The sequence below is a fragment of the Roseomonas sp. KE0001 genome, from assembly GCF_016107285.1.
Taxonomy (GTDB): domain Bacteria; phylum Pseudomonadota; class Alphaproteobacteria; order Acetobacterales; family Acetobacteraceae; genus Pseudoroseomonas.
This window is the reverse complement of record NZ_RCVQ01000001.1, coordinates 668,832-725,323: the sequence shown is the minus strand read 5'-3', so window position 1 is coordinate 725,323 and position 56,492 is coordinate 668,832. Positions and strand designations below refer to the sequence as shown.

Here is a 56,492-nt window from a genome sequence, read left to right as displayed (position 1 = left end):
CGGGCCTCAAGGTCATGGGCGTGACGCCGGTCGAGGAGATGCGGTGAGGGAAGTGCAGGTACCGTCCTATCGGGTGCGGGACGTCGCCGAGGATGGCGGCTCCCGCCGCATGATGCTTCTGGCCGGCGGCTTCGCCGGCCTGCTTGCGGTCGGGGGGATCGCGGGCTGGGCATTCAGCCGGTATTCGGACACCACGGTGCCGGTCGTGCAGGCGGATGCGCGGCCCATCAAGATCCGTCCTGATGACCGCGGCGGGCTGCGCGTGGCGAATCAGGACGAGATCATCTTCGAGCGGCGCACGGCCTCCGGGGTCTTCGAGCCGGCCGGCCGCCTGGGACCGGCGGCCGAGGCGCCGAATCTGGATGCCCTCCGCGCCGCCACCGCCCCGCCGCCCGGCGCCTCCACGCCGCCCAGTGTCTCCACGCCGGTGGAGCCCTCTCCCGTGGCGGAGGCCGCGCCCAGTGTCGCGGGGGTGACGGCGGAGGCCCAGGCGCCCGCCGCCACACAGCCCGCGCCGCCGGCGGTGCAGGCCGCGCCCGTGACGCCGCCGGTGGTGGCGACGCCCACTCCTCCAGCGCCGCCGAAGCCGGCGGCTCCCGCCGCGACCGGTAGCGTCGTCGTTCAGCTCGGCGCCCTGGATTCCGAGTCCGGGGCCCGTTCCGAGTGGGAAAGGCTGAGGGGACGCGCGCCGTCGCTCCTCCAGGGCCGTTCGCCGCAGGTGATCCGCTTCGAGCGCGAAGGCAAGCCGACCATGTGGCGCCTGCGCACCGGCGGCTTCGAGAATCGCTCCGCCGCCGGCAGCTTCTGCGAGTCGATCAGAAGTCAGGGCGGCGCCTGTGCCGTCATCGGCGGCTGAGGTTCTTCCGGGTGTCCACGCCGCGCGCTGCCATCATCGGGGTCTCGGGACCCGTCCTGCTGCCGGAGGAGGCCGCGTTGCTGCGGCGCTCCCGGCCGTTTGGAGCCATTCTTTTCGCCCGCAATGTCCGGGACCCGGGGCAGTTGTCGCGCCTGACGGCCGATCTCCGCGAGGAGCTGGGGGCCGAGGCGCCGATCCTGGTGGATCAGGAGGGCGGCCGCGTCGCCCGCCTGCGGCCGCCGCACTGGCCGGACTTTCCACCGGCATCCGCCTTCGAGAGCAGGCCCGCCGAGGCCGCCTGGGCCAATGCCGCGCTGTTGGGGCGTGAGTGTCACGCCGTGGGGCTGGACGTGGTCTGCGCCCCCGTGCTGGACCTGCGCCTGCCGGGAGCCCACGGCATCATCGGCGATCGCGGCTTCTCGGCGGATCCCGCCGAGGTGGCGCGGCTTGGCGAGGCCTGGATCCGCGGTCTGCAGACGGCGGGCACCATCCCCGTCATCAAGCATATCCCCGGCCATGGCCGCGCCCTGGCCGACAGCCATCTGGAGCTGCCCCGGGTCGAGGCCGGTCCGGAGGAGCTCGCGGCGGATATGGCGCCTTTCCGGGCACTGGCCGGAAGCGGCGCCTGGGCCATGACGGCGCACATCCTCTATACCGCGCTGGATGCCTCGCGCCCTGCCACCCTGTCGGGCCGGGTGATCGAGCGGACCATCCGGGGCGATCTGGGCTTCGACGGCGTGCTGATCTCGGACGATCTCGCCATGAAGGCGCTGAGCGGGGCGCTCGATGCGCTGGCGCGCGATGTCCTCGCGGCGGGATGTGATGTGGCTCTGCACTGCACCGGGCAGCTCGACGAGAACGAGGCCGTGCTGGCAGGAAGCGCGCCATTGACCGACAAGGCGCTGGAGCGGGTGAAGGCGGCACGAAACGCCATGATCGCCCGCCGTGACGCGGGCGTGCCGGATCCTGCGGCACTGGCGGAACGCCGCGACGCCCTGCTTCGCGAAACGGCGTGAGCGACTGGCTCCCGGAACTCGCCGTGGCCGTACTGGCCACGGTGCTGGCGATCACCCTGCATGAGGCGGCGCATGGCTACGCGGCGCTGGGCCTGGGTGACGACACGGCGCAGCGTGCCGGGCGGCTGAGCCTGAACCCGCTCCGGCATGTCGACCCGGTAGGGACGCTGCTGCTGCCCGGGCTGCTCCTGCTGGGCCAGTTGCTGACCATCGGCCGGGTCGAGGCCATGTTCGGCTGGGCCAAGCCGGTGCCGGTCGATGTCATGCGGCTGCGCAATCCGCGATATGGCATGGTGCTTGTCGCGGCGGCCGGCCCGGCGATGAATGTCTTCCTGGCATGGTGCGCGGCCATGCTGGCGCACCCGCTGGATTCCCTGCAGGGTGCCCTGCCGCCACAGGCCATGGAGCTGGCCCTGCGGTTCATCGTGCTGTCCATCATGGCGAACCTGCTGCTGGGGCTTTTCAACCTTCTGCCGATTCCTCCCCTGGATGGCGGGCGGATCCTGGTCGGCCTTCTGCCCGCACCTCTGGCCCTGCCGCTGGCCCGGCTGGAGCGGGCCGGACTGCTGATCGTCATGCTGCTGATCTTCGTCCTTCCCCGGATCAGCCCCTCCCTCGATCCCATTGGCTGGATCGTCGATCTCGTCGTGGGGCCCGGCTTCCGGGCCATCCTCTTCCTGGCCGGGCATGAGACATGACGGAACCCGCGCGCGGCGAGAGCCTTCAGCTTCGCCTCGATGGCTTCGAGGGGCCGCTGGATCTGCTGCTGGAACTGGCCAGATCGCAGAAGGTGGACATCGCGCGGATCTCCATCCTGCAACTGGTGGACCAGTATCTGGGCGTCATCGAGGGCGCCCGGCGCGTGCGCCTGGAGATCGCCGCGGACTGGCTGGTCATGGCTGCCTGGCTCGCCTGGCTGAAGTCCCGGCTCCTCCTGCCGGACGAACCGGGTCAGGAGGAGGATGCCGAGGCGCTGGCGGGCCAGCTGGCCGAGCGCCTGGCCGAGCTGGAGCGCATGCGCGCGGCGGCGGGCTGGCTCGGTCGCTGCCCGCAGCTGGGCCAGGATGTCCTGGCGCGCGGCCAGGCGGAGCGCCTGGTGGAAGAGGACCGGAGCGGCCTGCACGCGGATCTTCCCGCCCTGCTGCGCGGCTATGTCGTGGCGCTGCGCCGCGCCGCGGGCCGGCGCCCGTACCAGCCCCGGCCACGGCGTCTCTGGACGGTTCAGGAAGCGCTGGGGCGGCTGGCGCAGCTCATCGGGCACCTGCCCGAATGGGGAGAGTTGCAGCGCTTCCTTCCCGACAGCCTGCGCGATCCGGTGGAACGCCGGGCCGCCCTGGCCTCGACCCTGATCGCCGGCTTGGAAATGGCCCGGGGCGGCGGTATCGAACTGCGTCAGGAAGCGGCCTTCGGCCCCATCCTGGTGCGCCGCCGTGCCGCCCGGCCGCAGGAGGGGCAGGCAAGGCCGGAGGAGGAAGCCCATGGATATGTCGCCGCCGCATGACGCCTCCGGAGATGCCGCCGGGCTGTCCTCCATCGAGCACGCGCTGCGGCTGACGGAAGCCCTGGTCTTCGCCTCCGACCGGCCGGTATCCCCGGCCCGCCTGCAGGAGGTGCTGCCGCCGGGGCTCCGTGCCGATGCCGTGCTGACGCTGCTGGCCTCACGCTACGCGGGGAGGGGCGTGGAGTTGACCGAGGTGGCGGGCGGCTACGCCTTCCGCACCGCTCCCGACCTGGCGCCGCTGCTCACGCGGGTGGTGGAGGTGCCGCGGCGCCTGCCGAGGGTGGCGATGGAGACGCTGGCCATCATCGCCTACCACCAGCCGGTGACGCGGCCCGAGATCGAGGAGATCCGCGGCGCCAGCCTCTCGCAGTCGACGCTGGAGCTTCTGCTGGAGCACGGCCTGATCGCACCACGCGGGCGCAAGGAGGTGCCCGGCCGGCCAAGCCTCTGGGGCACGACGCCGCGTTTCCTCGAGCATTTCGGGCTGCGTGTGCTCGCGGATCTGCCGCGCCGCGAGGAACTCCTGGCCGGCGAGAACGGGGTGTCACTTCCGGGATTGGGCCGCCCGGCTTGAACCTGGCGCTTCACCGGGCTGGTCCCGCATCCTGTGCGGGCACCCCGCCGCGGGCGCCTGGAACGGCTCCGCGCGCCTGACGAATTGTATCTGTTCGGGGCGAACCGTTTCGGTGCCAGGTTCCCGGCCTCCTCCCCAGTCAGCGGCTCGACTCCGGGATCGCCCGGACGTGTCGATCGAGCCCGGGCGTGCCTTCGCCTTTCCGCTCGCATCCCCTAGATAAGACGGGTTGGCGGCGGGAAGATGGGCCGCCGGATTGGCGCTGCCCCCGGTTCCTGCTAACGGGGACGGCCCCCGATATGGGGGAGATGGGAATCACATGTTCGATTTAGCCTGGTCCGAGCTGGCCCTGATCGCCGTGGTGGCTGTAGTGGTCATCGGGCCCAAGGACCTTCCCGAGGCCATCCGCAATGTCGCCAAAGGGGTGCAGAAGCTTCGGCGCATGGCCGCGGAGTTCCAGACCCATGCTGACGAACTGGTGCGCGAGGCGAAGCTCGAGGACGTCCGCGACCAGATCCGCGACATCCGCAATTTCGACCTGAAGAGCACGATCGAGCGGAGCCTGGACGAGGACGGCTCGATCCGTAAGACCTTCACCGAAGATCCTCTGAAGAACGCCTGGAAGCCGGAAACATCCGGCACGGCGGAGGCGACGGGCGCCAAGGCCCCGCTCCAGGAGACTTCGGCGGCCGAAACCTCCAAGATCCCGCCCGCACCGCCCGCCTTCGTGCCGCCCTCCGTCGCGGAGGCCTCCGCGCCGGCGCGGCCGGAGCCCCAGCCGGAGTCCAGGCCCGAGCCCCCTGCCGGCGCCGAGCCGCCGCCTGAGGAACGCTCCGCCGTCTCGGCCGGCAAGGTCGCCCCCCCGCCCGCAACACCGAGCGTCTGAGTACCCCTCCGTGGCCCGAGACCAGGACGACATCATCGACGACAAGCCGATGCCGCTGATCGAGCATCTGCTCGAACTGCGCACACGCCTGCTATGGTCGATTGGCGCTTTCATCATCGCCTTCGCGGTCTGCTACTACTTCTCCACACAGATCTACGGCTTCCTCGCCCGCCCCCTGGCCGACATCCTGCAGCAGCAGAGCGGCAGCGAGCGGCGGATGATCTTCACCGCCCTGTACGAGGCCTTCTTCACCTATCTGAAGGTGGCCTTCTTCGGCGCCACCTTCCTCAGCTTTCCGATGTGGGCGACGCAGCTCTGGCTGTTCATCGCGCCAGGCCTCTACCGCAGCGAGAAGCGGGCCATCCTGCCCTTCCTGCTCGCCTCCCCGGTACTTTTCGTCCTGGGCGCGGCGCTGGCCTACTACTTCATCTTTCCGCTGGCCTGGAAGTTCTTCATCTCCTTCGAGACGCCGCCCGGGGCCGGCGCCCTGCCGGTGCAGCTGGAAGCCAAGGTCAGCGAGTACCTCAGCCTGGTCATGCACATGATCCTGGCTTTCGGCGCCGCGTTCCAGCTGCCCGTCGCGCTGACACTGATGGCCAAGGTGGGCATCGTCACGCAGGCCGGACTGAAGCGGGGACGGCGCTACGCCATCGTCGGCATGTTCGTGGTCGCCGCGGTCATCACGCCGCCGGACATCATCAGCCAGATCGGCCTCGCCGTGCCGCTCATCGCCCTTTACGAACTGTCGGTCCTGGCCGCGGGATGGGTCGCGCCCCGGCGCGATGAGGACCAGAGCTGAGTATTCGCCATGCATGACATCCGCATCGTCCGCGCCGATCCGGCAGCCTTCGACGCCGCGCTGGCGCGCCGTGGCCTGCCGGCCATGGCCGGCAGCATCCTGGAGCAGGACGCCACCCGCCGCGCCGCCCAGACCGCCGCCCAGGAGCTCCAGGCGCGCCGCAACCAGATCTCGAAGGAGATCGGCCAGGCAAGGCGCGCCGGGCAGGAATCCTCGGCCCTCGAGGCGGAGGGCGCCACGCTACGCGGCCGCATGGAGTCCCTGGAGGCCGAGGCCAAGGCGGCCGATCAGCGGCAGGTCGCCCTGCTGGAGGCGCTGCCGAACATCCTGGACGCCGAGGTGCCCGAGGGAAGGGACGAGGCCGACAACGTCGTGCTGCACCAGCACGGCACGCCCCCGGTGCTCGACTTCCCGGCGCGCCAGCACTTCGAGATCGGCGAAGCGCTGGGCCTCATGGATTTCGCGGGGGCCGCGAAGCTGGCCGGCGCCCGGTTCACCGTGCTGCGCGGCGCCCTGGCGCGGCTCGAGCGTGCGCTCGGCCAGTATATGGTCGCCCTGCACACCGGCGAGCATGGCTACGAGGAAGCCGCCGTGCCGCTGCTGGTGAACGATGCCACCATGTACGGCACCGGGCAGCTCCCGAAGTTCCGGGAGGACCTGTTCCGCACCGAAGACGGCCGCTGGCTCATCCCGACGGCCGAGGTGCCGCTCACCAACCTGGTCGCCGGCGAGATCCTGGCGGAGGACAGTCTGCCGCTGCGCTTCGCGGCCCTGTCTCCCTGTTTCCGCTCCGAGGCGGGAAGCGCGGGACGCGACACGCGGGGCATGCTGCGCCAGCACCAGTTCACCAAGGCGGAGATGGTGTCGATCACCACGCCGGACCAATCCGCCGACGAGCACGAGCGCATGACGCGCTGCGCCGAGAGAGTGCTGACGGAGCTTGGCCTGGTCTGGCGGCGCGTGCTGCTCTGCTCCGGCGATACGGGATTCGCCTCGGCCAGGACTTACGATCTCGAGGTCTGGCTGCCGGGGCAGGGGGCGTGGCGGGAGATCTCCTCCTGCTCGAACTGCCGCGACTTCCAGGCGCGCCGGATGAACGCCCGCTTCCGGCCGAAGGACGGCAAGGGAACGGCTTTCCCGCACACCCTGAACGGCTCCGGCGTGGCGGTGGGGCGGGCCCTGATCGCCGTGCTGGAGACGCATCAGCAGGCGGATGGCAGCGTGGCCATTCCCGAGGTGCTCGCGCCCTGGATGGGCGGCCTGTCGCGGCTCGGATGAAGGCTTGCCGTCCGGCGAGGCAGCCCATAGTTTGCGCCTCGATCGGGGCGTAGCGCAGCCTGGTAGCGCATCTGCTTTGGGAGCAGAGGGCCGGAGGTTCGAATCCTCTCGCCCCGATACCCACTTCCGGCGGCATCCCGCCCCTGCGGAGGCCAGAGCGTCATGAGCCAAGACACTGTCATCGCCCGGATCTACAACCAGCCGCGCTCGGCCATGCAATCCGGCAAGGCCCGCACCGGCCGCTGGATCCTGCAGTTCGCGCCCGGCGAGGCCCGTCAGATCGACCGCCTGACCGGCTGGTACGGGTCGGGCGATATGCGGAGCCAGTTGCGCCTGAGCTTCGCGTCCCGCGAGGCGGCCGAAGCCTTCGCCCGCGCCAATGGACTGCGTTACGAGGTCGAGCCCGAGGCGCCCAAGCCGGCGATCAAGCCGAAGTCCTACGCGGACAATTTCCGCTACGGACGCGCCGAGAACTGGACCCACTGAGACGGCCGGCCTGATGGCCACCCGGCGCCCTTAGCTCAACTGGACAGAGCAACCGGCTTCTACCCGGTTGGTTGGGGGTTCGAGTCCCTCAGGGCGCGCCAGAACCTGCCCGCGATCATCGTCCTCGCCAGCCTGCGGCGGCTGAATGATCTCGGCGATGACGGGCAGATGGTCGGAGGCCGTGGCGGCGCGGGTGTCGCGCCAGCTTCTCCCCAGCATCGCGGCGGGCCGGCAGAGGATTCTGTCCAGGCGCAGCAGCGGCAGCCGGGCCGGGAAGGTCCGGACCGCCGTGCGGCCGGGCAGCAGGGGCGCCAGACGGCGCCAGACCGGACCCCGCCAGGCCCAGTCGTTCAGGTCTCCCATGACCAGCACGGGCTCCCTGCTGCCGCGGATCAGATCGGCCAGCCTGACCGCCTGCTCCCGACGCTCCCAGGCCTTCAGCCCGAGATGCACCGCGATCACGTGCAGAGGACCGCGCGGCGCGTCCACCAGGGCCGAGATGGCGATGCGGGGCTCGCGTCCGGTGAGGGACAGATCCACGAGGCGCTCGCGGCGCATCGGCCAGCGGCTGAGCAGCATGTGGCCATAGGCTCCGTCATGCGCCGTCATGGTCTCCGCCGCGAGCGCATGGCCCTCGAAGAAGGCGCGCAGTTCCTCGAAGGGCGAGGGACGTTCGCCCCGCCCGCGGCTCTCGACCTCCTGTAGGGCCAGCAGATCCGGTTGGTGGGCCTGGATACGCCGGATGACGCGGCCAAGGTCGTAGCGCCCGTCCGGTCCGATCGCCGAGTGGATGTTCCAGGTCATGGCGCGGAAGGTCATGCCGGGCTTCCCGCCCCGGCCGACTTCCCCGCCACGCGGCGGCGCAGCCAGCCGATGACGATCTGCAGCCCATAGGACAGGCCGCCCCAGGCCAGCAGCACGAGCGCAAAGCCGAGGAGGTCGCGCCAGGAAGGGTCGGTCAGAATCCGGAGCAGGCGATCGCCCAGGGCGGTCATCAGGATCAGTCCCGGCGCCAGCCCAAGGGCCGTGCCCACCGTGTAGTCCAGCAGACGGATTCGCATGGCGCCCGCCACCAGGTTCACCAGCGTGAAGGGAGCCACCGGCATGAGCCGCACCAGGGTGACGGCAAGGATACCGTTCCTGGCGATGCCCTGGCTGACACGGTTGATGCGGGGCCCGAAGACACGACGCAGCGTGCCAGGGCCCAGCCACCGGCCGATCAGGTAGGTCAGCAGGGCGCTGAACATGGCGCCGATCGCCGCATAGGCGAGGCCGGGCCAGAGCCCGAAGGCGGCCGCCGTCGCCACGATCAGAACGTTCACCGGAAAGGCAATCAGCCCCAGGAACAGGAACAGGCCCAGCGCGATGGCAGGCCCCCAGGCGCCGCTCGCGCTCTGCATGGAGGCGCTGAAGGTCTCGGGATTGAGGTAACCTGAGAGCGGCGTGTAGCGCCAGGCCAGCCCCAGCAGGAGCACGGGTGCCGCGGCCAGGGCGATCCGGAACCAGAGCGAGCGACGTCCCTGGATCTCGCCGGGCCGGGAGAAATCGGCCAGCAGCGTATCGGCGCCGAGCGGGCGGGGCGGGTCCGCCACGGCCTCGATCTGGGAAAGGCTCTCCCCCTCGCGCAGCGGGCCATCCTCGATCGGCAGCAGGCGGCGCCGGCCGGACCCCAGGCTGTCCAGCGCGCCGAACAGGCCATGGCGCCGGATCGCCTCGGCCACGGCCGCGGGCGCGGCGCCGAGATGCTCGCTCAGGAGACGGGCGCGCGCCGCCTCGATCGCCTGACGCTCGTTCGCGGTGCGGGCCTCGATGACCAGGTCGCATTCGCTGTCCGTACCCATGGAGCGGTGGCAGAGATTGGCGGAACCGACCCGGAGCAGCCGGTCGTCCACGATCATCAGCTTGGAATGCACCATGATGTCCGCGCCGCCGCCCATCCGCCCCTCGACGCGGGGATGGAGCAGGCGGACCCGATCGGCCACGCCCGCCTGGCGCAGCGTCTCCATGAAACGGATCCGCCCCACCTGCATGGTCCTGTGTTCCAGCCAGGTGTGATGCGTCCTGGGCCCAAGGATGACCACCTCCAGCTCCGGCCTCTCCCGCAGCCGGGCGGCCAGCCGGCGTGCCAGGCCGAGATGGGTCAGGAACTGGTTCTCGATATAAAGCGCCCGCTCGGCAGTTCCGATCATGGCTTCGAAGAGGCGCTCGACCTGCGAGGCGGTTCCCCCGGCATAGCCCCCCTCGGTGAGGGCGATGCCCATGCGTACGCCCCTGAAATCCGGCGTGAGAGCCTCCGGCCATGGCAGCAGCGCCCCGTCATCGGCGGGCAGGGGCGACAGATCCTCGCAGGCGGAGGCAGCCCAGCGCTGACGGAACAGATCGGCCAGATCCCGCGCCACCGCGCCATCCACCACCATCTGCAGGTCATGGAAGGGCGGGTAAGGCTCGCCGCGGGGATCCACCCGATGGGGGTTATGCGGCGTGTGCTCGGGCGTGTCCCATCGCCGGATCGTCAGGTCGAGCCCGCCGGCGAAGGCGACCCGACCATCGATGACGACCACTTTCTGATGCTGTGAGGCGCCGAAGGCCGCCTGGTCATCCAGGCAGAGTTCCACCTGGGAGGGGGTGTTCCAATGCAGGGCCAGGGCGGGGAGCAGCTCCCGCTCCATCGCGTAGAGCACCGAGTAGTCCCACAGCAGCAGCTTGACGCGCAGCTCCGGCCGGCGGGTCACCAGGGCCGTCAGGAAGGGTCCGAGATGCGCCGGCAGGCCGTCATCGGGCTCCCCCGAGGGGCCGACGAGCGGTGTGCGGCTGTCGATGTCCCAGCCGGCGACCCAGATGCTGTGCCGTGCCTGCCGCATGGCGGAGCGCAAGGCGCCATAATAGGCCGCCGCATCGACCAGCAGGCTGGCCCGGCCGGCCTCGCCGATGCGCCAGACCGTCTCGTCCGGGCGCAGCAGCGAGGGTGTATCGGCCTGGGAAGGATGTCCCGCTGGCTCCGTCACGGCATGTCTGTCCTTCGGCCCCGTTATCCTCCAGCGCAACGCAACATGCCGGAAAAGGCTTCAACCGGCGGACGAGGGCACCTTGACCGGGAGGTTGTCGAGCAGCCGGACATCCCCGAGCCGCGCCGCCGCCAGCAGGCGGGCCTCCCCGGCCTGGCCCGCCGGCCAGGGGTGCAGCGTGTCCGGTTCGACAAGGGCGAGGTAGTCCGGGATGAAACCCTGCTCCTCCAGCCCGGCGTGTCCCCAGGCCACGGCCTCCTCCGGCGGCGCGCCGCCCGTGATCCGTCCGGAAACCGCGGTGAGGATGGCCGGCAGTACCGCCGCCTTCGCCCGCTCGGAGGGGCTGAGCCTCTGGTTGCGGGAGGACAGGGCCAGCCCGTCGTGATCCCGCACCGTCGGCAGTCCCTCGATCCGCACCGGCAGATGCAGGTCCCGCACCGCCTGCCGAACGACCTGCAGCTGCTGCCAGTCCTTCTCGCCGAACACCGCGACGTCGGCGCGGCTCATCATGAAGAGCTTGGTGCAGACCGTCGCCACGCCGCGGAAATGGCCGGGCCGGGCCGCACCCTCCCAGCCCAGCGCCGCCCCTTCAGGCTCGATGGTGGTGGCCGCGCCAGGCGGATACATGACCTCGGGGGTTGGCAGCCAGGCCAGGTCGCATCCGGAGGCCTCCAGCTTGGCGAGGTCTCCGGCCTCGTCCCGCGGGTAGCGGCTGAGATCCTCGTTCGGGCCGAACTGCAGGGGATTGACGAAGATGGAGACGACCGCCCTCTCGGCCAGGGAACGGGCCCTGTCCAGCAGGGCCAGATGCCCCGCATGCAGCGCCCCCATGGTCGGCACCAGGCCGACGCGCCGCCCCTCGGCGCGCCAGGCATCCACCACATCCCGCAATCCGACGAGATCCCGCACCACCCGCATGTCCTGACGATCCTCCGCTTTCCGCCCCTTCGGTGCCCCGGAACCGCCGGTCATGCAAGCCGGACCCTGGCGCATGCTTGACGGCGGCGGCGCCGCGCGGGATCACCCGCGAGCCGCCCGGACAGGAAAGAGGTGTGACGATGCAGCGCGTGTTCTCCGGAATCCAGCCTTCCGGCATTCCCACCCTCGGCAACTACCTGGGCGCCATCCGCAACTGGCCTCCGATGATCGCCGGGCATGAGTGCGTCTTCTGCGTCGTCGACCAGCACGCCATCACCCAGCCCTTCGACCCGCGGGACCTGGCGGCCAAGACCCGTGACATGGCGGCGGCGCTGATCGCCTGCGGCGTCGATCCGGAGAGATGCGTGCTCTTCGTGCAGAGCCACGTGCACGCCCATACCCGCCTGGCCTGGATCTTCAACTGCGTGTCCCGCATCGGCTGGCTGAACCGGATGACCCAGTTCAAGGACAAGGCCGGCAAGGACCGCGAGAATGCCGGCAGCGGCCTCTACGTCTATCCCAACCTGATGGCGGCCGATATCCACGCCTATCACGCCACGCTGGTGCCGGTGGGCGATGACCAGAAGCAGCATCTCGAGCTGGCCAATGACATCGGCCAGAAGTTCAACCACGACTACGGGGCGGACTTCTTCCCGACCATCCAGCCCATGATCCAGGGCGTCGCGGCCCGCGTCATGTCGCTGCGCGACGGGACCCGCAAGATGAGCAAGTCGGACCCCTCGGACCAGTCGCGCATCAACCTGACCGATGACGCCGAGACCATTGCCCTGAAGATCCGTCGGGCAAAGACGGACCCGGAGCCGCTCCCCGCCGACCCGTCGGCGCTGGAAGGCAGGCCGGAGGCCCGCAACCTGGTCGGCATCCTGGCGGCGGTCACGGGGCGCGAGCCGGCGGATGTGCTTCGCGACCACGAAGGGCAGGGCTTCGGCACCTTCAAGGGCGTGCTGACCGATGCGCTGGTGGCGCATCTGGGGCCGATCCAGGCCGAGATGCAGCGCCTCCTGGCCGACCCCGGCGCGGTGGACGCGGCGCTGCGGCGCGGGGCCGAGCGGGCCGCGGCCATAGCGGAGCCGATCGTCGACAGGGCCGAGGAGCTGATCGGCTTTCTGCCGCGCCGGAAATAGACACCGGCCCGCCGCGAACGGGGGTCGCCTCAGGCCGGCAGGAGCAGCGTCGCGGCGGCCTGCGCGGCGATGCCCTCGCCGCGCCCGGTGAAGCCGAGCCTCTCGGTTGTGGTGGCCTTGACGGAGACGCGGCCGATGGCGACCCCCAGCAGGTCCGCCAGCCGCGCTCGCATGGCCTCGGCATGCGGGGCGATCTTCGGCCGCTCGCAGATCAGCGTCACATCGGCATGGGTCAGGATGCCGCCACGGGCGGCGACCCGCCCGGCGGCATGGCGCAGGAAGGCGGTGCTGTCGGCATCCTTCCAGGCCGCCTCGGAGGGGGGGAAGTGCCGGCCGATGTCGCCTTCGGCCAGGGCGCCATACACGGCATCGCACAGGGCATGCAGCCCGACATCGGCGTCCGAATGGCCATCCAGCCCCAGCGGATGCGGAATCGTCACGCCGCACAGGATCAGCGGCCGCCCCTCGACCAGGCGATGGACGTCGAAGCCGGTTCCCATGGCGGGCAGGAAGCGGGGGAGGTGCTGCGCCTCCAGGCGGGCCAGGTCCTCTGGGTAGGTCACTTTGATATTGGTCTCCGATCCGGGCGAGAGCATGACAGGCAGGCCGGCCGCCTCCAGCAACGCGGCGTCATCCGTCGCCTCCTGCCCCGCGGCGCGATGGGCATCCAGCAGGGCGCCGAACCGGAAGGCCTGCGGGGTCTGGGCACGGTAGAGTCCCGCCCGGGGGACGGTGCGCAGGATCCGCCCATCCTGGCCCGCCTTCAGCGTGTCGCTGACGGGCATGGCCGGAATGGCTCCCGGCGCCCGGCACAGCGCCTCCAGCAAGGCCGCGATGCAGCCCGGCGGCACCACGGGCCGGGCGGCGTCATGGACCAGGACGGCATCCGGCGGGTCAGCCGCGAGGGCCTCCATCCCGGCGCGGACGCTGGCCTGGCGCGTGGTTCCGCCCTCCACCGGCGGCAGGACAGGCAGGCCGGACAGGAGCGTCGCCACCCGTTCCGCCTCGCCCCTGCCGACAACCGGCAGCAGGCGGGTGACCAGCCCCTCGGCCAGCAGGGCCTCGGCGGCATGGCGGATCACCGGCCGCCCGAGCAGGGGCAGGAACTGCTTGGGCAGCGCGGCCCCGAAGCGGCTGCCTTGACCGGCAGCCATGAGAAGTGCGACCACATTCATGGCCGCAGCCTAGCCCGTCCGCAGGCGGCCGCCCAGGGAGAGGTCCAGGGAGAGGCACGGACCACCCGCGGCAATGCGACCGGCGCGACGTTGCCCTGCAACTGTGCGGTAGTGCATGGACGAATGCCCGCTCGACGTTTAGATTGCTCAAATCATGAGCATCGTTCCCCAGCCCTCCACCGCCGTGCCCCTGCTGCGGCCGATCACCGTTGGGCCGATCCAGATCGACGCCCCGGTGATCCTGGCTCCGATGTCCGGCGTCACCGATCTGCCTTTCCGCAGACTCTGCCGCGAGTTGCAGGCACCGATGGTGGTCAGCGAGATGATCGCCAGCCAGGCCATGGTGCGTGAGAACCGCCAGACCCTGAAGATGGCCGAGGTGGACGGCTTCGGTGGGCCCGCCAGCGTGCAGCTCGCCGGCTGCGACCCGGTGGTGATGGGGGAGGCGGCGCGCCTCGCCGCGGATCGTGGCGCCGCCATCATCGATATCAATTTCGGCTGCCCGGTGAAGAAGGTGGCGCTGGGCCAGCAGGCGGGCAGCGCGCTGATGCGGGACGAGATCCACGCCGCGCGCATCCTGGAAGGGGTGGTCCGCGCCGTCTCGGTGCCGGTGACGCTCAAGATGCGCATGGGCTGGGATCACAGCAGCCTCAACGCGCCGCGACTGGCGCGGATCGCCGAGGAGTGCGGCATCCGGATGGTGACGGTCCATGGCCGCACACGGCAGATGTTCTACACCGGCACCGCCGACTGGGCCTTTGTCGCGCAGGTCAAGGAGGCCGTCGGCCTTCCCGTCATTGTCAATGGCGACATCCTGACGCCCGAGGACGCGGCCGAGGCGCTAAGGCAGTCCGGGGCCGACGGGGTGATGATCGGCCGTGGCTGCTACGGCCGCCCCTGGTTGCTGCCGCAGGTCGCCGCCTACCTCACCACCGGGGAGCGCCTGCCGGAGCCGGATCTGCGCGCGCAGTTCGAGATCCTGCTGCGTCACTACCGCAGCATGCTCGAGCATCACGGCACGCAGCCCGGCGTCCGCCTGGCCCGGAAGCATCTCGCCTGGTACTCCAAGGGGCTGCCGGGCTCGGCCGAGTTCCGCGTGCGGGTGAACCGGGCGGAGACGCCTGAAGCCGGGGAGAGCCTCCTGCGCGCCTTCTACGAGCCCCTGATCGAGCAGGGCGTCGAAGCGGTGCGGGAGGCCTTCCGGGACCAGGACGCGGACGCGATGGCGGCATGAACCGCACCCTCCTGCCCCGGCGCGCGCCCAGCGCCGCCAGCGCACCGCCCCTGCCGGATACCACCGCCTTGCTCTCCGCCGTGCCCATTCCGATCATCGTGCTCGATGCGGCGGATCGTTTCTGCTTCGCCAATCCGGCGGCCGAGCAGTTCTTCCAGCTTTCGCTGGGCAGCCTGCGCCAGCTTGCCCTGGGCGACCTGATCCCGCAGGACAGCCGCCTTCTCGCGCTTGTCGCGCAGGTTCGCGCGCTGGATGCTCCGGTCTCGGATCACGACCTGACGCTGGACAGCCCGCGCCTGCATCGGCGGGGGGTGGCAGCTCATGGCGCGCCGCTGCCGGAAATGGCGGGATCGGTGGTGCTCTCGCTGCAGGACGGCAGCAAGGCGCAGAGACTGGACCGGCAGTTGAACTTCCGCGGCGCGGCGCGTGGCGCTTCCGCCATGGCCGCGATGCTGGCGCACGAGGTGAAGAATCCGCTCTCCGGCATCCGGGGCGCCGCACAACTCCTGGAGCAGTCGGCGACCGAGGCGGACCGGGAACTCTGCACCCTGATCCAGGATGAGGCCGATCGGATCCGCAACCTTGTCGAACGCATGGAGATGTTCTCCGAGCGGCCCATCGAACGGGCCCCCCTGAACATCCACGAGGTTCTGGACCATGTTCGCCGCATCGCGGGGCGGGGCTTCGCCAGTCACCTGCGGATCGTGGAGGATTATGATCCCTCCCTGCCGCCGGTCCTGGGCAATCGCGACTTCCTGGTGCAGATCCTGCTGAATCTCGTCAAGAACGCCGCCGAGGCGGTCGATCCCAGGTTTGGCGAGATCCACCTGTCCACGGCCTATCATCACGGCGTTCGCATCGCCATCCCCGGCTCGCGCGAACGGGTGCACGTGCCGATCCAGGTCTGCGTCCGCGACAACGGGTCCGGCATACCCGAGGAAGTGGCATCCACCCTCTGGGAGCCCTTCGTCACCACCAAGCGCGGCGGGCAGGGGCTGGGGCTGGCGCTCGTGGCCAAGCTCGTCGCCGACCAGAGCGGCCTGATCGAATGCGAGAGCCGCCCCGGCCGCACCACCTTCCGTCTCTCGCTTCCCGTGGCGCAGAACGAGCCCACCTCTTCCCGCAAGACCCAGGACGCATGACCGATACCCGCACCATCCTGGTGGCCGATGACGACCGCGCCATCCGCACCGTGCTCTCCCAGGCGCTTGGCCGTGCCGGCTACACGGTGCGTGCGACCTCATCGGCCTCGACGCTGTGGCGCTGGGTGGAGGAGGGCGGCGGCGATCTGGTGATCACCGACGTCGTGATGCCCGACGAGAACGGGCTCGACCTGGTTCCGCGGATCAAGCGCGTCAGGCCGGACCTGCGCGTCGTGGTGATGTCGGCCCAGTCCACCTTCATGACGGCCCTGAAAGCCGCGCAACGCGGCGCCTTCGAGTACCTGCCGAAGCCATTCGACCTGAAGGAACTGCTCGCGGTCGTCGCCCGCGCCCTGACGGCGCCCGCGGCCGTGGTCGCGGAGGACGAGGAGGACAGCGGCGAGCGGCTGCCCCTGATCGGCCGCTCGCCGGCCATGCAGGAAATCTACCGCACGGTCGCGCGCCTGACGACGACGGATCTCACGGTGATGATCACCGGCGAGAGCGGCACCGGCAAGGAGCTGGTCGCGCGCGCCCTGCACGATTACGGCCGCCGCCGCACCGGTCCCTTCGTCGCGATCAACATGGCGGCTATCCCGCGGGAGCTGATCGAGAGCGAATTGTTCGGCCACGAGCGGGGCGCGTTCACCGGCGCGCTGGCGCGCGGCGTCGGCCGTTTCGAGCAGGCGGCCGGCGGCACGCTGTTCCTGGACGAGATCGGCGACATGCCACCCGAGGCGCAGACCCGCCTGCTGCGCGTGCTGCAGGAAGGCGAGTTCACCACCGTCGGCGGCCGCAATCCGATCAAGGCGAATGTGCGGATCGTCGCGGCCACCCATCGCGACCTCCGACAGGCGATCCGTCAGGGCCTCTTCCGCGAGGATCTGTTCTACCGCCTGAACGTCGTGCCCATCCGCCTGCCGCCGCTGCGCGAGCGCATCGAGGACATTCCGCTTCTGGCGCGGCATTTCCTCGATCGCGCGAAGGCCTCCGGGCTTCCCGGCAAGCAGCTGGACCCCGATGCCCTCGACCGGCTGCGACAGCACTCCTGGCCCGGCAATGCGCGCGAGCTGGAGAATCTGATGCGCCGTCTGGCGGCCCTGTATCCGCAGGAGATCATCGGCGCCGACGCGGTGAACGCCGAGCTTCTCGAGGCCGAGCCCATCGCCTCGCCGGAGGCGCGCTCGCCGGAGACGCTGGAGCAGGCGGTCGAGCGGCATCTGTCCAGCTTCGTCGCGGCGCAGAAGGATGGCCTGCCGGTGCGCGACCTCTACGAGCGTGTCCTGGCCGAGGTGGAGCGCCCGCTGCTGCGGCTGGCGCTGGCGGCGACGCGCGGCAATCAGATCAAGGCGGCGGCCATGCTGGGCCTGAACAGGAACACGCTGCGGAAGAAGATCCGCGAACTCGACCTGCCGGTGGTGCGCGGCCTGTCGTGATGCAGGGCAGCGTCCCGCCAGGCGCCGAGCCACCCTCCCTCGGGCGTCGCCTGGTCGATCTGCTTCTCGGGCGGGGCATCACCCTGTGTCTGGCGGTGGGTGCCCTGCTCCTCGGCATCGGCACCTTCACCCTGCTGTCAGGCGGCAGCCCCTTCGGACCGACCAGCCCGGGCCAGATCGTGGCCATGGTGCTGGTCAATGCCGTCTTCCTGCTGCTCCTGGCCGTCTCGCTGATCGTCCGGCTGGTCCGGGTCTGGGCCGAACGCCGGCGCGGCTCGGCCGGCTCGCGCCTGCATGTGCGGCTGGTGATGCTGTTCAGCGTCGTGGCCGTCGTGCCGGCCCTGCTGGTCGCCATCTTCGCCGCGGTGTTCTTCAACCTCGGCATCCAGAACTGGTTCAGCGATCGCGTCCGCAGCACGCTGGAGGCCAGTCTCGTCGCCTCCCGCGCCTATCTGGACGAGCATCGCAACACGATCCGCGCCGATGCCCTGGCCATGGCCGCGGACCTGAACCGCGCCGGCCGGCTGCTGGATGAGAACCAGTATGCCTTCGCGCAAATCCTGGCGACCCACACGGCACTGCGTGGGCTGACGGACTCGGTGGTCTTCGAGCCCACCCTCAACCGGGTCATCTCCCATGCCGGGCTGACCACGAGCCTGGTGCTCGATCCGCTGCCGGCCTGGGCCATGGAACTCGCCCGCAGCGGCGAGGTGGCGGTGCTGCCGGGCGAATCCGAGGAAGGGCGGGTCCGGGCGCTGGTGGAGCTCGATATCGGCCCCGGGCTGATGCTGCTGATCGGCCGTCCCGTCGATCCCGGCGTGATCGAGCACATGCAGCGGACCGAGCTTGCCTTCCAGCAGTACGACCAGCTCGACCGGAACCGGTCGGGCCTGCAGATCACCTTCGTGATGATCTTCGCCATCGCCGCGCTGCTGGTCCTGATGGCGGCCGTGCTCATCGGCCTGGTGATCGCCAATCAGATCGCGCGGCCGCTGTCCCGGCTGATCGTCGCGGCCGACAGGGTCCGGGGCGGCGACCTCGGGGTTCGCGTCACGGAGGGCGAGGGGGATGACGAGGTCGGCACGCTCTCCCGTGCCTTCAATCGCATGACCAATCAGCTTGCCGCGCAGCGCAGCGAGTTGCTCGAGGCCTATCGACAGATCGACGAGCGGCGGCGCTTCACCGAAACCGTCCTGTCCGGCGTCTCGGCGGGCGTGGTCGGCCTCGATTCCGAAGGCCGCGTGAACCTGCCGAACCGACGTGCCAGCGAACTACTTGGCATCGATCTAGACGCCGAGCTGGGGCGCCGCCTTTCCGATGTCGTCCCAGAATTCGCGAGCTTCCTGGAACCCGCGCTGACCACGCCAGACCGCACGCGGACCAGCGAGATCCGCATCGGGCCGCATAGCGACCGCCGCACGCTGCTGGCCCGGATCGGGGCGGAGACCCAGCGCGGCCAGGTCGTGGGCTTCGTGCTGACTTTCGACGACATCTCCGAGCTTCTCTCGGCACAGCGCAAGGCGGCCTGGGCCGATGTCGCGCGCCGGATCGCCCATGAGATCAAGAATCCGCTGACGCCCATCCAGCTTTCCGCCGAACGGCTCAAGCGTCGCTATCTGAAGGAGATCCAGTCCGATCCGGAAACCTTCACGGCCTGCACCGACACCATCGTCCGGCAGGTCGGCGACATCGGGCGCATGGTGGACGAGTTCTCCGCCTTCGCCCGTATGCCGCAACCCGTGATCCGCCCCGAGCCCATGGATCAGGTGGCGCGCGAGGCGCTGATCCTGCAGCAGAACGCGCATCCGGACATCGCCTATCGGACGGACATCCCAGCCCAGGCGCCGCGCGTGCCCTGCGACCGGAGGCTTATCGGCCAGGCCCTCACCAATCTCCTGGCCAATGCGGCGGACGCGGTGGTCATGCGCCGGCAGGCCGAGGAGGCCGAGGGCGGGACGGCCTCGCCGGGGTACATCCGGCTCTCGGTCGAGCCAGGCGAGGACTGGGTCACCCTGGCGGTGGAGGACAATGGAGTAGGCCTGCCGCAAGGCGAGGAACGGGAGCGGCTCACAGAACCGTATGTGACCCACAAGCCGAAAGGGACCGGCCTTGGTCTTGCCATTGTCAAGAAGATCATGGAGGACCACGGCGGTAGGCTGGTGCTGACCGAGCGGGCGGCAACAGGGGAGGGCGGCGCGTCCGGAACCCGCGCGGCACTGATGCTGCCGCTGCGCGGCCACGTGACCGCCGCCGCGGACACCGGGGGGAGAAGCACGGAGATGCAACGACATGGCGCATGACATCCTGATCGTCGATGACGAACCGGACATTCGCGCGCTGATCGAGGGCATCCTCTCGGACGAAGGCTACGAGACCCGCGCCGCACAGAATTCCGACACTGCCCTGGCGGCGTTCCGCGCCCGGCGGCCCAATCTCGTCATTCTGGACATCTGGCTGCAGAACTCCCGCCTCGACGGCCTCGGTATCCTGGAGGCCATGCAGAGGGAGGAGCCCCAGGTGCCGGTGGTGATGATCTCCGGCCATGGGACCATCGAGACGGCCGTGCAGGCGATCCAGCAGGGCGCCTATGACTTCATCGAGAAGCCGTTCAAGTCGGACCGCCTCATCCTGATCGTCGAGCGCGCCCTGGAAGCGGCGCGGTTGAAGCGCGAGGTCAGCGAGCTCAAGCTGCGCGCCGGGGTGGAGACCGAACTGCTCGGCGCTTCCTCCCAGGTTGTCCAACTGCGGGCCGCCATCGAGCGCGTGGCGCCCACGGGGAGCCGGGTCCTGATCTCGGGGCCGGCCGGGGCCGGCAAGGAGATCGCGGCACGGATGATCCATGCGCGATCGCGCCGGAACTCCGAGCCCTTCGTCGCCCTCAACTGCGCCACCCTCAACCCGGCGCGGTTCGAGGAGGAGCTTTTTGGCGTCGAGGCCGGCGCGGACGCCCAGGCCTCGCCGCGCCGGGCGGGCGTCCTGGAGCGGGCGCATGGCGGGACGCTGCTGCTGGACGAGGTGGCCGACATGCCCCTGGAGACCCAGGGCAAGATCGTCCGCGCGTTGCAGGAGCAGGGTTTCGAGCGAGTGGGCGGCGCGACCCGGGTGAAGGTCGATGTCCGGGTCCTGACTACGACCAATCGCGATCTCTCGGCCGAGATCGCGGCCGGCCGCTTCCGCGAGGACCTCTTCTACCGCCTGGCCGTGGTTCCGCTGCGCGTCCCGGCCCTGCGGGAGCGGCGTGAGGATGTGCCGATCCTGGCCCGCCATTTCATGGCCCGCTCCGCCGAAACCTCGGGCGTTCCGGCGCGCGAGCTGTCCGAGGATGTGCTGGCCACCATGCAGGCCTATGACTGGCCGGGGAATGTCCGCCAGCTTCGCAACCTCGTCGACTGGCTGCTGATCATGGCGCCGGGCGGGCCGGGAGAGCCGATCCGGCCCGAGATGCTGCCGCCCGAGGTGGGCTCCGCGGCCCCGGCGGCGCTAAAGCTCGACCGTTCGAGCGAGATCATGACGCTGCCGCTGCGCGAGGCGAGGGAATTGTTCGAGAAGCAGTATCTGGAGGCGCAGCTGCTCCGCTTCGGCGGCAATATCAGCCGCACGGCCAATTTTGTCGGCATGGAGCGCAGCGCCCTGCACCGCAAGCTGAAGTTCCTGGGGGTGCAGGCCGAGGACCGGGCACCGCAGGTCTGACCCTCCACCCGGCCATGGCCATGGCCGGCCGGCCGTGGCCATGCCGTTCATCTCGCTCCATCATCAGGAAGAGCCTTGGGCATGTCCCGTATCGCCTATGTCAATGGCCGCTATGTCCCGCAGCGCCATGCCAGCGTGAACGTCGAGGATCGCGGCTATCAGTTCGGGGACGGTATCTACGAGGTCGTGCACCTCTATGGTGGGCGCTTCGTCGACGAGGACCGCCACCTTGACCGGCTCGAGCGCTCTCTGCGGGAGATCCGCCTCCCCATGCCATTGTCCCGGCAGGCGCTGTCCCATGTCCTGCTGGAAGTGGCGCGCAGGAACCGGGTGACCGAGGGCCTCCTCTACATGCAGGTGACGAGGGGCGTGGCCCGGCGCGACCATCCGTTCCCTGCCGAGCCGGTCGCGCCGGCCCTGGTGGTGACCGTCAAGCGGATCAAGCCCTATCCGCGCAGCATCGACGGCTGGGGCGGCGACGCCATCACCCTGCCCGATCTTCGCTGGGCGCGGCGCGACATCAAGAGCCTGAACCTGTTGCCGAACGTCCTGGCGCGCCAGGCGGCCCGCGAGCAGGGCGCCATCGAGGCCATCCTCTACGAGGAGGAGAGCGGCTTCGTGACCGAAGGGGCGGCGACCACCTTCTGGATCGTCGATGAGGCCGGCCGCATCCGGACCCGCCCCCTCTCGCACGACATCCTGCCGGGCTGCACCCGCGGCGCATTGATGGCCGAGCTGCGCCAGGCGGCGATTTCCTATGACGAGACGCCGTTCACGCTGGAGGATCTGGCACGGGCCCGGGAGGCCTTTATCACCTCCGCCACCTCCTTCGTGAAGCCCATCCTGCGGATCGACGGACGGCCGGTGGGCGACGGCGCTCCGGGGCCGGTGACCCGGCGGTTGTTCGACATCTTCTCCCGTCACGTGACGGGCGCCCTGAAGAACGCCGCTTGAGCGCCCATCTTCCGCCACCCGCCGCCATCCTGTGGGACTGGGACAACACGCTGGTCGACGCCTGGAGAGGCGTGCAGGCCGGAATGAACGCGGCGCTGCGGGCCTTCGGCATGCCGGAGTGGAGCCTGGAGGAGGTGCGCGCCCGCGCCCGCCTCTCCCTGCGTGACGCCTTTCCGGCGATCTTCGGCGCCGAATGGGAAAGGGCCCGTGACGCCTTCTACGCGGAGGTGCGCGCCCGCCATCTCGAATTCGTGACGCCGCTGGCTGGCACGGAGGCCGCGCTCCGGGCGGCGCGGCCCTGGCCGCTCGGCGTCGTGTCCAACAAGCAGGGGCCGATCCTGCGGGCCGAGGCGGGCCATCTCGGCTGGAGCGGGTTCTTCGCCGCCCTGGTCGGCGCCGGCGACGCGGAAGCGGACAAGCCTCATCCGGCGCCCATTTTCATGGCCCTGCGCCAGCTGGGCGTCGCGCCGGGTCCGGCGGTCTGGTTCGTGGGCGATACCGGCGTGGACATGGAGGCGGCGCGTGCCGCGGGCTGCACCGCCATCCTGATTGGAGATGCCGGGCATGATGGCGGCGTGGCGGCGCTGGCCCCGGACGCCGCCTTCGCGGATGGGCATATCCTGGCCCGCCATCTGCGCGGCCTTGCCAAACCCCCCCCACTTGCCTGATCTTGCCCGCGAACCGGCAGGCAACCTGCCTGCCGGGGCGTCGTTCCGTGCGCGGCCCCGCAGAGGTGCCCGCATGCCTCGCCAAGAAAAAGAAGGACCGAGCCCATGGCCGCCGAGAAGTCCCAGAATGTTCAGGATGTCTTCCTGAACCATGTCCGCAAGAGCAAGACGCCGGTGACCATCTTCCTGGTCAATGGCGTGAAGCTGCAGGGCATCATCACCTGGTTCGACAATTTTTCTGTCCTGCTGCGTCGGGACGGGCACACCCAACTGGTCTATAAGCATGCCATCAGCACCGTCATGCCCGGTGCGCCGATCATGCTGTTCGATGCCTCGGCCGCCGGCGCGGCCCAGCCGCAAGGCGGGACCACGCCGCCGCGAGAAGGCACCATGACCCTGCAACGTGAGGTTAACCCTGTCGGCTCCTCCGACTGACATTGGCCAGGGCGGCGACAAGCCGATGCTTGCCGCCGTCCTGCTGCCGCATGAACGCTCGACGCGCCAGGCTGGCGCCGAGGGCATCATCCAGTTCCCCGAAAGCCGCGCCGCCCACCGCGCGGCCGAAGCCCGGCTGGCGGAAGCCGTCGGGCTGGCCGCGTCGATCGGCCTGACCATCGTCCACAGCGCCGTGCTGCCGCTCCGCGCGCGCCGTCCTTCCACGCTGCTGGGGGAAGGGCAGGTCGATGCAGCCCGGGAAGCCATCGCCGAGCACAAGGTCGGCGTCGTGGTGGTCGATGCCGCCCTGACGCCGGTGCAGCAGCGCAATCTCGAGCGTGCCTGGGACTGCAAGGTCATCGACCGGACCGGGCTGATCCTGGAGATCTTCGGCGAGCGCGCCCGGACACGGGAGGGCAGCCTGCAGGTCGAGCTGGCGCATCTTGAGTATCAGCGCACGCGCCTCGTCCGCTCCTGGACCCATCTGGAGCGTCAGCGGGGCGGCTTCGGCTTCCTGGGCGGTCCTGGCGAAAGCCAGATCGAGATCGACCGGCGGCTGATCGGCGAACGCATCGTCAAGCTGAAGCGCGAGCTTGAGCAGGTTCGCCGGACGCGGGGATTGCACCGGGCGGCGCGCACGCGGGTTCCATTCCCGGTGGTCGCTCTGGTGGGCTACACCAACGCGGGCAAATCGACGCTTTTCAATGCCCTGACCGGGGCTGGCGTCTATGCCCAGGACCAGCTCTTCGCGACGCTCGACCCGACGATGCGCGCCATCCGCCTGCCGAGCGGGCGGACCGTCATCCTGTCCGACACGGTGGGTTTCATCAGCGATCTGCCGACGCAGCTCATCGAGGCGTTCCGGGCGACGCTCGAGGAGGTGGCCTCCGCCGACATCATCCTGCACGTGCGGGACGTGGCGCATCCGGACACGACGGCGCAGCGGGCCGATGTCATCGGCGTGCTTGCCGAGATGGCCAGCGGCCCCGATCCGGCCCTCGACGAGAACTGGCCGACCCGCACCATCGAGGTGCTGAACAAGGCGGATCTGCTCGGCGGCATCGAGGCGGTGCCGGGCGACGACGGCACCCAGGCAGTCGCCGTCTCTGCGCTGACCGGGGAGGGGCTCGACAGCCTCCGGGCGGCGCTCGACAGCCGACTCGCGGCCGGCATGGAGACGGCCGAGTACAGCCTGGCGCCCGCCGACGGCGCGCGTCTGGCCTGGCTCTACGAGCATGGCGAGGTGCTGGACCGGCGGGACGCCGAGGACGTCATCCGACTGACCGTGCGGCTTTCCCCCGCCGATCGTGCCCGCTTCGAGCGGATCTGAACTGGAGCAGCATTCCATGCCTTTCGACCAGGCCCAGGCCACCGAGATCGCCACGGTTCTGCGCGATGCGTCCCGTGCCGAGATCCTGCCGCGGTTCCGCCGCCTCGCGGCGGGGGAGGTCCGCAGCAAGTCGAGCCCGATCGACCTCGTGACGGATGCCGATGAGGCCGCGGAGCGGCGGATCACCGCCGAGCTGGAGCGCCGCTATCCTGGCTGCGTCGTCGTGGGCGAGGAGGCCTGCGCGGTCGATGCCAGCCTGTTGGACAGGCTGCTGGGTGCCGATCTGGCCTTCGTCGTCGATCCGGTCGATGGCACCGCCAACTTCGCCGCCGGTGTGCCCCTGTTCGGCTGCATGGCGGCCGCCATCCGGCGCGGCGAGGTGGTGGCGGCCTGGATCCACGATCCGCTGGGCGATGACACCGCCATCGCGCTGCGGGGGGAGGGTGCCTGGATCGAGGCCCCGGATGGGCACAGGGCTGATCTGAAGGTGGCCCGTCCGGTGCCTGTCCATCAGATGACCGGCGCCGTTTCCTGGACCTGGATGAGCGAGCCCTACCGCAGCCGGATCACGCAGCGGCTCTCACGCCTGGCCAGCGGTGTTCAGTTTCGCTGCGCGGCGCATGAGTATCGCCTGGTTGCTTCCGGCGGCGCGCATATCGTCGTCTACAACCGCCTCATGCCGTGGGACCATCTGCCCGGCTGGCTCCTGCATCGCGAGGCCGGCGGTTACAGCGCCCGCTTCGATGGCAGCGCCTACCGGGCCGAGCACCGTGACGGGGGCCTGATCGCCGCGCCGGACGAGGCAAGCTGGCACGAGGCGCGCGAGGCCCTGCTGGGAGAGTAGCGGGCTCGCGGAAGCCGGCCGGTTCAGCCGGCGGCTTCCTCCTTCTTAACCGCCTGCCAGGCCGCCTCCATGACGTCGAGGGACACGTCGGCGGGCGATTGGCCCTGCCGGGCCAACTTGCCTTCCACGGCCTGGAAGCGCCGTTCGAACTTGGCGTTGGCGCCGCGCAGGCAGGCCTCCGGGTCGAGATCGAGCTTGCGGGCCAGATTGGCGAGGACGAAAAGCAGATCGCCCAACTCGTCCGCGAGCCGCCCCCGCGAGGCGCCCGGCAATTCCGCGCGAAGCTCCCGGGCTTCCTCCTCCAGCTTATCGAACACCGAGTCGGCATCCGGCCAGTCGAAGCCGACGCGCGCGGCGCGGCGCGTCAGCTTGGCCGCGCGTGTCAGGGCGGGCAGGGTGGAGGGCAGCCCCGCCAGGGTTCCCGTCTCGGCACGCGCCTGCCGCTCACGCTGTTTCTGGGCTTCCCAGGCCACGGTCTGCTCCGCGCTGTCGCGCGTCGCCGCCTCACCGAAGACATGGGGGTGGCGGCGGATCATCTTGTCGCCGATGCCGCGCGCCACATCGGCAAAGCCGAAGCTGCCGGCCTCCTGTGCCATCTGGGCGTGATAGACGACCTGGAACAGCAGATCTCCCAGCTCGTCCTGGAGCGCCGCCGGATCATCACGGCTTATGGCATCGGCGACCTCATAGGCCTCCTCGATCGTGTAGGGCGCGATGGAGGCGAAGTCCTGCTCCCGGTCCCAGGGGCAGCCATCGGGTGCGCGCAGCCGCCGCATGATGTCCAGCAGGCGAAGAAGGGGGGCCGCCGCATCGGTCATGGAAGTCGTACCTCTGATTGCCGCATAAGGAAGATTATGTAAAATCTAGGTGGCGGCAGGAATGGTTAGCTGCATGCCGTCATGCGCGGCTTCCACCCCATCCGGCAGGTTCGCACGCAGCCAGGACCAGTCCATGTCCGTGCCCATATGGGTCAGGACCGTGCGACGCGGCTTCAGCGCGGCCACCCAGTCCAGCACCTTGTCCAGATGCGCATGCACGGCGTGCGGCCGCCGCTGGAAGCAGCCGACGATCCAGGTATCCAGACCGCCCAGCATCGCCATGCTCTCCTCCGGCATGGCGACGACATCCGTGGAGTAAGCGAAGCCGCCAATCCGCAGGCCGAGCGTCTCCATGACCTTGTGGTCCTGCCGGAAAAGCCGGACCGCCATCCCGGCCGCCTCGACCGTCCGCCCCGGCGCCACGGCGACCGGCGTCAGCGCCGGCCGGAAGAAGATCGGCGGCGTCGGCGGGCGGAAGACATATTCGAAGCGGGCCTGAAGCTCCGCCAGCGTCTCCGGCGTCGCGAGCAGCGGCAGGGCTTCGCCCAGCACCCGGTTGATCGGCCGCAGCTCATCCAGCCCCATGATGTGATCGGCATGTCCATGCGTCACCAGGAGGCAGTCCAGCCGCCCTATGCCATTCTCCAGCAGTTGCTGCCGGAGATCGGGCCCGGCATCGACCAGCAGGCGGCGGCCATCCGCGCCCTCGATCAGGATCGAGGATCGCTTGCGGCGGTTGCGCGGCTCGCCAGGATCGCAGTGCCCCCAGTCGCCCAACCCATCCGGGCCACCGATCTGCGGCACGCCGGCGGAGCCTCCGCAGCCCAGGACAGAGACCTTCAACGACAAGGGCCTAGGCCGCCTTGCTGAAAAGGCGCCGGAAATTCGTGGTGGTCAGCGCGGCCATGGCTTCCTCGTCCATGTCGTGCAGCCCGGCGAGGACGCGCGCCGTATGGCGGACATAGGACGGTTCGTTGCGCTTCCCCCGGAACGGCACCGGTGCCAGATAGGGCGAGTCCGTTTCGACCAGGATGCGGTCCTTCGGCATGTCCCGGGCGATGTCGCGGATCTCCTGCGACTTCGGGAAGGTCAGCATGCCCGAGAAGGACACGTATCCCCCCATGGCGATCGCCTCCTCCGCCAGCCCGCGGCCGGAGCTGAAGCAATGCAGCACGAAGGAGAAGGCGCCGTCGGCGCGCTCCTCCCGCAGGATGTCCCCGATATCCTGGTCCGCGTCCCGCGCGTGCACGACCAGCGGCAGGCCGGTCTGGCGAGCGGCGCGGATATGCCGCCGGAAGCCCTCCTGCTGAACCGCCCGCGGCGCCTTGTCGTAGAAGTAGTCCAGCCCGCTCTCGCCGATGCCGACGACGCGCGGATGCCCGGCGGCGGCAACGATCTCCGCCACCTCGGGCAGCGGGCTTTCCCCCACATTCTGGGGATGCACGCCGACAGTGGCCCAAACCCCGGGGAATCGTTCCGATATCGATTTAACGTCGGCGGCCTGGCTCATCCGCACGCCAATGGTGACCATCTCTCCCACACCTGCCTCGGCGGCGCGGCCGAGGATGTCCCGGATCTCCTCATCGTTGAAGTAGTCGAGATGGCAGTGGCTATCGACCAGCATCAGGCCGCCTCGTCCTGGATTTTCTGGAACAGAGGGCTGGGCGGCGGCAGCGCCGTCCCGTCGGGCATGGGGCTGGCGAGCGCCGCAAGGCCGCGCCTGCCCTCGGGCACGCCGAGCTGGTCGAGCATGCGGGCCATGGTCCCCGGCATGAAAGGCAGCAGCACCGTGGCGAGGCAGCGCAGCAGGCTGTGCAGATGCCGCAGCACGGACAGCATGCGGGCCGGATCGGTCTTCTTCAGCGACCACGGCTTCTGTGCGTCGATCCAGGAGTTGCCCAGCCGCGTCACCACCCAGATGCGCTCCAGCGCCTCATGGAAGGCCTGGCGGCCCAGCGCCTCGTCGACCTGGCCCGGAAGGGCGCGGATGGCATCCAGCACCTCGCCATCCGCCGGCAGCTCCGGCCCGGCAGCAGGCAGCCGGCCCTCGCAGTTCTTCTGAATCAGCGCCAGGCTGCGCTGTGCCAGATTGCCCAGATCATTGGCCAACTCGCTGTTCAGGCGTCCGATCAGCGCACGGCGACTGAAATCGCCGTCATTGCCGAAGGGCACCTCGCGCAGCAGGAAGAACCGTACCGGATCCAGCCCGAATTCGTCGATCAGCGCCAGGGGATCGATGACGTTGCCGACCGACTTGGAGATCTTCTGCCCCTCATTGGTCCACCAGCCATGCGCGAAGATGCGGCGGGGCGGCGGCAGGTCGGCGGCCATCAGGAACGCCGGCCAGTAGATGGCATGGAAGCGCAGGATATCCTTGCCGACGAAATGCACGTCGGCCGGCCAGAACTTCCAGAGCTCACCGGTCTCGTCGGGATAGCCGAGGGCGGTGATGTAGTTCGTCAGGGCATCGAGCCACACATACATCACATGGGCATCGTCGCCCGGCACCTTGACGCCCCATTTGAAGGAGGTGCGGGAGATGGAGAGGTCGCTGAGCCCGCTCCTGACGAAGCTGATCACCTCGTTGCGCCGGGTGCCAGGCGCGATGAAATCCGGATGCGCCTCGTAGAAGGCGAGGAGCCTGTCCTGCCAGGCCGAGAGCCGGAAGAAGTAGGAAGGCTCCCTCACCCATTCGACCGGCGCGCCGGTCGGAGCGAACTTCTGCCCGTCCTTCTCCGTGATCTCGTCGGGCCCGTAGAAGGCCTCGTCACGGACCGCGTACCAGCCCTCGTAATGGCCGAGGTAGATCTCGCCCCTCTCCTGCAGCCGGGTCCAGAGCGCGGCGCAGGCCCTCTTGTGCCGCTCCTCCGTGGTGCGGATGAAGGCGTCATTCGAGTAGTTCATGCGGGCGGCCAGTTCGCGGAAGGCCTCGCTCACCATGTCGGTGAAGGCCTGCGGCTGCATCCCCCGCGCCTCGGCGGCCTTCTCGACCTTCTGACCGTGCTCGTCGGTGCCGGTCAGGAAGAAAACCTCCTGCCCCGACATCCGCCGCCAACGCGCCATCACATCGGCCGCGAGAGAGGTATAGGCATGGCCGATATGCGGCTTGTCGTTGACGTAATAGATCGGTGTGGTCAGGTAGGAGCGGGATTCGCTCGTCATCGTTCAGGTCCTCAACGCGAGGTCAGCTGCGTCAGGCCGGTCAGGACCGCCTGCTTGCGGTCGAGATTCAGGGCTTCCGTCTCGTCGGCCAGGCGGCCAAGGGTGTCCCACAGCGAGGCCCAGTCGGCAAGCGGGCGGGCGGCGATGAAGGCCGGCGCCTCCCCTCCCCGCGCGGCCTCGCGGATGGCCGAGCCCAGGGCATCGCGCAGCAGGGTGATGAAGGTGCCGAAGGCGCTGCCGTCCCTGCGTGCCGCCAGGCTGTCGGCCAGGGCATGCAACTGCCGCCCGTCCAGATCGGGAAGGCCATGCAGGACCGTCTCGACGCTGCGCTGGAGCGTCAGCCCGTCCTCCTCGAACAGCCGGAGCGCACGTCCTGGCGCGCCACCGGAGATCCGCGCCAGAAGCTGAAGCTCAGCCTCCGGCAGGTCGGGCAGCCAGGCCGAGAGGACGGCCTCCATCTCGGCCGGAGGCAGGGGGAACAGCTCGATCCGGCGGCAGCGGCTGCGGATCGTGGGCAGGAGGCGGTCCGGCGCGGCGGTGGTCAGCAGCAGCAGGCTGCGGCTGGGCGGCTCCTCCAGGGTCTTCAGCAGGGCGTTCTGCGCCTCCGGGTTCATCGCTTCGGCCTGCTCGATGACGACGATCCGCCAGCCGCCTTCCGCCGCCGTCAGGCCCAGGAAGCGCGGCACTTGGCGAACCTCGTCCACCCGGATCATCAGCTTCACGCCCCGCTCCCCCGCATTCGGCGCCAGCACGCGCAGGTCGGCATGCCCGCCGGCGGCGACACGGCGGAAGACCGCATCCTGCGGCGGCAGGTGGAGCGGCGGCGAGGAGGGCGGACGGCCGGCCAGCAGCCATCGCGCGAAACGATAGGCCAGCGTCGCCTTGCCGGTGCCCTGCGGCCCCGAGATCAGCCAGGCATGGTGCAACCGTCCTCCCCGGCCCGCCGCCTCCAGTGCCGCCATGGCGGCGTCGTGGCCGTACAGGTCAGGATTGGCCCGCGCCTCCGGGGGGATCACAGCGGTGCCCCGAGCCGATCCGCGAGGACGGCCATGGCCTCCCGCCGCAGCGCCTCGGCCGGCTGCCGCGCATCCAGGATCTGGCAGCGGTCCGGCTCCGCCGTGGCGATGGCCCGGAAGGCGGCGTGGACACGGGCGTGGAAGGGGGCGCCCAGGCGCTCGAACCGATCGGGCAGGCCACGCGACAGGGCCCTGCGCATGCCTTCCGCCGGCGGCAGGTCGAGCACCAGCGTCAGGTCGGGCCGGAAGTCCCCGAGGGCCACATCGGACAGCTTCCGGTACAGGGACAGGTCGAGGCCATGCCCATGGCACTGATAGGCCAGGGTGGAATCGGCGAAGCGGTCGCAGACCACCCAGATCCCGGCCGCTAGGGCGGGACGGATGGTCTTCTCCAGGTGCTCCCGCCGGGCGGCGAACATCAGCATGGCTTCCGCGACCGGATCCCAGTCCACGCTACCCTGCAGCAGAAGCGCGCGCAGCACCTCGGCACCCGGAGCGCCACCCGGCTCCCGGGTCCTCAGCACCGGCAGGCCGGCCTCCGCCAATGCTCGAGCCAGGCCGCCGGACAGGGTGGTCTTTCCGGCGCCCTCGCCGCCTTCCAGCGTGATGAAGGCCGATCGCGCCGCGGGCCGCCCCACCTCAGCCTGAGATCAGGCGGCCGAGAACCGCCGGAATCCGCTGCACCAGGCCGAGCTTCGCGACATCCGCCCCGGCATAGAGCGGCAGGACCATGGGCGGTACGCCCTGGCCGGAGACTTCCAGCTGGCCAGCCTCCTGCCCCTTGGCCACCGGAGCCTGCAGAGGACTGTCATACCGCAGCTTCACCGTCAGGCTGCGCCGCCATTGCCGCGGCAGCGTCAGCACCAGATCCTTGCCGCCGACCAGGGGGATTGTCGGCCTGTCACCGAGATAGACAGGCGCCTCCTCCACCGTATCGGCGGCGCGGAACAGCACGACGTTCTCGAACTCCCGGAAGCCCCATTCCATCAGCCGCTCGGACTCCTCGGCCCGCGCGCGCATCGAGTTCAGGCCGTTGACCACCAGGATCAGTCGCCGGTCGCCCCGCTTGGCGGTGCCGGTCAGCCCGTAGCCCGCATCCTCCGTATGCCCGGTCTTCAGCCCGTCGGCGCCCGCGACGCGGCCCAGCAGCGGATTGCGGTTCTCCTGGTTGATGTCGTGCCAGCGGAAGGAGCGCTCGCTGTAGAAGCGGAAGGCGTCCGGGAAATCGTGGATCAGGCGGCTGGCCAGGATCGCCAGGTCGCGCGCCGTCATGCGGTGCTCGGGGTCGGGCCAGCCGGTCGCGTTGCGGAAGTGGCTGTCCTTTAGGCCGATCCGCTTGCCGTACTCGTTCAGAAGCTCGGCAAACTGCTGCTCGCTGCCGCTGATGCCCTCGGCCAGGACGATGCAGGCATCATTGCCCGACTGGATGATCACACCCCGTGCCAGGTTCTCGACACTGACGGAGCTGCCGAGCTCGACGAACATCTTGGAGCCGCCCATGCGCCAGGCGCGCTCGCTGACCGGCAGCTCCTGGTCCCAGCGCAGCCGCCCCTGCTTCAGCAGGTCGAAGACGACGTACATCGTCATCAGCTTCGACATCGAGGAAGGCGGCATCAACTCATCCGCGTTCTTCTCGAGCAGCACCGCGCCGGTATCAGCGTCGATGATGAGGGCCTGCCGGGCTTGCGTATCCACCGGCCCGAGAGGCGTGGTCGCCGGGCTGGTCGGCGGCGGGGCCGGTCGCGCGGCCGGGCGGCGCTGCGCCAGGGCCTCTCCCGCACCGGTGGTGGTCAGCGCGCCGGCGGCGACAACCGCGCCGGCACCGCCCAGCAACTCGCGGCGAAGCGGCATGGCGGGGATTCTCCTCATGGGGCTCAGTCGATCAGGATGCGGGCTTCGGACAGGCCGGACCGGAGCACGGCCTCGAGCGCTGTATCCGCCTGCGCGACGGATGCATAGGGGCCAAGGCGGACACGGTATTCGGGCCGGCGGGACGGGCCATGGCTCTCGACCCGGGCGCCGATCCGCGCCGCCTGCCGCTGGGCGTCGGCCCGATTGAAGAAGGTGCCCGCCTGGATGACCATCCGGCCGGGACGGGGCGGCAGCGTGGCGACCTCCTCCGGCAGCCGGAGCGGCGGCGGCGCGGGAGCCGCCACCTCCTCCGCCGCGCGGCGGCCCGGCGGAGACGCGGCCGGGCCGGCCTGGCTCCGGGTGCCTGGCAGCGGTGCCAGCGCCTCGCCTTCCAGCGCCCCGCGGGGCGCCGTGGCGACAGCCAGAACAGTGGAGACATCCTGCGGCGACGTGGCGGACAGGGCGCGCGACAGCCCCGGCTCGACCGCCAGGGCGATCTGCGCCCCGCCCGCCGCCGGAATGCGAAGCAGATCCGCGGCGCGGCGGGACAGCTCCAGCACCCGCCCCGGATGCTCCGGCCCCCGGTCATTCACCCGCACCAGGAGGCTGAGCCCATTCTCGAGATTGGTCACCCGCAGGATGGCCGGCAGCTGCAGGGTCCGGTGCGCCGCCGTCAGGAGGGCTGGATCATGGACCTCGCCATTGGCGGTTCGCCGCCCGGCACGCGGATCGGCCACGACACTCGCCAGGCCGGTCTCCTGCAGGCCGAAATCCTCCTTCGGATAGGACCAGACCCCGCCCATCTGGTAGGCCCCGCCGATCAGATAGCGGCCGCCTGCCGCCGGACCCGATGGCGCGGGAGGCCGATGGCAGGCCGTGACCAGCACCGGCAGCGCCAGGCCCATGCCGAGGACGGCGCGGCGCCTCATGCCACGAGATCGGACAATAGCCCGACGGCGAGGGCGTAGTAGTCGGAGGGATTGTATCGACGAATCACGTTGAAGTTCTGGTAGACCGCGAAGGCCTGCCCGCCCGCCCCGCCGGGCAACAGGATAGAGGTGGCCATGTCCAGCGGCGGCAGGGGCGTGCCGTCGCTGGCCCGGACCCCGGCCTGCACCCAGTCGCGCAGCGGGCGGCGCGTGCCGCGGCCGGCCTGCCCGCGATCGAAGCCCGAGGGCAGCAGGACCTCACGCCCCCAGCGCTCGTCCCCGCGCCAGCCATTGCGGCCGAGATAATTGGCGATGGAGGCCAGGGCATCGGCCCGGTTGTCCCAGATGTCGCGCCGGCCATCGCCATCGAAGTCCACGGCGAGACGCTCGAAGCTCGAGGGCATGAACTGCGGGTGCCCCATGGCGCCCGCGTAGCTGCCCCGCATCCGCTCCGGCGTGACATCCCCCGCCTGCAGGATCCGCAGGGCCGCCATCAGCTCGCCACGGAAGAAATCGTGACGCCGCCCGTCCCAGGCCAGCGTGGCCAGGGCCTCGATCACGTTGAAGGTGCCGGTGAAGCCGCCATAGTTCGTCTCCAGGCCCCAGACGGCGACGACCACGCGGGGAGACACCTGGTAGCGTTGCCAGATGGCATCCAGAAGCGCCTGGTTGTCCTGGAAGGCCTGCCGGCCACGCTCGATGCGCTGGGCGGAAAGCCGGCTGTCCCGGTACTGCTCCCAGGTCAGCGTGAACTCGGGCTGGCGCCGGTCAAGCTCAAGCACCTTCTCGTTCGGTCGTATCCCCGTCAGGGCCCTTTGCAGCACGGATTGCGAGATCCCCGCACGCCGGGCATCCGACGCGACCTCAGCCATGAAGGCCTCGAAGCTGGAGGTGGCGGCCTGCGCACCGGTTGCGGCAAGCGCAGGGAGGGCGGCGACTCGGGAGAGGAGGAAACGACGACTGACCATGCGCGAGAGGTGCCATGAGGGCCCGCCGGACTGCAACCGCTGGCGTCATGCGCTGCGGCTCCTGTTACTTAAGGGCGAAAGAGAGTTGACCAAGTTCATTGCGATTTCGCATCAAATTGTGTCGGAAGCGGCTCCCTGTGGCCGCATCCCACTTCCCTTAAGGCAGCGAGAGCGCTAACGGCGCGTGCGGGACGATGCGACATCGCGTCCGCAGACGGATGGGTGGCCGAGTGGTTTAAGGCAGCGGTCTTGAAAACCGCCGTAGGGGTAACTCTACCGTGGGTTCGAATCCCACCCCATCCGCCAGACGCCGCCCCTAGCCCTCCACGATGCCGATGAGACCCCTCAGGGCGATAATCCACGGTCATCCGTTCGGCGCTGGTCCCATCCCCCGCCTTTCCGGCCGGTCAGGGCGCTCGCAGGAGGGCGCCGCCAAGGGTCGCCAGGCGCTGCGTGCCGTCGGCCAGGACGGAGGCCGCCTCCGCGCAGAAGGACGGCAGGACGGCGCCGGCGAGATGGCAGATCCCGCCGGCGGCCCAGTCCGCGCGGATCGTACTCCGTTCAGCCAAGCCGCCCCAGGACCATGACAGGATCACAGCCACGATCAGCGGCTCGAAGGGCGAACCGGTCCGGCACAGCGGCAAGGCATAGGTGCCCTTGAAAGGCCAGGCGAGGCGGAGGCCACCGGGCGTCAGCAGGTCTGCCGCCAGATGAGAGACATAGCCGACCGCCAAGGGCGCCGCGACGACGAAAGGCACGTCATGGCGCAGCAACACGGCAAGACAGGCGAGGAGCGCCAGCAGCGAATGGGTCATTCCCCGGTGGCCGAAGATCGCGGCACAGGGGCGGGAGATGAACCACAATCGCCGGCCCACCCAGGATTTCGGATGGTCGATATCCGGCGCCAGCGCCCCCGCCACGGCCAGGCCGAGCAGGGCCGGATCCAGGGCCGGCAGACCCAGCCTGGGCGCCGCCAGCATCCAGGCGGCCGCACCCAGAGCGACATGCGAGCCCGCCATCATGACAGCCGGACAACCCCTTGACGATGCAAACTCAAACTAGGAGTCAGGAATCAAGGGTACAAGACTGATTCCAAGGGATTCTGTGGCTCAGACCCGCCTCAGGGATGCTTTGGCGGCCTGAGGGTCTATATTGGCGGCGTGAATCTCGTCTCCTCCAATCGCGGCCACCTCGATATCGAGGTCGTCTATGATCTCGTCTGCCCCTGGTGCTTCCTGGGCGCCAGGCGGCTGCGACGCATGCTGGCCCGGCGCGCCGATATCCTGACGACGGTGCGCTGGCGTCCGTTCCTGCTGAATCCGGAGCTGGGTGCCGGGGCGGGCCATCGGCACGAGCAGGCCGCCCGCCGCTTCGGCAGCGAGGAGCGCATGCGCCGGCTGCACGCCACCATGACGGAGCTGGGCCGGCCGGAAGGCATCGATTTCCGTTTCGAACGCATCCGCCGCGTCCCCTCCTCCGTCGACGCGCACCGCCTGGTCCGCTTGGCGGGGCAGCACGGCATTGCCGATGCGCTGGTGGATGGGCTGTTCACGGCGCATTTCAGCGAGGGCGCCGACATCGGTGACCACGAGGTCCTGGCCCGGCTGGGTGAGCGCTACGGGCTCGACCAGCGCACCGTCCTGCGGTTTCTCGCGACCGGCCTGGAGGTGGAGGCGGTCCATGCGGAGAACCTCCGGGCCCATCGCCTCGGCATCAATGGGGTCCCTTGCTTCGTGATTTCCGGAGGCGGCGGCATCGGGTCGAGCCACGCCATCGCCGGCGCCCAGGAGCCGGAAGTCCTGGGGCGCCTGCTGGACGTGGCCCTGGCCGAAGCGATGGAGTTCTGAGGCAAGCCGGTGTCAGGCGGCGCGCCCCTGCGCCGCGACGCCGGCCAGCGCGGCCAGCATGTCCTTCGCGGTACGGACGCGCGTCTTCAGGTCCATTTCCCGCACCATGGCCAGCTTGTGGTCCGGCCGCAGTTTCACCAGCCCCTTCTGGGCTGTCACCCAGTTCACCAGCCCGCCCGGATTGGCGAAACGGTTCTGGCGGAAGGTCAGGACAATGCCCTTCGGCCCGGCATCAAGCTTCTCGACACCCGCCTGCCGGCAGAGGTGCTTGATGGAGACGACCTGAAGCAGGTTCTCGACCTCCGCCGGAAGCGGGCCGAAGCGATCGGCGAGCTCGGCCGCCATGGCCTCGACCTCGGCCTCGCCCGCCAGGGCACCGATGCGCCGGTAGAGACCGAGACGCACCGGCAGGTCGGCCACGTAGCTCTCGGGGATGAGGACCGGCAGGCCGAGATTGATCTGCGGCGTCCACTCGCGATCCTCCTCATCCCGGCGCCCCTGCCCCGCCTTGATGGTCGCCACCGCCTCCTCCAGCATCTGCTGGTAGAGTTCGATGCCGACCTCGCGGATATGACCCGACTGCTCGTCGCCGAGCAGATTGCCGGCACCGCGGATATCGAGGTCATGGCTGGCCAGCGTGAAACCGGCGCCGAGATTGTCCAGCGTCTGCATCACCGCCAGGCGCTTCTCCGCCGAGCCCGAAAGGCGCTGCGCCGCCGGCCAGGTCAGATAGGCATAGCCACGCAGCTTGCCCCGGCCCACCCGGCCGCGAAGCTGGTAAAGCTGCGCCAGACCGAACATGTCGGCGCGATAGATGATGAGAGTATTGACCGCGGGCATGTCGAGCCCGCTCTCGACGATGTTGGTCGCCAGCAGGATGTCGTACTTGCCGTCGCCGAACTCGGTCATGACGCGTTCGAGCTCGGTCGGGGTCAGCCTCCCATGCGCCTGCACCGTGCGCGCCTCCGGCACGATCTCGGCCAGGCGGGCGGCCATTCTCGGCAGGTCCTCCAGGCGTGGCACCACGCAGAAGATCTGCCCGCCACGGAAGCGCTCGCGCTGGATCGCCTCGCGGATGACGACCGAATCGAAGGGCATGATGAAGGTGCGTACCGCCAGGCGGTCGACCGGCGGCGTGGCGATGACGCTCATCTCCCGCACCCCCGTGAGCGCCAGCTGCAGCGTCCGCGGAATCGGCGTCGCCGTCAGCGTCAGGACATGGACATCGGCCCGCAGCGCCTTGAGCCTCTCCTTGTGCGCCACGCCGAAATGCTGCTCCTCATCGACGATGACGAGGCCGAGGTCGGCGAAGTCGATGCCCTTGGCCAGCAAGGCATGCGTGCCGACCACGATGTTGATGGAGCCGTCGGCGAGCCCGGCCTTGACCGCCGCCGCCTCCTTCGCCGTGACCATGCGGGAGAGCTGGGCGACCTTGATCGGCAATCCCGCGAAGCGGGCGGTGAAGGTGCGGAAATGCTGGCGCGAGAGAAGAGTGGTCGGCACCACCACGGCCACCTGCGCGCCGGTCATGGCGACGACGAAGGCGGCCCGGAGGGCGATTTCCGTCTTGCCGAAGCCGACATCGCCGCAGATCAGGCGGTCCATGGGCCGGCCGGCCGACAGATCCTCCAGCACATCGGCGATGGCGCGCTGCTGATCCTCGGTTTCGGCGAAGGGGAAGCGCGCGCAGAACTCGTCCCAGGCCCCTTCGGGCGGGGTGGCCAGATGGGCTTCCTTGACCTTGCGCTCCGCCGCGACCCGGATCAGCTGGCCCGCCATGTCGGCGATCCGCTGCTTGGCCTTGGCCTTGCGGTTCTGCCAGGAGGTGCCGCCCAGCTTGTCCAGCGTCGCCCCGGCGGTGTCGCTGCCGAAGCGCGACAGCAGCTCGATGTTCTCGACCGGCAGGAACAGCCTGTCGCCGCCGTCATAGACCAGGCGGAGGCAGTCATGCGGGGCGCCCGAGACCTCGATGGTCGCCAGGCCGTCATAGCGGCCGATGCCATGCTCCTGGTGCACGACCAGGTCGCCCTCGGCGATCTCGGTGGCATCGGCGATGAACTGGTCCGCCCGCTTGCGGCGCCGCGGCGGCCGGGCGATGCGCTCGCCGAGAAGATCCTGCTCGCCGGTGACGGCGATGGCGCCGCCCTTGCCGCCTTCCGGGCCCGGCCCGACGAAGCCGCGCTCCAGGCCATAGACGACGAGGCCGATCATGCCGGCCGGCAGGCGCCGGGCCGCCGCCCAGTCCTCCACCGGCTGCGCGGTCACGCCATTCTCGCGCAGCAGGTTGCCCAACCGGTCCCGCGAGCCCCGGGTCCAGGCGGCGACGAGCGGGCGGTGGCCGCTCCGCGCCAGGCTCTCGGCCTGCTCGCGGAAGGCGGTGAAGACATTCTGCCCCGAGGCCCGCGCCTCCGCGTAGAGGCGCCCTGGCCGCCCTCCGGCCTCGATACCCTCCGCGCCCTCGGGCCGGGGGAAAGGGCTGAAGGAGAGCAGCGGGCCGCCCGACAGCATGGCATCCCAGTCGGCGCGGCTGAGGTAGAGCCGGCCCGGCGGCACCGGCCGATAAGGCACCTCCCCCTCGCGGGACGGGCCGCGCCGCGCCTGATAGTGATCCTCGATCATCTCGAGCCGGGCCTCGAGCGCGTCCCCGGCCTGGTGGTCCAGGCTGACGGAGGCGCCGGGCATGTAGTCGAGCAGCGTCGCCATGCTCTCATGGAACAGCGCCGCCCAATGCTCCATGCCGGGGTGGCGCCGGCCGGCGGAGATCGAGACGTAGAGGGGGTCTTCGCCGGAGGCCGGGCCGAAGAGGTCCCGGTAGCCGGTCCGGAAGCGCGCGATCGAGGCCTCGTCGAGGAAGACCTCGCCAACCGGCCGCAGCCAGAGCTCCTGCAGGACCGCGCCGCTTCGTTGCGTCTCGGTGGAGAAATGGCGCAGGCTCTCGATCTCGTCGCCGAAGAGGTCCAGGCGAACCGGCTCCGCTTCACCGGCCGGATAGAGATCGACGATGCCACCGCGCACGGCGTACTCGCCCGGCTCCATCACGGTCGCCACCCGGCCATAGCCATTGGCCTCCAGGAAGCCGGCCAGCCGCTCGGGCGCGATGCGGCCGCCACGGCGCAGCAGCAGCGTCGCGTCCGCGAAGACCGCGGGCGGCGGAATGCGCTGCACCAGGGCATTCACGGTGGTCAGCACGAGCCTGGGCCGCTGCCCGGTTTCCAGCAGCCGGGTCAGCGTCGCGACGCGCTCGGCCACGAGTTCGGCATGCGGCGAGACCCGGTCATAGGGCAGGCAATCCCAGGCCGGTAGGCGCAGCACCTCGATCTCCGGCGCGAAGAAGCCGAGCCCCTCCTGCATCCGGGCCATGCGCGCATCGTCCCGGCAGACATGCAGCACCGGTCCGGAAAACTCCCGCCTGCGGCGGGACAGCAGAAGGGCGTCGAAACCCTCGGGAGCGCCGTAGACGGTCAATGCGGTCATGCGCGGCGCGCGGCCTCCGGCACGCCGGCGCCGGTGCGGGAGCATTCCTCCCGCATCCGCGCCATCATCGGCGTCATGACCTCCGGAGGGATGGGCCGGCGGCCACTGAGCCAATCGGCCAGGTCGACATCGAGATGGTCGAGCACCGCCTCCAGCTCGTCCAGCTCCGGGTCGGTGAAGACGGCGATATGGCGCGCCACGAAGCCGCCGACCATCAGGTCGGTCTCCTTCGTGCCGCGATGGTGAGCCCGGAACAGCAGGCGGCGGCGGCGGGGGGTCAGCTCGGGGGTGGTGTTTTCGGTCAGGGACATGTCGGCGCCTTATCAGGCTGGCATATAGAGGCTGATGGGAATCATGTCAGCCCAAGAGGCCGAACTGTATCCGGCGGCGCCGCTCCTGGCGCCGCTGTCCAGCCTGCCCTTGCCGGAGGAGAAACGGAAGCGCCTGGCCCAGGCCGTCGAGGGCGACAGGCTGATCGACCTGCTCTTCCACATGCCGGAACGCTACCAGGACCGCCGGGCGAGCCTGCCGCAGGAAGGCGACGTCGCCACGCTGGAGGTCCGGGTGCTCAGCGTCCAGCCGCCCCGCAGCCCGACGCAGCCCTGGTCGGTCTGCTGCGAGTCGCCGGCCGGCCTTCTCGACCTGATCTATTTTGGCCGGCGCTCCTGGCTCGGCGCCTGGCTCGGCCGCACCTATCCGGAGGGCGCGGTCCGTCGCGTGTCCGGGCGGATGAAGCGCTTCCGAGACCGCTGGCAGATGGAGGCCCCCGACTTCGTCTCTCCGCCCGACGACATTCCCGAGATCCAGCCCATCTGGCCGCTGGTGCGCGGCCTCGGTCAGCGGGATGTCGGGCGCGCCATGGCGGAGGTGTGCGGGGCCCTGCCCGACCTGCCCGAATGGCAGGATCGCAACCTCCTGGCACGGCGCCGCTGGCCTGCCTTCGGCGAGGCCCTGCGCGCCCTGCAGATGCCGGACGAGCCGCCTCCCGAGGCACCGCGCGAGCGGCTGGCCTATGACGAGCTGCTGGCCGGACAGCTCGCCGTCGGCCTGGTGCGCCGTACCGTCCTGCACCGCCCGGGGCGTGCCCTGATCGGCAGCGGCCTGCTCCGGGAGGCCGCCCTGAAGGCCTTCGGCTTCCCGCCCACCGCCGCGCAGGAGCGGGCCCTGGCGGAGATCGATGCCGACCTGGCGGCGCCGCGGCGCATGCTCCGCCTGCTGCAGGGCGATGTCGGCGCCGGCAAGACGCTGGTTGCCGTGCTGGCCATGCTGCGTGCCGTCGAGGGCGGCGCCCAGGCGGCGCTGATGGCGCCCACCGAGCTGCTGGCCCGGCAGCATCTGAGGACGCTGGAGAAGCTGGCGGGCGCGGCGCGGGTGCCCTGCGCGCTGCTCGCCGGCTCGGTCAAGGGCAAGGCGCGGCGGCAGGTGCTCGAAGGGTTGGCCCGGGGTGATCTCCCCCTGGTCGTGGGCACCCACGCGCTGATCGAGGAGGGGGTGGCCTTTCATGACCTCGGCCTTGTGGTTGTGGACGAGCAGCATCGCTTCGGCGTGGCGCAGCGCCTGGCCCTGGCCGAGAAGGGCACGACCGATGTCCTGGTCATGACCGCGACCCCGATCCCCCGCACGCTGCTACTGACGCAATGGGGAGACATGGCGGTCAGCCGGCTTGAGGGCCGGCCCGCCGGACGGCAGCCCATCGTGACGCGAATCATCAGCCGCGAGCGGCGCGCGGAGCTGACGGCGCGGCTGCGCGCCGCCTTCGCCGCCGGGCACCGGGCCTACTGGGTGGTGCGGGCGGTGGAGGAAGGCGAGAGACACGACAACGCCGCCGCGGAGACCACCTTCGCCGAGCTGGCCGCCCTGTTCGGCGACAAGGTCCGCCTGGCCCACGGCGCCCAGAAGCTGGAGGTCCGCGAGGCCGCCCTGCAGGACTTCGCCTCCGGCCGCGCGCAGCTCCTGGTTGCCACGACGGTGGTCGAGGTCGGTGTGGACGTGCCGGACGCCACCATCATGATCATCGAACAAGCCGAGCGTTTCGGCCTCGCCGCCCTTCACCAGTTGCGTGGCCGCGTGGGCCGCGGTCCGGCGCAGTCCTTCTGCCTGCTGCTCCCCTCCGCCGAGCTGAACGAATCCGAGCAGCGCCGGCTGGCCGTGCTCCGGGACACGCAGGACGGTTTCGTCATCGCCGACGCCGATCTCGACCACCGCGGCGGCGGCGATGCCCTCGGCCTTCGCCAGGCTGGCCGCCTGGGCCGCCGCATCGCCGATCCGCAGCGCCACGGCGGCATGATCCGCATGGCCCATCAGGACGCCGCGCTGCTGCTGGAGAAGGACCCGGAGCTGCGGGCCACGCCGCGCGGGCGCGCGGCCCGGATGCTGCTGGCCCTGTTCGGCCATGACCTCACCCTCGCTCCGCTCGCCGCGGGCTGAGTCCGCCGCGACAATCCGATACAGCGCCGGGGCTTGCAAACCCTCCTGCCACGATTAAACCGGACCGGCATCCGGTCCTGCAGGGGGTATGCGCGGTTGTCCGCACTCATCGAGATCGACCGTCTGACCAAGCGCTTCGGTACCTTCACCGCCGTGGACAACGTGTCCTTCCAGGTCGCCCGTGGCGAGGTGCTGGGCTTCCTCGGACCGAACGGCGCCGGCAAATCGACCACCATGAAGATGCTCGCCGGCTTCGTGACGCCGAGCGCGGGGGCGGCGCGGATCTGCGGCGAGGATGTCGTCGCCCGGCCTGTCGAAGCCAAGCGGCAACTCGGTTATCTTCCTGAGGGCGCGCCCACCTATCCCGAGATGACGGTGCAGTCCTTCCTGGGCTTCGTCGCGCGCATCCGCGGCTACCGCGGCGGCGAGGAACGCGAGCGCGTGGCCCATGCCATGCGGCTGACCACGCTGGAGGGCGTGCGACTGCAGCCCATCGAGACCCTGTCCAAGGGCTTCAAGCGCCGCGTCGGCCTGGCCCAGGCGCTGCTGCACGATCCGCCGGTGCTGGTGCTGGACGAGCCTACCGATGGCCTCGACCCCAACCAGAAGCATGAGGTGCGCCGCCTGATCGGACAGATGGCGCCGAGCAAGGCCATCATCATCTCGACCCATATCCTCGAGGAGGTCTCGGCGATCTGCACGCGCGCCATCATCATCGCGCGCGGGCGCCTGCTGGCGGATGCGACGCCCGCGGAGCTGGCCCGGCGCGGCCCCTCGCTGGATGCCGTCTTCCGCGAGCTGACCCTGTCGCAGGAGGCGCCGTGATGGCGGGCGCGCTGACCATCGCCCGGCGGGAGCTGGCCGGCTACTTCGCCACCCCCGTCGCCTATGTCTTCATCGTCATCTTCCTCGTGATGTCCGGCACGTTGACCTTCACCCTCGGCAACTTCTTCGACCGCGGAACGGCGGATCTGCAGCCCTTCTTCGGCTTCGTGCCCTGGCTGTTCCTCTTCCTGGTGCCGGCCCTCACCATGCGGCTCTGGGCCGAGGAGCGCCGCCTCGGCACCATCGAGCTCCTGCTGACGCTGCCCGTCACGCAGTGGCAGGCCGTGCTGGGCAAGTTCCTGGCGGCCTGGCTGTTCTGCGGCATCGCGCTGGCGCTGACTTTCCCCCTGGTGCTGACGGTCAATTATCTCGGGCGGCCCGACAATGGCGTCATCGCCACCGGCTACATCGGCTGCCTTCTCGTGGCCGGGGCCTATCTCTCCATCGGTGCCGCCATCTCCGCGCTGACCAAGAACCAGGTCGTCGCCTTCGTGCTGGCCGTCGCGGTCTGCTTCCTGTTCGCCGCCTCGGGCAGCCCGGTCGTCACGGATTTCCTGTCGCGCCGCATCCCCGTCATGGCGGAGATCGCGCGCGGCATCTCCGTCACCGAACGCCTCGGCGACCTCTCGCGCGGCATCGTCGCCCTGCGCGATCTGATCTTCTTCGGCACCTTCATCGGCTTCTGGCTCTTCGCCAACACCCTGGCCGTCGATCACCGGAAGGCCGACTGAACGATGCCCCGGACCTCCCCTTCCCCCGCCGCCCCGCCCCTCGCTTCCGGCCGGCTGCTCTACTCCCTGGCCGGGTTGGCGGCGGCCCTGGTGCTGGCCGTGTCGGTGAATCTGCTGGCCGCGCGGCTGCTTCCTCATGCCCGGCTCGATCTGACCCAGCAGCATCTCTACACGCTCTCGGACGGAACCCGGCAGGTGCTGTCCGGCCTGCGGGATCCCATCACGCTGCGGCTGTTCTATTCGCGGCAGCTCGGCGGCGCCGCGCCGGTCTTCGGCGCCTATGCCGACAGGGTGCGCGAGATGCTGCAGGAATATGCCAGCGCATCGGACGGCAGGCTGCGGCTGGAGTTCCTGGACCCCGAGCCCTTCAGCGAGACGGAGGACCGCGCCCTCTCCTACGGCATCCAGGGCGTGCCGATCGACCAGACGGGAGAGCAGGTCTATTTCGGCATCGCCGGAACCAACCTGATCGACGACGAACGCGTGCTGCCGTTCCTGCAGCCCGAACGCGAGCGGTTCCTGGAATACGATCTGACGCGGCTGATCTACGAACTGTCCAACCCCCGGCGGCCGGTGGTGGGACTGCTTTCGGCACTGCCCCTGAATGGCGACCCCCGCGCGCTGATGATGCGCGTGCCGGGCGCCGGCCAGCCCTTCGTCATCGCCAACCAGCTCAGGCAGTTCTTCTCCCTGCGCGAGATCGCGCCCGAGACGCAGCGGATCGATCCCGATGTCGAGGTGCTGATCGTCGCGCAGCCGCAGAACCTGCCGGAGGCGATGCTCTACGCCATCGATCAGTTCGTCATGCGCGGCGGCAAGCTCTTCGCGATGACCGATCCGCACAGCGAGAGCCAGGCCTCGCGTCCCGGCCCGAACGGGCAGCCGGTGCGGGACACGGCATCGGGCCTGGACCGCCTGCTGAATGCCTGGGGCATCGAGACGCCGCGCGACAAGGTGGTGCTCGACCAGCGCGGTGCCTGGCGCGTCCGGGCCAATCCGCAGGATCGCGTGCAGGCGGTGGACTACCTGGCCTGGTTCAACGCCACCGGCGATTCGCTGACGCGGAGCGATGTGGCCACGGCCGATCTGCAGCAGGTCACCTTCGCCTCGGCCGGCGAGGTGCGGCACAGGCCGGACGCCCCGATCGAGTTCACGCCGCTGATCACCAGCAGCGACCGCGCGATGCTGGTGGACGTGGCCCGTGTGCGCGAAAGCCCCGACCCGGCCCGGCTGCTGGCCGAGTTCCGCCCCGACGGCCAGCGACACGTTCTGCTGGCCCGCGTCCGTGGCATGCTGCGCAGCGCCTTCCCGGATGGCCCGCCCGCCTTGCCGGAAGGTGTGGCGCGCGAGGAGGGCCTGCCGGCCCATCTGGAGAAGAGCGAGGGACCGGCCAATCTCGTCGTCGCCAACGACTCCGATCTGCTGGAGGACCGTTTCTGGGTCCAGGTCCAGGATTTCCTCGGGCAGCAGACAGCGACCCCCTTCAGTGACAACGGCGCCCTGGTGGCCAATCTGACCGACACCCTGGCCGGCGGCGACGCCCTGATCGGCCTGCGCTCCCGGGGCGAATCGCTGCGCCCCTTCGGTGTGGTGGAGGAGATCCGCCGCGATGCTGAGGCCAGATACCGGCAGACCGAACAGGACCTGACCCGCAAGCTGGAGGCCACGGAGCGCCGCCTGCGCGAGTTGCGTCAGGGCACCGGCGCGGCTGGCGGCCAGGCCCAGGCGGTCATCACGCCCGAGCAGAGGGCGGAAATCGACCAGGCCAGGGCGGAGATCGTCGCGACGCGCGGCCAGCTCCGCGGCGTTCAGCTCGAGCTGCGCCGTGACATCGAACGGCTGGAGACCACTCTGCGCGTCCTCAACATCGCCCTGGTGCCGATCCTGCTGACGCTCTTCGCGATTGGCCTCGCCCTGGCCCGGGGCCGCCGTCGCAGCGCCGCGCGGGGCTGAGGGAGCACGCCATGCAACGCCGATCCCTCCTGCTCCTGAGTGGCGCCGCCGCGCTTTCGGCCGGCGCGGTCGTCCTGCTCGGCTCCAGCGGCCCGCCGCCTCCGGAGACCGGGTCCGCGCCTCTGATGTTCCGTGACCTCGCCACGCGGCTGGCCGCGGCGGCGCGCATCGAGGTCGAGCGGCATGACGGCCGACTGAGCGTAATCCGCCAGGGCGAGGCCTGGGTCCTGCCGGAGAAGGCCGGTTATCCCGCCCGCCCGGAGAAGGTGCGGGAAGTCCTGGTCGGCCTGACCGAGCTGCGCCTGACCGAGCCGCGCACCAGCGATCCGGCCATGTTCGAGCGGCTGGGCTTGCGGGATCCGTCCAGGGAGGGTTCGACCGCGTCCCTGCTCCGGGTGCTGGACGAGACGGGCGCGGTCATCGCCGAGCTGGTGGTCGGCCGACGGCGCGTGCGGACACAGGGGAATGTCCCCGAAAGCGTCTATGTCCGCCGCCCGAATGAGGATCAGGCCTGGCTGGCCGAAGGCCGCCTGCCGCTCGACGCCGACCCCCAGCTCTGGATCGATCGCGACCTCGCCAGTCTCCCGCGCGAGCGCATGCTGCGCGCCGAGGTGTCACGCGCGGGCACGGCGCCCGTGGTCCTGGCACGGAGCGAGGGGCCGGATGGGCGCCTCGTCCTTGTCGCCCCACCCGACGCGCCGCCGACGGAGCAGAGCAGCCTGGACAATGTGGCCGGCGCCTTCGAGTTCCTGACGCTGACGGATGTGCGGCGCGAGGCGGAGATTCCCGGATCGGAAGCGGGGGAAGCCCGCTTCACGCTGACGGATGGACTGGCGATCCAGGTCCGCCTGAATCAGGAGGGGGAAGCCGTGTGGTTGCGCCTGGCGGCCTCCGGCGGCGGCGAGGCGGCGGCCCTGAATGCCCGCTGGCGTGGCTGGGCCTATCAGGTCGGTGCCTGGAAGGCCAAGGCTTTCCTGCCCCGGCTGGAGGATCTGCGCCGCGAGGAGCCCGCCCGCCAGGAGCCCGCCCGGGCGCCGGCGCCGTGAGCAGCCGAGAATATCCCGACCGGCCCTGGATCGGGGTCGGGGTCATCGCCTTCCGCGGCGAGGAGGTGCTGCTGGTGCGGCGGAGCAAGCCGCCCCGCCAGGGAGAATGGTCGATCCCCGGCGGCGCGCAGCATCTGGGCGAGACGGCGGAGGAGGCCGGGAGGCGGGAGCTTCTGGAGGAAGCCGGCATCACGGTCGGCCCCCTGGTCCTGGCCGTGGTGGTCGATGCCCTGGCCCGGGATGATCTGGACCGCACCCGCTTCCACTACACCATCATCGACTTCGCCGGGCGCTGGATGGATGGCCAGGTCGTTCCCGGGGATGACGTCAGCGAGGCCTGCTGGTTCTCCCCCGCCGAGCTGGCCAGGCTGGGCCTCTGGTCGGAGGCCCTCCGCGCCATCGAGGAGGGCCGCCGCCGGCTGGCGGAGACCGATCAGAGGAAAAGCTTCTCTCCGTCCAGCCCACGATAGAGATCGGCGACGAACTCGCCATAGCCATTGTAGATCCGCGTCGGCACCCGCTCGTTGCTGCCCAGCAGGCGCTCCGTCGCCTGGCTCCAGCGGGGGTGCGACACCTCGGGATTCACATTCGCCCAGAAGCCGTATTCGCTGGGCTGCAGCTTCTCCCAGAAGCTGACCGGCCGCGTGTCGGTGAAGCGGATCCGGGCCAGCGCCTTGCCGCTCTTGAAGCCGTACTTCCAGGGAAACAGCACCCGGATCGGCCCGCCATTCTGCGCCGGCACCGGCTTGCCGTAGAGGCCAACGGCGAGGAAGCAGAGCTCATTCATGGCCTCCGCCATGGTGCAGCCCTCGGTATAGGGCCAGGGATACCAGCTCTGCCGCAGCCCCGGCATGACGGCGGTGTCGCGCACCGTCTCGAACACGACGAACCTGGCGGCAGCGGTCGGGGCGGCGAGGCGCACCAGATCGGCCATGGGAAAGCCGGTCCAGGGAACGGTCATGGCCCAGGCTTCCACGCAGCGGTGACGCAGGACCCGCTCCTCCAGGGAGACGCGCTTCAGCAGATCGTCGAGGTCCAGTTCCTGGGGCTTCTCCACCAGACCTTCCAGCCGGATGGTCCAGGGCCGCTGCGGCAGACGGCCGGCCGCCGAGCTCACGTTCTTTCCGGAGCCGAATTCATAGTAGTTGTTGTAGCTGGTGGCCTCACGCTCCGGCGTCAGGGCCCGGCCGGGCGTGAAACGCTCATTGCGGGCCACCGGGGCACCCCCTTGGGACCTCGCCGCCGCGGGCAGGCCGAGGCCGGCGATGAGGCCCGCCGCGAGGCCCAGGCCCCGACGGCGGCCCAGCACCCAGTTCTCCGGCGTCACCGCCGTTTCGGGCAGTTCCCAGCCACGTGCTCTATGGATCATCATCTCGGGCATCCTCCCTGGGTTGGATGCATGTGGGTGGCCCGCCTCGAAGGACCAGGGCCTCAGCGGCGTTGAGGAAGCACCACCATGTCCGGCCCCGGACCGGCGGGCACCACGACCCGGTAGAGCCGGTAGCCTTCCGCCGGGATACCTTTCCGGCTGCGAACGACCTCGCCCACGGCCTCGGCACCGGGCCAGAGCGGGAGGCCGTCGCGCCGCAGGCTGCGCAGGAGAAGGCCCTGCTCCCCCGGAACCGGCGCCGGCAGATCGAAAAGATCCCAGCGGTCCCCCACGGCGATCACCGGCACGCCGGAAAGGTGCAGGGCAAGCTCGCTGGCCAGCCCGTACTCCTCAGCGGCGAGGAAGGCGGCGCCTGCTCCGCGCCGCGCCCTCTCGGCCTCCTCCGCCAACTCCGCCCAGCCGGCGAGCCGTGCCAGTGTCGGGTCGCTGCGGCGCGGAAGCGGCAAAGGAGCGAAGGCCGCCTGCACCAGCACCAGGACGGTCAGGCCCAGGCCGAGCGCCACGGCCGGGCGGCGCCAACGGAGCCATCGCGGGCCCAGACAGGCCGCGGCCGCCAGGCAGGCGGTCGGGTAGAGGATGGCGGGCCAGTTGCCCTGGACCCGGCTACCCGTCGCCTGCCAGACGAAGAGCGCCGCCGCCGGCAGGGTCAGCGCCGCCAGCAGCCCCGCATTCGCGTCCCGGCGACGATACCAGGCCGAGCAGGCCGCCGCCGTGCCGGCGATGCAGAGCAGGAAGACAATCGGCGTCGCCAACCCCGCCTGCCCGCCGATCAGCTCCGCCAGGTAGCGCCAGGAGGAACCCGTGCCGGCGCTTCCCGCCCGGCCGCCCTGCTTGGCGAAGCTGGCCCAGCCATGCGAGGCGTTCCAGAGGATCACGGGCGTGAAGACGAGGAGGGCCAGGGCGCCGCCGGCCCAGAGCTGCCAGCGGCCGAACCAGGACCGCATCCCCGGCTCGACGAGAAGCCAGATCAGCACGCCGGCGCCCAGCAGCACCGCCGTGTACTTGGACAGCAGCGCGCAGCCGGCGAGAAGGCCGAAGGCCAGCCACCACCGCCCCTCCCCGCTTGCCCGCAGCTTCGCCAGGGCCCAGATCGCGGCGCACCAGAACACCAGCAAGGGGGTGTCCGGCGTCATCAGCACGGAGCCGGCGCCGAAGAGCAGCGTCGCGTTGAGCACCGCCGCGCCCCAGGGGCCGACCTGGCGGCCGGGGAACAGCAGGTCGCCCGCCCGCGCCAGCAGAAGCGAGGCCACCGCTACGCCCAGAGGGCCGAGCAGGCGAAGGCCGAGGGGCGTGTCGCCGGCCAGCAGGCTGCCCAGGGCGGTCCAGAGCGCGACCATGGGTGGATGGTCGTAGTAGCCAGGCGCCAGGGCGCGCCCCCAGACCCAGTAATAGGCCTCGTCCGGGGCCGGCGGCAGGAGGGCGGCGGCGAGAAGGCGCAGCAGCGTCAGCCCCAGGAGGGCGATGAGCCAGGAGCGCCGGCTCATCGGGCGCGCCAGACCAGCGTGGCCGATACCGCGTAGTTCCACACCAGCGTCAGCAGCGCGCCCGCCGCGCCCGCCACGCCCCAGTTGGCCAGCTCATCGCGCAACAGCAGGCTGGCGACGCCGACATTGGCCGCCACGCCAATGCCGCAGACGACATAGAACAGCAGCAGGCCGCGCCAGAGGGCCTTCCTGCGCAGGCGGGCGTCGCTGAAGGTGATCCGGTTGTTGAGCCAGAAATTGACGGTCATGGCGACGAAGCTGGCCAGCCACTGCGCCCCGGCGAAGGGCAGGACATGGAGGGCCTGCGACAGGACCGCCAGATGGACCACGAGCCCGATCCCTCCCACCAGAGCGAAGGAGAGGAATCGGAGGGGCAGGAAGCCGCCCGTCGCCTTGTCCAGCAGCAGGGTGAGGAACTCGATCAGGACCGTGGCATCGAGCTTCGACTCGCCGGCCAGGCGGGGGCGGAACACATAAGGCAGCTCGACGACGCGCAGCTTCCGCCGCGCGGAGAGCAGGATGTCCAGCAGGATCTTGAAGCCGCGGTTCGTCAGCCGGGGCGCCATGTCCTCGATCAGGTCGCGGCGCAGCATGAAGAAGCCGCTCATCGGATCGGCCACCGGCACGGGAAGGATGATCTGCGCCAGGGCCTTTCCCCCATCGCTGATCCGGCTCCGCAGGGCCGAGAAGCCCTCGGTCGCGGCACCGCCCCCCACATGGCGGCTGCCCACGGCGATATCCGCCTCGCCCCGCCGCAGGGTCTCCAGCATCCTGGGCAACAGGCTCTCGTCGTGCTGCAGATCGCCATCGATGACGGCCACGTACTCGGCCGATGAGGACAGCATGCCCTCGACACAGGCCGAGGCGAGCCCGCGCCGCCCGACGCGGCGGATGCAGCGGATGCGCGGATCGCCGTCCGCGATCTGCCGCGCGATGCGCCAAGAGCCATCGGGGCTGTTGTCGTCCACGAAGATGGCCTCCCAGGCGATGCCCTGAAGGCTTGCCTCCAGGCGTGCCACCATGGGGCCGATATTCTCGGCCTCGTTGTAGCAGGGAACAACGACGGAGAGGGTCGGGGAAGACATCGTCGCGCTGCTTAGCGCCCCTGGGGCGGGCTTGCCAGCGCCGGTGGGAATGTGCCCGCAGGGACTCGAACCCTGGACCCCAAGATTAAAAGTCTCGTGCTCTACCGGCTGAGCTACGGGCACAGGCTGGGCCGAGGCGGAAGATGACGGCCTCGGCTCCAGTGTCAAGTCGTAGGTGTCAGGCCGACAACGCGCTCAGGCCGGAACGTCGGCGGCGATCTGCGCCTTCACCAGACGGTCGGGCTCGCGGACCATGCCGCTCTGCCCGGCGCCGCGCTTGATCTTGTCCACGAACTCCATGCCGGAGACGACCTGGCCCCAGATGGTGTACTGGCCGTCCAGGCTGGGCGCCGGCGCGAACATGATGAAGTACTGGCTGTTGGCGGAGTTCGGATTGGCGGTGCGCGCCATGCCGCAGACGCCGCGCAGGAAGCGGGCCTTGGCCGGCGGGCTGAACTCGGCCGGCAGGTCGGGCAACTGGCTGCCGCCCGTGCCGGTGCCGGTCGGGTCGCCGCCCTGGGCCATGAAGCCTTCGATCACGCGGTGGAAGGGCGTGCCGTCATAGAAGCCCTGGCGGACCAGGGTCTTGATGCGATCGACATGCTGCGGCGCGAGATCGGGGCGCAGCTTGATGGCGACGCGGCCGTCCTTCAGGTCGAAATAGAGGGTGTTCTCGCGGTCGTCGCCCTGGGCGGCGGCGGCTTCGTTCGTGGCTTCGGTCATGGTGATCCCCGTGACGGCTATGGTGCTGGCGAGCAGGGTGCGGCGTCGCATCCGTGTGTCACTCCCCGGTGGTCGGCTGCCGGACCCTCTCAAGGGTGCGGTCGCGCGTCAGGCGCGGCACGAAGGTGCTGATATCGCCCCCGAGCCGCGCGATCTCCTTCACGAAACGCGAGGAGATGAAATGGTTGCCCTCGCTGGCCATGAGGAAGAGCAGCTCGATCTCGGGATCGAGCCGGCGGTTCATCCCGGCCATTTGGAACTCGTAGTCGAAGTCGGTCACGGCGCGCAGCCCGCGGACGATCACCTGCGCGCCCACCTCCCGCGCGAAACCGACGAGCAGGCTCTCGAACGGCACCACCTCGATGACGGTGCCCGTGCGCGCCGCGATCGGGCGCGTCTCGGCCTCTACCAGCGCGACCCGCTCCTCCAGCGGAAAGAGAGGCCCCTTGCCGGCATTCATGGCCACACCGATCACCAGGCGGTCGAGGATCCGGGCGGCGCGATGGATGATGTCGAGATGCCCGTTGGTGACGGGGTCGAAGGTGCCCGGATAGACGCCGGTGCGCAGGCCGCGCTCAGACATCCTCATCTCCCATCCCCGCGCCGTCGGCGGTCGCGTCGGGCCCCGGCTCATCGACGCCCTGCTCCTCCACAACGGTGAAGCAAGAGGAAACACGCTCGCCCTCGTCGAGCCGCAGCAGCGTCACGCCCATGGCCTGCCGGCCCGTCACGCGCACCTGATCCACCGGCATGCGGATCAGCCGGCCGCTGTCGGTGATCAGCATCACGTCGTCGCCGCCCCGCACCGGGAAGGTGGCGACCACCTCCCGCCCGGTGCGCGGCGTCAGGTTGATATTGGCGATGCCCTGCCCGCCCCGCCCCGTGACGCGGTACTCGTAGGCGGAGCTGCGCTTGCCGAAACCGCCGTCGGTGACGGTGAGCAGCAGTTCCTCCGCCTCTTCCAGCTCGGCCATGCGCTCGACCGAGAGCGACACCTCGGCCCGCGCCGCCTCCGCATTCTCCTCGGCCAGCGCGGCTTCCGACTCCGCCGCCGCCTCGGCGCTCTCCTCGCCACTGCGCCGCTTCTGCGCCGCCTGCTTCAGATAGGCGCTGCGCTCCTCGACATCAGCATCGACATGGCGCAGCACGGACAGCGCGATGACCGCGTCACCCTTGCCCAGGCGGATGCCCCGCACGCCGGTCGAATCGCGGCCGGCGAAAACGCGCAACGTGTCGACATCGGCGACGAAGCGGATGGCCCGCCCGCCCCGCGTCGCCAGCAGCACGTCATCGCCCTCGCGGCAGGTGGACACACCGATCAGGCCGTCGCCCTCGTCCAGCTTCATCGCGATCAGCCCGGAGGAGCGCACATTCCTGAAGTCGGAGAGCCGGTTCCGGCGGACATTGCCCTGCGCCGTGGCGAAGACGAGATGCAGGCTCTCCCACAGGCTCTCATCCTGCGGCAGCGGCAGCACCGCCGTCACCAGCTCTTCCTCCTGCAACTGCAGGAGTTGCCGCAGGGACCGACCCCGCGCCGTCGGCCCCGCCTCGGGCAGCTTCCACACCTTCTCGCGGAAGGCGATGCCCCGGCTGGTGAAGAACAGCACCCACTGATGCGTGTGCGCGTTGAAGGAGCGGACCACCACATCATCCTGCCGCATGCTGGCGCCGCTGCGGCCGCGGCCGCCGCGATTCTGCGCGCGGAACGTCTCGAGCGGCGTGCGCTTCACATAGCCGTCCCGCGTCAGGGTGACGACCATGAGGCCCGGCTCCACCAGGCTCTCGTCATCCTGGTCAGCGATGCCGTCGACGATCTCGGACAGGCGCGAGGAGGCGATCTGCGCGCGAACCGCGGCCAGTTCCTCGGCCATCAGCTCCAGACGCCGCGGGCGGGAGGACAGGATCTCCAGCAGCTCGCGGATGCGGCCGGCCACCTCGTCCAGCTCGGCATTGATCTTGTCGCGCTCGAGCCCGGTCAGCCGTTGCAGGCGCAGCTCCAGAATGCCGCGCGCCTGCGCCTCGGTCAGACGAACCGTGTCATTGACGACGACATTGCCGGAATCATCGACCAGGGCCAGCAGCGGCCCCACATCCGCGACCGGCCAGTCCCGGTCCATCAGCGCGGCGCGGGCCGTGGTGGCATCCGGGCTGTTGCGGATCAGCCGGATGACCTCGTCGATGTTCGCCACGGCGATGGCGAGGCCGACCAGCTGATGGCCCCGGTCGCGCGCCTTGCCGAGGCGGTAGCGCGACCGGCGCAGGATGACATCCTCACGGAAGCCGATGAACGCCAGCAGGGCCTGGCGAAGGCCCATCTGCTGCGGCCTTCCTTCATGCAGCGCCAGCATGTTGACCGCGAAGGAGGTCTGCAGATTGGTGTAGCGATAGAGATGGTTCAGCACCACCTCCGGGGTCGCGTCCTTCTTCAGCTCCACGACGATGCGCAAGCCCGAGCGGTCGCTCTCGTCACGCAGGTCGCTGATGCCCTCGAGCTGGCGGCTGCGCACCAGCTCGGCGATCCGCTCGATCAGCGCCGCCTTGTTCACCTGGTAGGGGATCTCGGAGATGGCGATGGCGCTGCGCCCGCCGCGCATCTCCTCGATCTCGGCGCGGGCGCGCAGGACGATGCTGCCGCGCCCCGTCTCGAAGGCCGAGCGGATGCCGGCGCGGCCGAGGATCAGGGCGCCAGTCGGAAAGTCGGGCCCCGGGATGACCTTCATCAGATCCTCCAGCGAGGTCTCCGGGTCGGCGATCAGTGCCAGCGTGGCATCGATCACCTCGGTGGGGTTGTGCGGCGGGATGTTCGTCGCCATGCCCACGGCGATGCCATTGGCGCCGTTCACCAGCAGGTTCGGAAAGGCGGCGGGGAGGACCTTCGGCTCCTCGGCGCTTTCGTCGTAGTTGGGCCCGAAATCGACGGTGTCCTCGTCGATGCCTTCCAGGAGCGCCGTGGCCGACCGCGCGAGCCGCGCCTCGGTGTAGCGCATGGCCGCCGGCGGGTCGCCGTCCATGCTGCCGAAATTGCCCTGCCCGTCGATCAGCGGCACGCGCAGCGAAAAGGTCTGCGCCATGCGGACCATGGCGTCATAGATCGCGCTGTCGCCGTGAGGGTGATATTTGCCCATCACGTCGCCCACGACGCGCGCAGACTTCTTGTAGGGCTTGTCGGCCGTGAAGCCGTTCTCGTTCATCGAGAACAGGATCCGTCGGTGCACCGGCTTCAGCCCGTCCCGCACATCCGGCAGGGCGCGGGACACGATCACGCTCATCGCATAGTCGAGGTAGGAGCGGCGCATCTCCTCCTCGAGCGTCACCGGCATCGTGCCCTCGGGCGGAATATGGCCGGACGGCCCGGTGCCGTTATCGCTGTCGCTCACGCCGTTTTCCTATGCAGCAGCCGGGGTCTGGCCTCCCGGGCGGACGCGCCGCCGGGAGCCGGGGTCGGGCAGGATTACCCCGCCGCCCCGCCCCACGAAAATCAGCGTCTTTATAGCCGCTTCGCCGGCTTCCGCCAAACCGCCGCTCACGACCTCAGGCGGCGGCCGCGACCGGAGAATGGCGCTTCAGCACCGCCACCGCCAGGGCGGTGACGGCGGTCCCGGCGAGGATCGCGATCAGGTAGCCCAGCGGATTGCCGACCGCCCCCGGAATCCCGACCACGAAGATGCCGCCATGCGGTGCCCGCAGGGTGCAGCCGAAGAGCATGGAGAGCCCGCCGGCGACCGCCGAGCCGGCCACCAGCGCCGGGATGACCCGCACGGGGTCCTTGGCCGCGAAGGGAATGGCGCCCTCGGTGATGAAGGCCAACCCCAGCACGGCCGAGGCCTTGCCGGCATCCCGCTCCTCCTGGCTGAAGCGCCCGCGGGCGATGAGGGTCGCCACCGCGATGCCGAGCGGCGGCGTCATCCCGGCGGCCATGATCGCGGCCATGGGCGCGAAGGTCTCGGCGCCGAGCAGGCCGACACCGAAGGCATAGGCTGCCTTGTTGACCGGCCCGCCCATGTCGACGGCCATCATCGCGCCCAGCAGCAGGCCCAGCAGGACGGCGTTGGAGGTCCCCATCCCCTGGAGGAACTGCGTGAGCCAGGCCAGGGCGGCGGCGATCGGCGTGCCGAGCACGTAGATCATCAGCAGGCCGGTCGCCAGCGAGGCCAGCAGCGGGATGACCAGGACCGGCTTCAGGCCTTCGAGGCTCTCCGGGAAGGGCAGCCTGTCCCGCAGGAAGCGGGCGATATAGCCGGCCAGGAAGCCCGCGACGATGCCACCCAGGAAGCCCGCGCCCACCGCATTGGCCAGCGCGCCGCCGACGAAGCCCGGCGCCAGGCCCGGCCGGTCCGCGATGGAGAAGGCGATGAAGGCCGCCAGCACCGGCACCATCAGCGCCAGGGCCGATTGCGCGCCGATCTGGAACAGCGCCGCCGGCAGGCTGCCCGGCTCCTTGAAAGCCTCGATGCCAAAGGCGAAGGACAGGGCGATGCAGAGGCCGCCCGCCGTGACCAGCGGGATCATGTAGGATACGCCGGTCATCAGGTGCTTGTAGACGCCGGGGGCCTGGGCCTTGCGCGGCGTCGGCGCCGCCTCGCCCCGCGCGGCACCGCCCATCGGTTCCGCCGCCAGGGCGCGGTTGATCAGCCCCTGCCCGTCCTTCAGCGCGTCGCCCGTCCCCGCGATGACGATGCGCTTGCCCGCGAAGCGCGCCGTGTCCACGCCCGTATCGGCCGCGATGACCACCGCATCGGCCTCGGCGATCTCGCTGTCCGTCAGGGCGTTCTTCGCGCCGACTGAGCCCTGCGTCTCCACCCGCATCTCGTAGCCCAGGGCCTTGGCCGCCTTCTCGAGCGCGGCGGCGGCCATGAAGGTATGGGCGATACCGGTCGGGCAGGCCGTGATACCGACAAGGCGGCGGGACCCCGCCGGGCCGGCGGCGGCCGCGGCGGGCACCGCCGGCGTCGCTTCCCGCGGGGCCGGCGTCGCGGGGCGGGGAAGGCGCGCCAGCGCCGCGGCGGAGCGGAGGGATGCCTCCGGATGCCGGATCGCCTCGACGATGGTGGTGGCGATCAGCGGCCGGCCGGCATGCCGGGCCGCATCCGCCGTGGCATCGCCGACCAGCAGCACGGCGGCCGCCTCGGCGTCGCGCGCCGGCGCGTCCGGCAGATCGAGGGTCAGCAGCAGGCCGGCCCGCTCCGCCGCCTCGCGCAGCGCCTCGGCGGCCATGGCGAGGTGGGGCGCACTGGCGGAATGACGAAGGACGGCCAGCAGCCGCAGGGATGTGGCCTGGACGGAATCATGAGGCATGCGTGCTGTCCGGAAAGAAGGAGGCAACGGAGGATCGCGACACGGTCAGAGCACCTCCACCTGCGTGGCCCTGGCGAGCCGCTCGATCTCCGCCGG

51 protein-coding genes, 4 tRNA genes and 1 pseudogene (2 of these 56 cut by a window edge) are annotated in these 56,492 nt (G+C 70.2%); 31 read left to right on the top strand and 25 right to left on the bottom strand.

Annotated features, from left to right (window positions below):
* From argS to D9598_RS03360, 12 genes are all read left to right on the top strand, one after another.
* Positions 1-47 carry the 3' end of an arginine--tRNA ligase gene (argS, locus tag D9598_RS03415; protein WP_198364965.1) on the top strand. It extends 1,741 nt beyond the left edge of the window, so the window shows 47 of its 1,788 coding nt (coding positions 1,742-1,788); the start codon falls outside the window, past its left edge; the stop codon is at positions 45-47.
* Positions 44-856, top strand: coding sequence for an SPOR domain-containing protein (locus tag D9598_RS03410; protein WP_198364964.1), 813 nt, complete (start codon positions 44-46; stop codon positions 854-856). Before argS ends, D9598_RS03410 begins: the two co-directional genes overlap by 4 nt.
* An 11-nt stretch (positions 857-867) precedes the next feature.
* Positions 868-1,872 (top strand): beta-N-acetylhexosaminidase, encoded by a 1,005-nt coding sequence (nagZ, locus tag D9598_RS03405; RefSeq protein WP_198364963.1) that lies wholly within the window; start codon positions 868-870, stop codon positions 1,870-1,872.
* On the top strand, positions 1,869-2,570 hold the full coding sequence (locus D9598_RS03400) for a site-2 protease family protein (RefSeq protein WP_198364962.1): 702 nt from the start codon (positions 1,869-1,871) through the stop codon (positions 2,568-2,570). The genes nagZ and D9598_RS03400 overlap by 4 nt, the downstream gene beginning before the upstream one ends.
* Positions 2,567-3,373: a ScpA family protein gene (locus tag D9598_RS03395; RefSeq protein ID WP_198364961.1), complete on the top strand. Its 807-nt coding sequence runs from the start codon at positions 2,567-2,569 to the stop codon at positions 3,371-3,373. The genes D9598_RS03400 and D9598_RS03395 overlap by 4 nt, the downstream gene beginning before the upstream one ends.
* Positions 3,357-3,947, top strand: a complete 591-nt coding sequence (gene scpB, locus D9598_RS03390) for an SMC-Scp complex subunit ScpB (RefSeq protein ID WP_232476883.1) — start codon at positions 3,357-3,359, stop codon at positions 3,945-3,947. Before D9598_RS03395 ends, scpB begins: the two co-directional genes overlap by 17 nt.
* A gap of 319 nt (positions 3,948-4,266) precedes the next feature.
* Entirely contained in the window at positions 4,267-4,833 is a 567-nt protein-coding gene (gene tatB, locus D9598_RS03385) for a Sec-independent protein translocase protein TatB (protein WP_198364959.1), read from the top strand.
* A 10-nt stretch (positions 4,834-4,843) separates the two neighbouring features.
* Positions 4,844-5,632, top strand: coding sequence for a twin-arginine translocase subunit TatC (gene tatC / locus D9598_RS03380; RefSeq protein WP_198364958.1), 789 nt, complete (start codon positions 4,844-4,846; stop codon positions 5,630-5,632).
* Positions 5,633-5,641: 9 nt separating this feature from the next.
* A complete protein-coding gene (gene serS, locus D9598_RS03375; RefSeq protein WP_198364957.1) occupies positions 5,642-6,910 on the top strand; it encodes a serine--tRNA ligase in 1,269 nt (422 codons plus the stop codon).
* Positions 6,911-6,953: 43 nt separating this feature from the next.
* Positions 6,954-7,027, top strand: a tRNA-Pro gene (locus D9598_RS03370).
* A gap of 45 nt (positions 7,028-7,072) precedes the next feature.
* Entirely contained in the window at positions 7,073-7,396 is a 324-nt protein-coding gene (locus D9598_RS03365; RefSeq protein ID WP_198364956.1) for an NADH dehydrogenase ubiquinone Fe-S protein 4, read from the top strand.
* 24 nt (positions 7,397-7,420) lie between these two features.
* A tRNA-Arg gene (locus D9598_RS03360) sits at positions 7,421-7,497 on the top strand.
* Between the two features lie 79 nt (positions 7,498-7,576).
* Here the strand turns inward: D9598_RS03360 and D9598_RS21560 are convergent.
* The 3 genes and pseudogenes from D9598_RS21560 to panC form a co-directional block, all read right to left on the bottom strand.
* Positions 7,577-8,200: pseudogene (locus tag D9598_RS21560) on the bottom strand (endonuclease/exonuclease/phosphatase family protein); the annotation flags it as partial.
* An 11-nt stretch (positions 8,201-8,211) separates the two neighbouring features.
* Complete coding sequence (locus D9598_RS03350) at positions 8,212-10,401, bottom strand: VTT domain-containing protein (RefSeq protein ID WP_198364955.1); 2,190 nt, start codon at positions 10,399-10,401, stop codon at positions 8,212-8,214.
* A gap of 60 nt (positions 10,402-10,461) precedes the next feature.
* Entirely contained in the window at positions 10,462-11,373 is a 912-nt protein-coding gene (gene panC, locus D9598_RS03345) for a pantoate--beta-alanine ligase (RefSeq protein WP_232476828.1), read from the bottom strand.
* An 86-nt stretch (positions 11,374-11,459) separates the two neighbouring features.
* Between panC and trpS the strand changes: the two genes are divergently transcribed.
* A complete protein-coding gene (gene trpS, locus D9598_RS03340) occupies positions 11,460-12,464 on the top strand; it encodes a tryptophan--tRNA ligase (RefSeq protein WP_198365023.1) in 1,005 nt (334 codons plus the stop codon).
* A 29-nt stretch (positions 12,465-12,493) separates the two neighbouring features.
* Here trpS and D9598_RS03335 read toward each other — a convergent pair whose 3' ends face one another.
* Positions 12,494-13,639, bottom strand: coding sequence for a bifunctional 2-C-methyl-D-erythritol 4-phosphate cytidylyltransferase/2-C-methyl-D-erythritol 2,4-cyclodiphosphate synthase (locus D9598_RS03335; RefSeq protein WP_198364954.1), 1,146 nt, complete (start codon positions 13,637-13,639; stop codon positions 12,494-12,496).
* A 154-nt stretch (positions 13,640-13,793) separates the two neighbouring features.
* On the opposite strand from D9598_RS03335, the gene dusB reads away from it, so the two are divergent.
* The 10 genes from dusB to D9598_RS03285 all read left to right on the top strand — a co-directional run bounded on the left by dusB (position 13,794) and on the right by D9598_RS03285 (position 25,372).
* Entirely contained in the window at positions 13,794-14,873 is a 1,080-nt protein-coding gene (gene dusB, locus D9598_RS03330) for a tRNA dihydrouridine synthase DusB (protein ID WP_198364953.1), read from the top strand.
* On the top strand, positions 14,870-16,015 hold the full coding sequence (locus tag D9598_RS03325; protein WP_198364952.1) for a nitrogen regulation protein NR(II): 1,146 nt from the start codon (positions 14,870-14,872) through the stop codon (positions 16,013-16,015). The genes dusB and D9598_RS03325 overlap by 4 nt, the downstream gene beginning before the upstream one ends.
* Positions 16,012-17,451: a nitrogen regulation protein NR(I) gene (gene ntrC, locus D9598_RS03320; protein WP_198364951.1), complete on the top strand. Its 1,440-nt coding sequence runs from the start codon at positions 16,012-16,014 to the stop codon at positions 17,449-17,451. Before D9598_RS03325 ends, ntrC begins: the two co-directional genes overlap by 4 nt.
* Positions 17,451-19,751, top strand: coding sequence for a PAS domain-containing sensor histidine kinase (locus tag D9598_RS03315; RefSeq protein WP_198364950.1), 2,301 nt, complete (start codon positions 17,451-17,453; stop codon positions 19,749-19,751). The genes ntrC and D9598_RS03315 overlap by 1 nt, the downstream gene beginning before the upstream one ends.
* The gene (locus D9598_RS03310; protein ID WP_198364949.1) at positions 19,741-21,141 is read left to right on the top strand and encodes a sigma-54 dependent transcriptional regulator; all 1,401 of its coding nucleotides are present in this window, start codon (positions 19,741-19,743) and stop codon (positions 21,139-21,141) included. Before D9598_RS03315 ends, D9598_RS03310 begins: the two co-directional genes overlap by 11 nt.
* Before the next feature lie 81 nt (positions 21,142-21,222).
* Complete coding sequence (locus D9598_RS03305) at positions 21,223-22,095, top strand: D-amino-acid transaminase (RefSeq protein ID WP_198364948.1); 873 nt, start codon at positions 21,223-21,225, stop codon at positions 22,093-22,095.
* Positions 22,092-22,763 (top strand): HAD family hydrolase, encoded by a 672-nt coding sequence (locus tag D9598_RS03300; protein WP_198364947.1) that lies wholly within the window; start codon positions 22,092-22,094, stop codon positions 22,761-22,763. The genes D9598_RS03305 and D9598_RS03300 overlap by 4 nt, the downstream gene beginning before the upstream one ends.
* 105 nt (positions 22,764-22,868) lie before the next feature.
* Positions 22,869-23,198: an RNA chaperone Hfq gene (gene hfq, locus D9598_RS03295; protein WP_198364946.1), complete on the top strand. Its 330-nt coding sequence runs from the start codon at positions 22,869-22,871 to the stop codon at positions 23,196-23,198.
* A 25-nt stretch (positions 23,199-23,223) separates the two neighbouring features.
* Positions 23,224-24,528 (top strand): GTPase HflX, encoded by a 1,305-nt coding sequence (gene hflX, locus D9598_RS03290; protein WP_198364945.1) that lies wholly within the window; start codon positions 23,224-23,226, stop codon positions 24,526-24,528.
* 16 nt (positions 24,529-24,544) lie between these two features.
* A complete protein-coding gene (locus D9598_RS03285) occupies positions 24,545-25,372 on the top strand; it encodes an inositol monophosphatase family protein (protein ID WP_198364944.1) in 828 nt (275 codons plus the stop codon).
* A gap of 23 nt (positions 25,373-25,395) precedes the next feature.
* Here D9598_RS03285 and mazG read toward each other — a convergent pair whose 3' ends face one another.
* The 9 genes from mazG to D9598_RS03240 are packed head-to-tail and all read right to left on the bottom strand — an operon-like array spanning position 25,396 to position 34,116.
* Positions 25,396-26,190 carry a nucleoside triphosphate pyrophosphohydrolase gene (gene mazG, locus D9598_RS03280; RefSeq protein ID WP_198364943.1) on the bottom strand — a complete coding sequence of 265 codons (795 nt, stop codon included), beginning with the start codon at positions 26,188-26,190 and terminating at the stop codon, positions 25,396-25,398.
* Positions 26,191-26,235: 45 nt separating this feature from the next.
* Entirely contained in the window at positions 26,236-26,994 is a 759-nt protein-coding gene (locus D9598_RS03275; RefSeq protein ID WP_370591922.1) for an MBL fold metallo-hydrolase, read from the bottom strand.
* A 49-nt stretch (positions 26,995-27,043) separates the two neighbouring features.
* Positions 27,044-27,814 (bottom strand): TatD family hydrolase, encoded by a 771-nt coding sequence (locus D9598_RS03270; RefSeq protein ID WP_198364941.1) that lies wholly within the window; start codon positions 27,812-27,814, stop codon positions 27,044-27,046.
* Positions 27,814-29,352: a methionine--tRNA ligase gene (gene metG / locus D9598_RS03265; protein ID WP_198364940.1), complete on the bottom strand. Its 1,539-nt coding sequence runs from the start codon at positions 29,350-29,352 to the stop codon at positions 27,814-27,816. Before metG ends, D9598_RS03270 begins: the two co-directional genes overlap by 1 nt.
* 11 nt (positions 29,353-29,363) lie before the next feature.
* A complete protein-coding gene (locus tag D9598_RS03260) occupies positions 29,364-30,368 on the bottom strand; it encodes a DNA polymerase III subunit delta' (protein WP_198364939.1) in 1,005 nt (334 codons plus the stop codon).
* The gene (gene tmk / locus D9598_RS03255) at positions 30,365-31,006 is read right to left on the bottom strand and encodes a dTMP kinase (RefSeq protein ID WP_198364938.1); all 642 of its coding nucleotides are present in this window, start codon (positions 31,004-31,006) and stop codon (positions 30,365-30,367) included. Before tmk ends, D9598_RS03260 begins: the two co-directional genes overlap by 4 nt.
* A gap of 1 nt (position 31,007) precedes the next feature.
* A complete protein-coding gene (locus tag D9598_RS03250; protein WP_198364937.1) occupies positions 31,008-32,219 on the bottom strand; it encodes a D-alanyl-D-alanine carboxypeptidase family protein in 1,212 nt (403 codons plus the stop codon).
* Between the two features lie 23 nt (positions 32,220-32,242).
* Positions 32,243-33,148 (bottom strand): septal ring lytic transglycosylase RlpA family protein, encoded by a 906-nt coding sequence (locus D9598_RS03245; RefSeq protein ID WP_198364936.1) that lies wholly within the window; start codon positions 33,146-33,148, stop codon positions 32,243-32,245.
* A complete protein-coding gene (locus D9598_RS03240) occupies positions 33,145-34,116 on the bottom strand; it encodes a lytic transglycosylase domain-containing protein (protein ID WP_198364935.1) in 972 nt (323 codons plus the stop codon). Before D9598_RS03240 ends, D9598_RS03245 begins: the two co-directional genes overlap by 4 nt.
* Before the next feature lie 216 nt (positions 34,117-34,332).
* Between D9598_RS03240 and D9598_RS03235 the strand changes: the two genes are divergently transcribed.
* Positions 34,333-34,422: transfer RNA gene (locus D9598_RS03235), tRNA-Ser, on the top strand.
* 101 nt (positions 34,423-34,523) lie between these two features.
* Here D9598_RS03235 and D9598_RS03230 read toward each other — a convergent pair.
* Positions 34,524-35,138, bottom strand: coding sequence for a metal-dependent hydrolase (locus tag D9598_RS03230; protein WP_198364934.1), 615 nt, complete (start codon positions 35,136-35,138; stop codon positions 34,524-34,526).
* Between the two features lie 138 nt (positions 35,139-35,276).
* Between D9598_RS03230 and D9598_RS03225 the strand changes: the two genes are divergently transcribed.
* Positions 35,277-35,963, top strand: coding sequence for a DsbA family oxidoreductase (locus tag D9598_RS03225; RefSeq protein WP_198364933.1), 687 nt, complete (start codon positions 35,277-35,279; stop codon positions 35,961-35,963).
* A 12-nt stretch (positions 35,964-35,975) separates the two neighbouring features.
* Here D9598_RS03225 and mfd read toward each other — a convergent pair whose 3' ends face one another.
* Entirely contained in the window at positions 35,976-39,437 is a 3,462-nt protein-coding gene (gene mfd / locus D9598_RS03220) for a transcription-repair coupling factor (RefSeq protein WP_232476826.1), read from the bottom strand.
* Complete coding sequence (locus tag D9598_RS03215; RefSeq protein WP_198364931.1) at positions 39,434-39,748, bottom strand: succinate dehydrogenase assembly factor 2; 315 nt, start codon at positions 39,746-39,748, stop codon at positions 39,434-39,436. Before D9598_RS03215 ends, mfd begins: the two co-directional genes overlap by 4 nt.
* A gap of 34 nt (positions 39,749-39,782) precedes the next feature.
* Here D9598_RS03215 and D9598_RS03210 point away from each other — a divergent pair, with 34 nt between their 5' ends.
* The 6 genes from D9598_RS03210 (at position 39,783) to D9598_RS03185 (ending at position 46,889) form a co-directional block, all read left to right on the top strand.
* Positions 39,783-41,864 carry an ATP-dependent DNA helicase RecG gene (locus tag D9598_RS03210; RefSeq protein WP_198364930.1) on the top strand — a complete coding sequence of 694 codons (2,082 nt, stop codon included), beginning with the start codon at positions 39,783-39,785 and terminating at the stop codon, positions 41,862-41,864.
* Between the two features lie 96 nt (positions 41,865-41,960).
* Positions 41,961-42,689 carry an ABC transporter ATP-binding protein gene (locus D9598_RS03205; RefSeq protein WP_198364929.1) on the top strand — a complete coding sequence of 243 codons (729 nt, stop codon included), beginning with the start codon at positions 41,961-41,963 and terminating at the stop codon, positions 42,687-42,689.
* Complete coding sequence (locus D9598_RS03200) at positions 42,689-43,420, top strand: ABC transporter permease (RefSeq protein WP_198364928.1); 732 nt, start codon at positions 42,689-42,691, stop codon at positions 43,418-43,420. Before D9598_RS03205 ends, D9598_RS03200 begins: the two co-directional genes overlap by 1 nt.
* A 3-nt stretch (positions 43,421-43,423) precedes the next feature.
* Positions 43,424-45,373 carry a Gldg family protein gene (locus D9598_RS03195; RefSeq protein ID WP_198364927.1) on the top strand — a complete coding sequence of 650 codons (1,950 nt, stop codon included), beginning with the start codon at positions 43,424-43,426 and terminating at the stop codon, positions 45,371-45,373.
* Between the two features lie 11 nt (positions 45,374-45,384).
* Entirely contained in the window at positions 45,385-46,419 is a 1,035-nt protein-coding gene (locus D9598_RS03190) for a DUF4340 domain-containing protein (protein WP_198364926.1), read from the top strand.
* Positions 46,416-46,889 (top strand): NUDIX hydrolase, encoded by a 474-nt coding sequence (locus D9598_RS03185; protein WP_198364925.1) that lies wholly within the window; start codon positions 46,416-46,418, stop codon positions 46,887-46,889. The genes D9598_RS03190 and D9598_RS03185 overlap by 4 nt, the downstream gene beginning before the upstream one ends.
* Here D9598_RS03185 and msrP read toward each other — a convergent pair.
* The 9 genes from msrP to pfkB form a co-directional block, all read right to left on the bottom strand.
* Complete coding sequence (msrP, locus tag D9598_RS03180) at positions 46,853-47,791, bottom strand: protein-methionine-sulfoxide reductase catalytic subunit MsrP (RefSeq protein ID WP_198364924.1); 939 nt, start codon at positions 47,789-47,791, stop codon at positions 46,853-46,855. The genes D9598_RS03185 and msrP overlap by 37 nt on opposite strands.
* A gap of 59 nt (positions 47,792-47,850) precedes the next feature.
* Positions 47,851-49,293, bottom strand: coding sequence for a glycosyltransferase family 39 protein (locus D9598_RS03175; RefSeq protein ID WP_198364923.1), 1,443 nt, complete (start codon positions 49,291-49,293; stop codon positions 47,851-47,853).
* Positions 49,290-50,378, bottom strand: a complete 1,089-nt coding sequence (locus D9598_RS03170; protein WP_198364922.1) for a glycosyltransferase family 2 protein — start codon at positions 50,376-50,378, stop codon at positions 49,290-49,292. The genes D9598_RS03175 and D9598_RS03170 overlap by 4 nt, the downstream gene beginning before the upstream one ends.
* Positions 50,379-50,428: 50 nt before the next feature.
* Positions 50,429-50,501 (bottom strand) — tRNA-Lys (locus D9598_RS03165).
* 72 nt (positions 50,502-50,573) lie between these two features.
* Positions 50,574-51,152, bottom strand: coding sequence for a peptidylprolyl isomerase (locus D9598_RS03160; RefSeq protein WP_198364921.1), 579 nt, complete (start codon positions 51,150-51,152; stop codon positions 50,574-50,576).
* 7 nt (positions 51,153-51,159) lie between these two features.
* Complete coding sequence (gene coaD / locus D9598_RS03155; protein WP_198364920.1) at positions 51,160-51,684, bottom strand: pantetheine-phosphate adenylyltransferase; 525 nt, start codon at positions 51,682-51,684, stop codon at positions 51,160-51,162.
* Positions 51,677-54,421, bottom strand: a complete 2,745-nt coding sequence (gene gyrA, locus D9598_RS03150; protein ID WP_198365022.1) for a DNA gyrase subunit A — start codon at positions 54,419-54,421, stop codon at positions 51,677-51,679. Before gyrA ends, coaD begins: the two co-directional genes overlap by 8 nt.
* 211 nt (positions 54,422-54,632) lie before the next feature.
* Entirely contained in the window at positions 54,633-56,396 is a 1,764-nt protein-coding gene (locus tag D9598_RS03145) for a fructose-specific PTS transporter subunit EIIC (protein WP_198364919.1), read from the bottom strand.
* Between the two features lie 45 nt (positions 56,397-56,441).
* A protein-coding gene (gene pfkB, locus D9598_RS03140; protein ID WP_198364918.1) for a 1-phosphofructokinase crosses the window boundary here: on the bottom strand, positions 56,442-56,492 show its end. Its footprint extends 879 nt past the window's final position; the window shows 51 of its 930 coding nt (coding positions 880-930); the start codon falls outside the window, past its right edge — the gene reads right to left on this strand; the stop codon is at positions 56,442-56,444.

Excerpts from the sequence above, each read along its gene's own strand:
- D9598_RS03210 (WP_198364930.1), top strand. The coding sequence starts at position 39,783 with ATGGGAATCATGTCAGCCCAAGAGGCCGAACTGTATCCGGCGGCGCCG.
- coaD (WP_198364920.1), bottom strand. The coding sequence starts at position 51,684 with ATGTCTGAGCGCGGCCTGCGCACCGGCGTCTATCCGGGCACCTTCGAC.
- tatB (WP_198364959.1), top strand. The coding sequence starts at position 4,267 with ATGTTCGATTTAGCCTGGTCCGAGCTGGCCCTGATCGCCGTGGTGGCT.
- D9598_RS03310 (WP_198364949.1), top strand. The coding sequence starts at position 19,741 with ATGGCGCATGACATCCTGATCGTCGATGACGAACCGGACATTCGCGCG.
- D9598_RS03315 (WP_198364950.1), top strand. The coding sequence starts at position 17,451 with ATGCAGGGCAGCGTCCCGCCAGGCGCCGAGCCACCCTCCCTCGGGCGT.
- hflX (WP_198364945.1), top strand. The coding sequence starts at position 23,224 with ATGCTTGCCGCCGTCCTGCTGCCGCATGAACGCTCGACGCGCCAGGCT.
- D9598_RS03170 (WP_198364922.1), bottom strand. The coding sequence starts at position 50,378 with ATGTCTTCCCCGACCCTCTCCGTCGTTGTTCCCTGCTACAACGAGGCC.
- D9598_RS03175 (WP_198364923.1), bottom strand. The coding sequence starts at position 49,293 with ATGAGCCGGCGCTCCTGGCTCATCGCCCTCCTGGGGCTGACGCTGCTG.
- dusB (WP_198364953.1), top strand. The coding sequence starts at position 13,794 with ATGAGCATCGTTCCCCAGCCCTCCACCGCCGTGCCCCTGCTGCGGCCG.
- D9598_RS03270 (WP_198364941.1), bottom strand. The coding sequence starts at position 27,814 with ATGCTGGTCGATAGCCACTGCCATCTCGACTACTTCAACGATGAGGAG.
- D9598_RS03250 (WP_198364937.1), bottom strand. The coding sequence starts at position 32,219 with ATGCCGCTTCGCCGCGAGTTGCTGGGCGGTGCCGGCGCGGTTGTCGCC.
- D9598_RS03305 (WP_198364948.1), top strand. The coding sequence starts at position 21,223 with ATGTCCCGTATCGCCTATGTCAATGGCCGCTATGTCCCGCAGCGCCAT.
- msrP (WP_198364924.1), bottom strand. The coding sequence starts at position 47,791 with ATGATGATCCATAGAGCACGTGGCTGGGAACTGCCCGAAACGGCGGTG.
- D9598_RS03325 (WP_198364952.1), top strand. The coding sequence starts at position 14,870 with ATGAACCGCACCCTCCTGCCCCGGCGCGCGCCCAGCGCCGCCAGCGCA.
- mfd (WP_232476826.1), bottom strand. The coding sequence starts at position 39,437 with ATGACCGCATTGACCGTCTACGGCGCTCCCGAGGGTTTCGACGCCCTT.
- metG (WP_198364940.1), bottom strand. The coding sequence starts at position 29,352 with ATGACGAGCGAATCCCGCTCCTACCTGACCACACCGATCTATTACGTC.
- D9598_RS03230 (WP_198364934.1), bottom strand. The coding sequence starts at position 35,138 with ATGATGGCGGGCTCGCATGTCGCTCTGGGTGCGGCCGCCTGGATGCTG.
- D9598_RS03335 (WP_198364954.1), bottom strand. The coding sequence starts at position 13,639 with ATGAATGTGGTCGCACTTCTCATGGCTGCCGGTCAAGGCAGCCGCTTC.
- D9598_RS03190 (WP_198364926.1), top strand. The coding sequence starts at position 45,385 with ATGCAACGCCGATCCCTCCTGCTCCTGAGTGGCGCCGCCGCGCTTTCG.
- D9598_RS03160 (WP_198364921.1), bottom strand. The coding sequence starts at position 51,152 with ATGCGACGCCGCACCCTGCTCGCCAGCACCATAGCCGTCACGGGGATC.
- D9598_RS03240 (WP_198364935.1), bottom strand. The coding sequence starts at position 34,116 with ATGGTCAGTCGTCGTTTCCTCCTCTCCCGAGTCGCCGCCCTCCCTGCG.
- trpS (WP_198365023.1), top strand. The coding sequence starts at position 11,460 with ATGCAGCGCGTGTTCTCCGGAATCCAGCCTTCCGGCATTCCCACCCTC.
- D9598_RS03365 (WP_198364956.1), top strand. The coding sequence starts at position 7,073 with ATGAGCCAAGACACTGTCATCGCCCGGATCTACAACCAGCCGCGCTCG.
- scpB (WP_232476883.1), top strand. The coding sequence starts at position 3,357 with ATGTCGCCGCCGCATGACGCCTCCGGAGATGCCGCCGGGCTGTCCTCC.
- D9598_RS03395 (WP_198364961.1), top strand. The coding sequence starts at position 2,567 with ATGACGGAACCCGCGCGCGGCGAGAGCCTTCAGCTTCGCCTCGATGGC.
- panC (WP_232476828.1), bottom strand. The coding sequence starts at position 11,373 with ATGACCGGCGGTTCCGGGGCACCGAAGGGGCGGAAAGCGGAGGATCGT.
- D9598_RS03285 (WP_198364944.1), top strand. The coding sequence starts at position 24,545 with ATGCCTTTCGACCAGGCCCAGGCCACCGAGATCGCCACGGTTCTGCGC.
- D9598_RS03145 (WP_198364919.1), bottom strand. The coding sequence starts at position 56,396 with ATGCCTCATGATTCCGTCCAGGCCACATCCCTGCGGCTGCTGGCCGTC.
- gyrA (WP_198365022.1), bottom strand. The coding sequence starts at position 54,421 with ATGCCGGTGACGCTCGAGGAGGAGATGCGCCGCTCCTACCTCGACTAT.
- D9598_RS03195 (WP_198364927.1), top strand. The coding sequence starts at position 43,424 with ATGCCCCGGACCTCCCCTTCCCCCGCCGCCCCGCCCCTCGCTTCCGGC.
- D9598_RS03200 (WP_198364928.1), top strand. The coding sequence starts at position 42,689 with ATGGCGGGCGCGCTGACCATCGCCCGGCGGGAGCTGGCCGGCTACTTC.
- mazG (WP_198364943.1), bottom strand. The coding sequence starts at position 26,190 with ATGACCGATGCGGCGGCCCCCCTTCTTCGCCTGCTGGACATCATGCGG.
- serS (WP_198364957.1), top strand. The coding sequence starts at position 5,642 with ATGCATGACATCCGCATCGTCCGCGCCGATCCGGCAGCCTTCGACGCC.
- D9598_RS03245 (WP_198364936.1), bottom strand. The coding sequence starts at position 33,148 with ATGAGGCGCCGCGCCGTCCTCGGCATGGGCCTGGCGCTGCCGGTGCTG.
- hfq (WP_198364946.1), top strand. The coding sequence starts at position 22,869 with ATGGCCGCCGAGAAGTCCCAGAATGTTCAGGATGTCTTCCTGAACCAT.
- D9598_RS03215 (WP_198364931.1), bottom strand. The coding sequence starts at position 39,748 with ATGTCCCTGACCGAAAACACCACCCCCGAGCTGACCCCCCGCCGCCGC.
- ntrC (WP_198364951.1), top strand. The coding sequence starts at position 16,012 with ATGACCGATACCCGCACCATCCTGGTGGCCGATGACGACCGCGCCATC.